Below are 45602 nucleotides of genomic sequence, written 5' to 3'. Positions count from 1 at the left end.
GGATGGACCCGCGTCCCCGGACTACTCGACATCCCCGCCCACACCACCCGCATCACCATCCTCGAAGCCCACACCGCCCTCGTCCAACACACCTGCCACGAAACCCCCCACGCCCCCGGCTGCTAACCACCAACGGGAGCCGCCACGAAGGTTCCCCGGCCGCCCTCTCATAGAGTCGAGGGAATGGATGACGTGACGGGGCCGACGGGCAGCGCCTTCTCGCGCGGAACGCGGCGGCAGCTTGCCGATGACGCGTCGTGCCCGTGCGGTGGCGGCCGGTTCGGCGACTGCTGCGGACCGTGGCTGCGGGGTGCGGACGCGCCGTCGGCCGAGACGCTGATGAGGTCGCGGTACTCTGCGTTCGCGCTTCGCGACCGAGACCACCTCCTCCGAACCTGGCACCCAGCGACCCGGCCCGTACGGCTCGAACTCGACGACCACCTGGTCTGGGAAGGGCTCATCGTCGACACGCTGGAAGGTGGCTCGCCGGGGGACCGACGAGGAGTCGTCGCCTTTCGCGCACGTTGGCGCGACGCCGCGGATGGATCGCGGGGAGAGCTCGTCGAACGCAGCAGGTTCCGCTCCGACGGTGTCCGCTGGTGGTATCTCGACGGTCAGTCGCAGCCGCCGTCGACCGCGTGAGGGACGAGCCTCCGCCGCCGGCGTTCGGTCTTGCCTGGCGGGGGAGCGGTTCTGATACCCTGGAGTGTCACGCTTGTGGTGATTTCGCCATGCGTCCGTGACACGCAAATCCCATTCACACCGCTGCTGCCGTGCTTCGCTCGTCCACGAGGGAGGAAGAAGCGTCCGCTTCGGGGCCGCAGCCCGACACCCAACCCAACAAGGACAACCCACTACATGACTACCGCAACGACCGCCCCGGCCACCAAGCAGGTCGCTATCAACGACATCGGATCTGCTGAGGACTTCCTGGCCGCGGTCGAGAAGACCCTGAAGTTCTTCAACGACGGCGACCTCATCGAAGGCACCGTGGTGAAGATCGACCGCGACGAGGTGCTCCTCGACGTCGGCTACAAGACCGAGGGCGTCATCCCCTCGCGTGAGCTCTCCATCAAGCACGACGTAGACCCGAACGAGGTCGTCAAGGTCGGCGACGAGGTCGAGGCCCTGGTTCTCCAGAAGGAGGACAAGGAAGGCCGTCTCATCCTGTCCAAGAAGCGTGCTCAGTACGAGCGCGCGTGGGGCGATGTCGAGAAGATCAAGGAGAACGACGGCGTCGTCACCGGATCGGTCATCGAGGTCGTCAAGGGTGGCCTCATCGTCGACATCGGCCTCCGCGGCTTCCTTCCCGCCTCGCTCATCGAGCTGCGTCGTGTGCGCGACCTCACCCCGTACCTCGGCCAGGAGATCGAGGCGAAGATCCTCGAGCTCGACAAGAACCGCAACAACGTGGTCCTCTCGCGTCGCGCGCTCCTCGAGCAGACGCAGTCCGAGTCGCGCACCACGTTCCTCAACAACCTGCACAAGGGTCAGGTTCGCAAGGGTGTCGTGTCGTCGATCGTCAACTTCGGTGCGTTCGTCGACCTCGGCGGTGTCGACGGTCTCGTCCACGTCTCCGAGCTCTCGTGGAAGCACATCGAGCACGCCTCTGAGGTCGTCGAGGTGGGCCAGGAGGTCACCGTCGAGATCCTCGAGGTCGACCTCGACCGCGAGCGCGTTTCGCTGTCGCTGAAGGCGACGCAGGAGGACCCGTGGCAGGTCTTCGCCCGTACCCACGCGATCGGTCAGGTCGCTCCGGGCAAGGTCACCAAGCTGGTCCCGTTCGGTGCATTCGTCCGCGTCGCCGACGGCATCGAGGGCCTCGTGCACATCTCGGAGCTCTCGGGCAAGCACGTCGAGCTCGCCGAGCAGGTCGTCTCCGTCGGTGAAGAGGTCTTCGTCAAGATCATCGACATCGACCTCGAGCGCCGCCGCATCTCGCTCTCGCTGAAGCAGGCGAACGAGTCGGTCGACCCGAACGGCACCGAGTTCGACCCGGCCCTCTACGGCATGGCGACCGAGTACGACGAGAACGGCGAGTACAAGTACCCCGAGGGCTTCGACCCCGAGTCGGGCGCCTGGCTCGAGGGCTTCGACGCTCAGCGCGAGAAGTGGGAGCAGGAGTACGCCGCTGCCCAGGCTCGCTGGGAGCAGCACAAGGCCGCCGTCGCGAAGGCGCTCGAGGCCGAGGCAGCTGCTCCGGCCGAGACCGGCGGATCCTCGTTCTCGTCCGACTCCTCGAACGCCGGCGGAACGCTCGCCGACGACGAGGCGCTGGCCGCACTGCGTGAGAAGCTCTCCGGTCGCTGATCGGACACGCTCAATGGGGGCCGCGACCAATTGGTCGCGGCCCCTTCCTCGTCTGGCCCGGCGGTTGGCTGTAACGTCAGAAGGTGATCATCAGCGCGGCAGCGAGCCCGACCGGCATCATCGGCCGCGGACGCGATCGATCGCTGTTGCTCAACCAGGTGCTCCTCGGTTCGGTGGTCTTGCTGGCGGCCATCCTCGTCGTGATCTTCGACGCCGTTGCCGACGGAATCCTGCTCATCCTGGGCGTGACCGTGGTGTTCGTCGCCACAGGGGCCGCGTTCGTCCTTCCGTGGAACCGTTTTCCCGCGCTCGCGATGCTCGTGCTTCCCCTCGCCGACATCGGGGCGATCGTCCTCATGCGTGGAGCCGCGCCCGATGCGGCGCTCGGGCTCATGTGGGCCTTTCCTGCCATCTGGATCGCCTCCGCCTTCGGCGGCTGGGGAGCGCTCCTCGGCAGCGGTCTGATCACGATCGCCTACTGGGCTCAGAACCTCGCGGCCCCGGCCCAGACGATCAATCCGGGCACGTTCCTGTTCCCGGTCATGATCGCCGGACTTGCCACCATCGCCGCGATCGGGTCGCGCCGTGCGATGGCTCAACGCACCCTCCTCGATAAGCAGTCCCTGTTCCTGCAGCGTTCCGTCGACCGCGCGCGGCGGCAGGAGGACCTCGTGACCGAGGTGCTGCAGGCGGTCGACTTCGGCGTGATCCGCTTGACCCCCGACGGGTCGATGGTCGTCACCAACGAGGCGCACGGTCGACTGCAGCGTGCCAGAGCGGATACGTCGCGCGCGTATGCGGCGGATGGCATATCGCCTCTCGACGACGAGGATCTGCCGCTGGCTCGTGCCCGGCGGGGAGAGGTGTTCGAGAACGCCTTGGTCTGGCACGGCGACCCCGGTGACGAGAGCCGACGCGCGCTGCGCTCTACGGCTCGGAGGCTCGTCGACAAGGATCTCTCGGACGCGGGCATGGTGATCGTCACGCTCGATGTCACCGCCGAAGAGCTCGCTCTGCGGGCACGGGCGGACCTGATCGCATCGGTGTCCCACGAGCTTCGTACCCCTCTCACCTCCATCACGGGCTACGTCGAGCTCGCCCTCGACGATCCCACGCTCTCGCCCGTGAGTCGTCGGAGCCTCGAGGTGGTGGAGCGAAACGCCGGTCGTCTCCTGGACATCGTCGCCGACCTCCTCACTGCATCGGCTGCCTCTCATCAGGGCGTCGAACTCACCCTCCGCACCGTTCCCACCGATCTGTCCGCCGTCGTCGAGGCGGCGGTGGAAGCGGCCCTCCCGCGTGCGCAGGAACGACGGGTGCAGATCGACACGTCCGCCGTGGAATCGGTCCACGCGATCGCCGATCCTCACCGGATGCGCCAGGTCGTGGACAACCTCCTCTCCAACGCCATCAAGTACAACCACGTTGGCGGCCGCGTGGAGGTCGGACTCACGGGTGATGCGAGCCACGTCTGGCTCGCCGTCGGCGACAACGGGCCCGGGATCGCCGAGTCGGAGCTTCCGAGGCTGTTCGAGCGCTTCTTCCGCTCCGGCCTCGTGCGCAACTCCACGACGCACGGGAGCGGTCTCGGTCTCGCGATCAGCCGCGAGATCGTCCGCGCGCACGGCGGTGACATCACCGTTCGCACCGTTCTGCATGAAGGAGCCATGTTCATCGTTCGTCTGCCGGCCCTGACGACGAGGGAGGGGAAGCGATCGTGATCGACCTCTTCACCGTGAACGTCATCGTGGCGGTCGTGACGATCACAGCGGGAGTGCTGTACCTGGTCGAGACGATCCTGCGTCGAGAAGTGGGCGCGGGACGGGTGTGGGCGCTCGCGTTCCTGGGTGGAATGCTCACCGTCGTCGCGTACCTGGTGTGGCAACAGGCGTCGGAGCCATGGATCGCGATCGCCATCGGCAATGCGTCGCTCGTGGCCACTTCCGGCTGCTTCTGGCTCGGGTGTCGCACCTTCAATGGCCGTGCGACGAGGCTCCCGGGAGCCGCTGTGGTCTCCGTGGCCGTGGTGACGATGCTGTCCGCGCTCTTCGCGGGCCCGCGTGGCGGAGAGTGGGCGGGGTCCGAACTGATGTTCCTCGGCATCGCGGTGTTCGCCGCGCTCGGTTCCTTCGAGTCCCGGCGGGGCGCCATGGGAGCGATGTGGAGCTCGCTCGGTTTTACGATCGTGCTCGCTTTCGTGGCTGTGTTCTACTTCGCTCGGGCCGTGGTGCTGGCCGTCCTTGGACCCGACAGCGACCTCTTCCGAACGTGGCTCAACTCGAGCATCACCGGCATCGTGTCCATCGTCCTCACGTTGGTCGCGCTCACGACCGCCACGATGCTGCGCAGCGGCCGGGTCACCGTGCGGCAGGATCACGACGGTAACCTCCTCCGCGTCTCCCCGGAAGGGATCCTGGAGGAGACGTCGTTCCGAGCGGCGGTGCTGACGGTCGCCGCCCGGTCCGAAGCGGGGGGTCGCATCTTCGCCGTCGTGGCGATGCGCATGGACGACCTCGCCCAGATCAGCCTGGCGTTCGGAAGCACTGAAGAGGAGGCACTCCGCACGCAGTTCCGTGCCGGTGTCCGCCGGTTCGCTCCCACCTTCGCGCTCGTCGGGCACGGCGCCGACAACTCGATGGTGCTGGCATTCGAGCCCGATTCCGCCGCCGAAGCCGGCCGTGTCGCAAGCCGCATCCAACGTCGACTCCTCGACGGTTTCGCCGAGCGGGGGAGCGCGGTGATCCCGGTGCTGGGAGTCGGAGTGGCCGTCAGCCTCGATATGGGCTATGACGCCTTGATGCTTCAAGATGCGGCCAGCCTCGCTGCTCGTCGGTCGTCGACCAGCGTCGACGCATCGGTGATCTTCGCGGAGCCCCCCGGCGACCTCGCGGGTGGCGACACCGCCGTCGCAGGGGAGTAGCGCCGTCGTCCCACACCGGCGGCGGGGCCACGGATCCTGTCACAGGGTCAGCCGGTAACCGATCCCTCGCACGGTCTCGATCCATCGGGGATGCGTGGCGGACTCACCGAGCTTTCGACGCAGGTTGGCCACATGCACCTCGATGGCGCGCGTGTCGTGATCGCTGATGTACGAGACCCCGAGGTGGCTCTCGCCTCGCAGCATCAGCGCGAGCTCGCCCTTTCCCACCACGCGCCGGCCGGCCGCGAGAAGATCGTGGAGGATGTCGAACTCACTCCGGGTCAGATCCAGATCTGCTCCGTCGGCGCTGGCAACCCTCATGTCGGGGTGCAGGCGCAGCCCCTTGTGGTCGAGCCATCCGGCGCCGTCCGGCGCCGTCACGGCCGCCATCGGCCCGGTCGCAGTCGCATCGGTCGTCGTCGCCTCGCTTCCGAGCGTCCGCGGACGCCGCAGCATCGCCTCCACCCGCGCCCGGAGCTCTCGCGGGCGGAACGGCTTGGTGATGTAGTCGTCCGCTCCGGACTGGAGCCCTTGGAGAGTGTCGATCTCGTCGGCCCGCGCGGTCAGCATGACGATGTACGTGTCGCTGACGGCGCGAATACGGCGAGCGGTCTCGAACCCGTCCATTCCGGGGAGGCTGACATCGAGCGTGGTGACGATCGGCTGGTGGTCGCGGATCAACTCGAGCCCGTCAACTCCCGTCCCGGCGGGATGCACCGTGAATCCGGCCTGGTCGAGCACCTCGGAGATGAGCGATCGGATGTCGGGGTCGTCCTCGATGACGACGGCGACCTTCGAATCCGGCACCGGGGATACCTCCGTCTGCCGGTCGACGGTTCTGCGGAGGGGACCGGCACCGGCGATGATATCCCAGAAGGAGTGCCGGAACGGGACCGCGGCCGGTTGTGTCGGCGGGTTCATCCGCAGACCGCGCCCGTGGAAGAGCGGTCTTCGGTGACCTGGAAGTAGATCGAGCTGCTCTGTCCCCAGCCCCAGTTCGTGGGGGTCTTGGCGGTGAGCATGGGCAACTGGGCACAGGACCAGCCGTTGTTCGGGATGGCTTGTTGTGCCGGGGCGACGAGACCTGCGGTCGACCACGAGAACGGCCCACCCGCGGCGGAGAGATCGATCGTGAACTGGATGTAGCCGCCGCCGGCGTTCGAGTTGAACACGACCGAGTAGCCACGTGTGCGGGCGCCGGGGTTGCCCCATTCACCTTGGAGCTGGACCGAGGTCACCGAACAGCGCCCGCCCGGCTTGGGAGTGCCGTTCGGGTTCATCGCGGTGCAGCCGACCGCGGACACCGGAACCCATGAGCCGCCCGTCGCGACGACGGACGCCGATGTGCTGTCGGTCCACGCCGCCGAGGTGTTGCCGATCGACCCGGCGACACCGCCACCCGCGATGAGGCAGCCGAAAGCGATGAGGAGAGCCGTCACGCGCAGGCGTGTCATCTTCATGAGAGGTCCTCCCTCGCGTCAGCGGGCCGAGCGTGACGGCGTGTCGAGGCGAGGACGATGCCTCCGGCCATCAGCAGACCGCTCCCGATGAGGATCAGCAGGAGCGGAAGCTGAGCGCCGGTCGCGGGGAGTGCGGGTGCGACGGGATCCACGCCGCCGGTCGCGCCCGGCTCGGAGACGCTGCTGTCGACGTCTGCCTCGACCAGACGAATCACGCCGTCCGCGGAGATGTCTGTCGTGCTGGCGCTCTCGGAGAGCGTCAACCCGAGGACGAGGCGGTAGTCGCCGGAGTCGAGGGTCCGGCCCTTCAGGCCAGACAGATCCCGGCAGAGGCCCTTCGCGCTGCACACGGTGGCGCTCCAGGCGCCGTCGCCGTCCAGCAGGAACGTCGCGTCGAAGACCGTGGCGCGGTTGTCCACATGGAACGTGAGCTCGTGGGAGACCGTCTCGCCGGGCAGGAGGATACCGAAGTCGTGCGTCAGCGGGACGGACTGAGCGAGAGCAGGAGCGGGCTGCACGAGGGCGGCGACGCCTCCGGCGACGAGGATCAGGAGCCCGAGCGTCAGGATGCGGGTTCCGGTCATCGCTGGGCCAGCTCTCGCCATTGCGCGCGTGTCATCGTCAGCGCTGTCTCGGGCTCGGACCGGGGCGCCCCCGACGCCGCCGGTCCTTCCGCGCCCGAGGCGGCCACGGGGGCGGCAGTCCCCCCGACTGCTGTCCCCTGTTGTGCGTCGGCCGGGACCCCCCGTCCCTGTGAGGGCCGACGTGTCGGTGCCGGGAGCAACAGCGTGATGCCGAGCAGCGCGACCAGTCCGATCACCAAGGGGATCGCAACCCCCGGGGTCGTCAGGCGCTGGACAGCGGATCCCCATCCGCTGAGCTGCACGGCGGGCTGCCACACGCGGTCGCCGACGGTGTAGTCCAGCGCGTCGGACGCGGCGTTGTTGTCGCCCTTCATCGAGATCTGATACGTCCCGTCGCCGGTCGCGGCGACCTTCTCGATGCGGTGCGTCACGAGGTTGCCCGTGAGCTCGGACGGAAGGCTCACGACGTCACCCACACCGAGGCCCTCCGTCTCGACCGGGACATCGATCAGCAGGTCTCCCGTCATGATCTGGGGCTCCATCGACCCCGAGATCACGATCAGGGGCTTCACGAGGCCCATGGCGGTCGCTCCCCAGAGGACCGCGCAGAGCAGACCCACCGCGGCGAGCGTCCACAGCACGACTTCAGCGAGGCGGCGCAGCAGCTGCATCGTCATCCCTTTCTCGTGGTGTCGTTCGTCGCGGCGGGTCTGTGGAGTGTGCTTACGGGGCGACCGCGGTGCCGGTGACCGTGACGATGATGGTGCCCGACTTGCCCTGGTTGCTCGCGGCCCAGTTGCTGTCGGTGGTGACCTTCAGCTGGAACTGGTCGGAGGCTCCGGCGCCGGTCGCAGCCGTGAGCGAAGCCGACAGGCCCTCCACGGTGGCGCTCGGGTTGGCGGTGAAGGTGGAGGCGGGCGAGGCGGCCCATTCGACCGTCGGGGTCAGGGCGGCACCGACGCTGCCGAGGTTCTTCACCCACAGGTCGATGGTCCGGGATTCTCCCGGAACGAGGTTCTGAAGTGCCGTGGCGGGAACGATCAGCTGGATCGACCCCTTGGAGTCCGACTCCTGCCAGGTGGTCCCGTTGAGCGAACCCTGGAGGTTGAAGGTCGCCGCCTCCGCCTTGGCGGAGAAGAAGACGTTGTCGCTCCAGGCCGCGCTGGTCGCCGCGGCACCGATGCCGCCGACGGCGAGGGCTGCGAGCGTGAACGCGAGAACAGTGCGCCGCTTGCTCTTGCGCTGCGGCTGTTCGACGGACGTGGTGTTTTCGGGCGTGCTCATGACGTGCCTTTCGGGCTGAGAGCCGGGCGCCACGGCACGCCGACCGGCCCCCCGTTCCAACGAGCGGTTGCGCATGCTGGAACGGGGGATCAGGTCGGTCTGTTCGGGCAGACCGGACTGTTCGGGTAACCGAGTCGGGTTCGGGTCCAGCTCGGTGGGGGCTTCGTTTCGGGTTCGAAGCCAGCAAGGAACACGTTATGACCCGACTCTCAGGAAACCCTCAAGGCGGGCTCAAGCGTCGCTTGGCCTTGTCAGAGAACATCGTCAGCGCCGACGCATGGCATCCTCAGTGTCATGGCTCTCATCGCGCTCACCGGCGGAATCGCCTCGGGGAAGTCGACGATCGCGCACAGACTCAGGTCGCGCGGTGCTGTCGTCGTCGATGCGGATGCTGTCGTACGCGACGTCCAGAGGGCGGGTTCCCCTGTCCTTCGGGAGATCCGAGAGGAGTTCGGCGACGCTGTCGTCGGAGAAGACGGTGAGCTAGACCGCGCGGCGCTGGCCGCGATCGTCTTCGCGGACGAAGCGGCGCGCCAACGGCTCAACGCGATCGTCCATCCCGCGGTGCGGGCCGAATCGGCGCGGCGGTTCAAGGAAGCGTTCGCCAGCGATCCCGACGCGATCGTCGTCTACGACGTTCCGCTGCTCGTCGAGGCGCGTGCCGACGAACCGTGGGATCTCGTCGTGCTCGCCCACGCGCCGGCCGGGGTCCGTCGGGAGCGGCTCGTGAACCTGCGCGGCATGACCGACGAAGAGGCGCGAGCGCGCGTCGCCGCCCAGGCCAGCGACGCGCAACGCCTGGCGATCGCCGACGTCGTGATCGACACGGCGGGTTCGCTGGAGGAGACGCTCGATCAGACCGAAGCGCTGTGGCGTCGGTTGCGGAGTCAGTCCGATCCGTCCTGACCGGCGGCGGACTTCCGCCGCGCGGCGAGGGAGCGGCGTCGCCGCCGCACGACGAACACCGCCGCGACGATGAGTCCCGCGAGGAGAAGTCCGGCAAGGATCGGCACGAAGATCGCCGCGAGCGTCAATGCGAACGACGATGCGTCCTCCGCGGTGGACACGAGCGGTGCCGCGAGTCCCGCCGTCGCGAGGTTGGCGAGAGGGCGCGCCGCGGCCTTGACCGCGTGTACCGCGAGCGCAAGCAGAACCCCGATGAGCACCGGGACCCATGCGTTGTCAGCGAAGAAGGAGGCCGGGTCGTCGATGCGCACGGTCTCCGAGGCGGAGCCCGCGCCGAACACGATGCCGCCCGACGCGGGACGCACCACGGTCTGGATGATGTCGTTCACGGAATCCACGGCGGGGATCTTGTCCGCCACGATCTCGATGACGAGAAGGATCCCGGTGACCCACAGCGCGATGTCGCTGGAGATCCACGCCCAGGCCTCGGGAACGTGGACCGCCGGCACCACCCGGTCGGCGAGCCCGAGCACGAACAGGGGCATCCACGCGTTCAGTCCTGCCGCTGCGGCAAGGCCTGACCCCACGAGGAACTCGAGCATGTCGTCCACCCTACGGCGTCGCGACACTCTGAAACGGCGAGGCAATCCCTCGTTCATCTCTGCCGCGTATCGTGCGTGCACAGCGCTGAAGGAAGGAGATCGCCGATGCGACGGACAGACGACGACCACGAGTGGGACGACTTCGCCGTGGGCGACTTCGAGTCGGGCGAGGACGACGAGGTCTGAGCCTCGCCGAGCGCGAACACCGGTCCCGGTGTCGGAGCCCCGGCCTACGCTGGAGTAATGCAGACCACCCGATCCGTGCGCCCGTTCGAGGTCGTCAGCGAGTACTCGCCCAGCGGAGATCAGCCACAGGCCATCGCGGAGCTGGCGGCGCGCATCAACGCGGGCGAGACCGACGTCGTCCTGCTCGGCGCGACGGGCACGGGGAAGTCGGCCACCACGGCGTGGTTGATCGAACAGGTGCAGCGACCCACGCTCGTACTCGCGCACAACAAGACCCTCGCGGCCCAGCTGGCCAACGAGTTCCGTGACCTCATGCCCCACAACGCGGTCGAGTACTTCGTGAGCTACTACGACTACTACCAACCCGAGGCGTACGTCCCGCAGACAGACACCTTCATCGAGAAGGACTCCTCGATCAACGCCGAGGTCGAGCGGCTCCGGCACTCGACGACCAACTCGCTCCTGAGCCGCCGAGACGTCGTCGTGGTCTCCACGGTCTCGTGCATCTACGGCCTCGGCGCACCGGAGGAGTACCTCCGCGCGATGGTCGCTCTGCAGGTGGGGGAGCGGTACGACCGAGACGCGCTCATCCGCAAGTTCATCGCGATGCAGTACAACCGCAACGACGTCGACTTCTCACGAGGGAACTTCCGCGTGCGGGGAGACACCATCGAGATCATCCCGGTCTACGAGGAGTACGCCGTGCGCATCGAGCTCTTCGGCGACGAGATCGAGGCGCTCTACATGTTGCATCCGCTGACGGGCGAGGTCGTCCAGAAACTCGACAGCGTGCCGATCTTCCCGGCCTCGCATTACGTCGCGGGAACCGACACGGTGCAGCGAGCCATCGGAACGATCGAGACGGAGCTCGCCTCTCGACTGGCCGAGCTGGAGGGTCAGGGCAAGCTCCTCGAGGCCCAGCGGCTGCGGATGCGCACGACCTTCGATCTCGAGATGCTTCAGCAGCTCGGCTTCTGCTCCGGGATCGAGAACTACTCGCGTCACCTCGACGGACGTTCCGCGGGCGAGCCGCCGCACACCTTGCTCGACTTCTTCCCGGACGACTTCCTCCTCGTGATCGACGAGTCGCATGTCACCGTTCCGCAGATCGGTGCGATGTATGAGGGAGACGCGTCACGCAAGCGCACGCTCGTCGACCACGGCTTCCGGCTCCCCAGCGCGCTCGACAACCGCCCACTGCGCTTCGACGAGTTCAAACAGCGCATCGGTCAGACGGTCTATCTGTCGGCGACGCCCGGACGGTATGAGATGGGCATTGCCGACGGGGTCGTCGAGCAGATCATCCGCCCGACGGGCCTGGTCGATCCGCAGATCATCGTCAAGCCCTCCAAGGGGCAGATCGATGATCTGCTGGAAGAGATCCGCCTGCGGGTGGAGCGCGATGAGCGCGTCCTCGTCACGACGCTGACCAAGAAGATGGCGGAGGAGCTGACCGACTTCCTGGGTGAGCACGGGGTGCGTGTGCGGTACCTCCACTCCGACGTCGACACCCTCCGTCGTGTCGAGCTCCTCACCGAGCTCCGATCCGGCGTCTATGACGTGCTGGTGGGGATCAACCTGCTCCGCGAAGGTCTCGACCTGCCCGAGGTATCGCTCGTCGCCATCCTCGACGCGGATAAAGAGGGATTCCTGCGCTCGGGCACATCGTTGATCCAGACGATCGGTCGCGCGGCGCGCAACGTCTCCGGCGAGGTACACATGTACGCCGACAACATGACCGACTCGATGCGTTCGGCGATCGACGAGACGGAGCGTCGTCGCGAGCGGCAGCTCCAGTACAACGCGGAGAACGGCATTGATCCGCAGCCCCTGCGCAAGCGCATCGCCGACATCACCGATGTGCTGGCACGAGAGGCCTCGGACACGCAGGAGCTGCTGTCTCGCAAGAACGCCAGCGGCAAGGGCAAGAGCCCCACGCCGCGACTGCGGCGGGAAGGAATTGCCGCGGAGGGGGCCAACCAGCTCGAGGCGACGATCGCCGACCTGTCTGCACAGATGCTCGCTGCGGCCGGGGAGCTGAAGTTCGAGCTGGCGGCGCGGCTGCGCGACGAGGTTCAGGATCTCAAGAAGGAGCTGCGCGCGATGGAGCGGGCCGGGCACGCGTGACCGTTGCCGTTCGCGCTCGCCTCGTGTCGGTCGTCGTCCGCGCCGTCAGGGGCAGTGCATGAGTGGCTTCGGCCCGCTGCGGTCGAACGTGTGCTCCGACATCGGGTGACCGCACAGCGGACAAGCGCGACCGGCGCGCTCGGGCTCAGGCTCGGTGTCGTACGGACCGACGGAGGCCGGTCCGGCGAACCGGATGAGGCGACTGTTGAGGTACGCGTACCAGCCGCCCGCTTCGCGAACGCGTTGGCGAAGGGTCGAGTCCGGTTCGCTTCGTGTCATGATGATTAGTGTACTAAGGATTGGACGGGGTGGATGGACACGCGTGACGAGATGCTCGCTCTGGAGAGCCAACTGTGCTTCGCGCTGGTGACGGCCGCACGGAACGTGGTCTCCCTTTACCGGCCGATTCTCGAGCCGCTCGGGCTGACCCATCCGCAGTACCTCGTGATGCTCGCGCTCTGGGAGCAGTCGCCGCGGTCACTCGCCGACCTCGCAGACGCTCTGGCGATGGAGCCGGCCACCCTGTCTCCGCTCGTGAAGCGCTTGGAGGCTCAAGGCAGGGTCGAGCGTCGCCGCCGCTCCGATGACGAGCGCGTTCTCGACATCGCCCTCTCGGCCGACGGACGTGCATTGCGCGAACGGGCCCTCGAGGTGCCCGGGGCGGTCATGGAACGGGTGGGGATGGACATCGCCGACATCGTCGCGCTCCGCGAAGCGCTGGTCGGTTTCGCGGGCCCCCGGTCGCGTCCCGGCCGCTCCGGAGCCGATGTCGGAACCCCGACCTAGACTTGTGCGGTGCCCATCGTCCCCGTCGCTTCCCCGTCGAAACTGAGTGTCCGTGGCGCCCGCGTCCACAACCTGAAGGATGTCGATCTCGACATCCCGCGGGACGCGTTGGTCGTGTTCACCGGGCTCTCCGGGTCCGGAAAGTCGAGCCTCGCTTTCGACACGATCTTCGCCGAGGGGCAGCGCCGCTACGTCGAGTCCCTGAGCTCCTACGCGCGTCAGTTCCTCGGGCAGGTCGACCGTCCCGACGTCGACTTCATCGAGGGGCTGAGTCCTGCGGTCTCCATCGACCAGAAGTCCACCAACCGCAACCCGCGATCGACGGTCGGAACCATCACCGAGATCCACGACTACATGCGACTTCTGTGGGCGCGGATCGGGGTGCCACACTGCCCGACCTGCGGTGAGCGCATCCAGCGGCAGACCGTGCAGCAGATCGCCGATCAGCTCTCCGAGCTCCCTGAGCGCACCCGCTACCAGATCGTCGCGCCGGTCGTCTCGCAGAAGAAGGGCGAGTTCGTCGACCTCTTCAAAGAGCTGTCCGCCAAGGGCTATGCGCGCGCGGTGGTCGATGGCGAGCTCGTCCAGCTCGCAGAACCGCCGACACTCAAGAAGAGCTACAAGCACGACATCGCCGTCGTGGTCGATCGACTCGTCGCAGCCCCCGACCTCCTCGGGCGCATCACCGACTCGGTCGAGACCGCATTGGGACTCGCCGGCGGCGTCATGCAGGTCAACTTCGTCGATGCCGAGGGCGACGAGGCGTGGCAGAGCTACTCCGAGAAGCTGGCGTGCCCCAATGGGCATCCGCTCCAGCTGACGGAGATCGAGCCGCGCACGTTTTCGTTCAACGCACCGTTCGGCGCCTGCCCGGCCTGCTCCGGGCTCGGAACGCGCATGTCCGTCGACGTCGACCTCTTGCTGGGAGACGAGGAGCTCTCTATCAATCAGGGAGCGATCCTGCCCTGGACCACGCAGGGCAAGGGACTGTTCCAGTACTACGAACGGCTGCTCGTGGGCCTTGCCGACGACCTCGACTTCTCGCTGGACACACCGTGGCGTGACCTGCCCGACCGTGTGAAGGAAGCGGTGCTCCGCGGTGAGAACTTCAAGGTCACGGTCCGGTGGAAGAACCGCTACGGGCGTGAGATGCGCTACACCTCGGGCTTCGAGGGCGTGATCCCGTACATCGAGCGTCAGTACACGCAGGCGGAGTCCGACACACAGCGCCAGCGCTGGGCGGAGTACCTCCGAGAGGTCCCGTGCCCGGTATGCCAGGGCGACCGACTCAAGCCGGAGGTTCTCGCCGTCCGCGTCCACGGGCACTCGATCGCCGATGCATCGCGCATGAGCCTCGGAGAAGCGCAGGTCTACTTCGCGGAACTGCAATTGACCGATCGAGAGGCGCAGATCGCGGCGGCGGTGCTCCGTGAGATCCGCGCGCGGCTCGACTTCCTCATCCAGGTGGGACTGAACTACCTGAGCCTCGGCCGCTCCGCGGGGTCGCTCTCGGGAGGCGAGGCGCAGCGTATCCGGCTCGCGACGCAGATCGGCTCCGGACTCACGGGCGTGCTCTACGTCCTCGACGAGCCGTCGATCGGTCTGCATCAGCGCGACAACCGGCGCCTGATCGAGACGCTGGTGCGCCTGAAGAGCCTCGGTAACACGCTGATCGTCGTCGAGCACGACGAAGAGACGATCGACGCCGCCGACTGGGTCGTCGACATCGGACCCCGTGCCGGTGTGCACGGCGGCGAGGTCGTCCACTCCGGACCGCTCGCGTCGCTCCTAGAAGACGATCGGTCGGTGACGGGCGCCTACCTGAGCGGCCGGCGCCAGATCGAGACGCCCCGCAAGCGGAGGAAGATCGACAAGAAGCGTGTCGTCACCGTGGTGGGCGCGCGTGAGAACAACCTCAAGAACGTCACCGTCGACTTCCCGCTCGGCGTGCTGACGGCGGTCACCGGCGTCAGCGGCTCGGGGAAGTCGACCCTCGTGAACGGCATCCTCTATGAGGTGCTGGCTACGCGTCTGAACGGCGCGCGACGGGTGGCGGGCAAACACACTCGTGTCACGGGTCTGGAGAACCTCGACAAGGTCGTCCACGTCGACCAGGCGCCGATCGGACGGACGCCCCGATCCAACCCGGCGACCTACACCGGCGTGTTCGACCGTATCCGTACGTTGTTCAGCGAGACGCCCGAAGCCAAGGCGCGGGGGTATCAGCCGGGTCGATTCAGCTTCAACGTCAAGGGCGGACGGTGTGAAGCCTGTTCGGGCGACGGCACGATCAAGATCGAGATGAACTTCCTGCCCGACGTATACGTCGACTGCGAGGTGTGCCACGGTCAGCGGTACAACCGCGACACGCTCGCAGTCCACTACAAGGGCAAGAACATCGCTGAGGTGCTCGACATGCCGATCTCTGAGGCTGCAGAGTTCTTCGAGCCGATCCAGGCGATCCACCGTTACTTGCGGACTCTCGTCGACGTCGGCCTCGGCTACGTGCGCTTGGGGCAATCGGCAACGACCCTCTCCGGGGGCGAGGCACAACGTGTGAAGCTCGCGACCGAACTGCAGCGCCGCTCCAACGGACGCAGCGTGTATGTCCTGGACGAGCCGACGACCGGCCTCCATTTCGAGGATGTGCGCCGCCTTCTCGAGGTGCTGGGCGGTCTCGTCGACAAGGGGAACACCGTCATCGTCATCGAGCACAACCTCGACGTCATCAAATCCAGCGACTGGATCATCGATCTCGGTCCCGAGGGCGGCGCCGGGGGCGGACAGATCGTGGCGACCGGCACTCCCGAGCAGGTTGCCGCCGTCCCCGAGAGCCACACCGGCACCTTCTTGGCGGAGATCCTCCCGACCGGAACGGCAGCCACCGCGCGCAAGGCCGGCTGAGATGGCCTCTCCGCTGTCCTACCGCCCGAAGCCGGGCGAGATCCCCACTGATCCGGGTGTCTACCGATTCCGTGATGCGGATGGACGCGTCCTCTATGTCGGTAAGGCGAAGAACCTGCGTGCTCGGCTCTCCAACTACTTCGCTCCACTGCATACGCTCCATGAACGCACGCGGCGGATGGTCACGACCGCCGCCTCGGTGGAGTGGACCGTCGTCGCCACAGACGTCGACTCCCTGCAGCTGGAGTACATGTGGATCCAGGAGTTCTCGCCTCCGTTCAACGTCCGATACAAGGACGACAAGTCCTACCCCTACCTCGCGGTGACGTTGGCGGACGAAGCCCCACGCGTGATCGTCACCCGCAATCGCAAGATTCCGGGTGCGAAGTACTTCGGCCCCTATCCCAAGGTGTGGGCCGTCCACGACACGATCGACCTGATGATCAAGGTCTTCCCGATACGCACCTGTAGCGACGCCTCGTACAAGAAAGCGATGGCCACCGGGAGGCCGTGCTTTCCGGGCCAGATCGGGCGGTGCGGCGGACCGTGCTCGATGAAGGTGACGATCGAGGAGCATCGCGCCATCGTCGAGGACTTCATCGCGTTCCTGTCCGGGGGTGACCAGCGGTTCACGCGCGAGCTCACGGCGCGGATGAGGGAAGCCGCAGCCGCCCTGGACTATGAGTCCGCTGCCGTCTATCGCGACAAGCTGACCGCGATCGATGCCGTGCTCAACAAGAGCGCCCTGGTTCTCGCCTCCGACACCGACGCCGACCTCTTCGGAGTAGCGGAGGACGAGCTGTCAGCTGCCGTCCAGCACTTCGTCGTGCGCGGTGGGCGCGTGCGGGGAGTGCGGGCGATGACCATCGACAAGGAGCTCGACATCACGAGTGCCGAACTGATCGACCAGGTCCTCCAGCGCACCTACGGGGATGCCGTCGCCGCTGACATCCCGAGGCAGGTGCTCGTACCGCGTCTTCCCGACGACGCCACCGAGCTGGAGGCGTGGCTGCAGGCCCGCCGCGGGAAGCGCGTGTCGATCCAGGTCGCGCAGCGGGGGCGCAAGGCCGAGCTCATGAAGACGGCCATGCTCAATGCCCAGCAGGCCCTGATGCTGCACAAGACGCGTCGGACCAGCGACTACACCGCCCGTACCCGCGCGCTGACCGACCTGCAGGAGGCGCTGGGGATGACCGAGGCGCCGCTGCGAATCGAGTGCTTCGACGTGTCGCATCTGTCCGGCACGAACGTCGTCGCTTCGATGGTGGTCTTCGAAGACGGACTCGCCCGCAAGGATCAGTACCGCTCGTTCTCCGTTGCGGAGACGACCGACGACACCGACTCCCTCTACCAAGTCCTCCGCAGGCGCCTCGCTCATGTCGATTCCGACGAGGCCGCAGAGACCGACGTCGGCGACGCAGGGGTGACGGGTGATGAGGTGGTCACGGACTCGACGGTGGACAGCGACGATGAGGCGCTGGTCGTCACTGCCCGGAAGCGCCCTCGCTTCGCGTATCGTCCTCAGCTTCTCGTCGTCGACGGTGGGAAGCCGCAGGTCGAAGCGGCGGCCCGCGCGCTGCGCGACGCCGGGCACGAGGAGATCGCCCTCTGTGGGATCGCGAAGCGACTCGAAGAGGTATGGCTTCCCGGCGAGGATTTCCCCGTGATCCTGCCGCGCACGTCCGAGGCGCTCTACCTTCTCCAACGCCTCCGTGACGAGGCCCACCGATTCGCGATCACTCATCAGCGCAAGCGCCGTAAGCGCGACATCTCGTCGGTGCTGAGCGAAGTGCCGGGCCTCGGTGATGCGCGCATCAAAGCGCTGCTGCGTCATTTCGGGTCAGTGTCGGCCTTGCGCGCGGCGCCGCCGGAGGAGATCACTCAGGTCCCGGGGGTCGGCCCTGCCTTGGCCGCCGCCGTTCACGCACACCTCTCGGCATCCTGACCGGGCGCTCGTCTCTCGCCGACCGGGTATCGATAGGCTGAGACACAGCAAGGGACGGGGGAACACGTGGCAGGCGCGGCAGGCGAGGTCCTGATCGTCACCGGCATGTCCGGCGCGGGGAGGACGACGGCTGCCAACGCTCTCGAAGACATGGGCTGGTACGTCGTCGACAACCTCCCTCCGCAGATGTTGCGCCCGCTCCTGGAGATCTCGGAGGCCGCGGCGGGCGCCCTTCCCAAGGTCGCTGCCGTGGTCGATGTGCGAGGTCGGGACCTCTTCGGAGCGCTCCCCGCGGTGACGCAGGCCTTGCGGGGCGGCCGACCATTGCGTGTGCTCTTCCTCGACGCCTCCGATGACGTGCTCGTGCGGCGGTTCGAGTCGGTGAGGCGCCCGCACCCGCTGCAGGACGACGGCACCCTGTTGGACGGCATTCACCGCGAGCGCGAGCGGCTCTCGGCCATTCGCGAGGGCGCCGACGTGATCCTGGACACCAGCTCGCTGAACATCCACCAGCTGGCCACGCGCGTGACCGACCTCTTCCGCGAGGAGGGCGACGCCCGGCACACCCTGACCGTCATGAGCTTCGGCTTCAAGTACGGGCTGCCGACCGATGTCGACCTCGTCGCTGACATGCGCTTCCTCCCGAACCCCTTCTGGATCCCCGAGCTGAAGGCGCACACGGGGGAGGAGCCCCAGGTGCGGGACTACGTCCTGTCGCAACAGGGCGCGCTCGAGTTCATCGACACCTACGCGCGCGCCCTCCGGCCCGTGTTGGAGGGGTACCAGCGCGAGAACAAGCAGCATTCCGTCGTGGCCGTCGGGTGTACCGGGGGCAAGCACCGCTCCGTCGTGACGGCCCTGGAACTGGCGCGCCGGCTGAGCTCCGTGCCCGGTGTCGCCGTGCGCGTGAAACACCGCGACCTCGGTCGCGAGTAGGCTGGATGTTTGCCGCGGAGACCCCGCACCCCGGACAGGAACGAAGGACCGCCGTGTCGTTGACCGCAGACGTGAAGGCCGAACTTGCAACCGTCCGCGACCCTCGCCCCACGGCGCGTGTCGCGGAGCTGACCGCGATTCTGCGCTTCTCGGGCGGCCTCCATTCGATCGCCGGGCGAGTCGCCGTCGAAGCGGAGTTGGAATCCGACGTCCTTGCCCGTCGGGCGGCTCGGGAGATCATGGAGATCTACGGCGTCCGGCCAGAGCTCGTGCACGTGCAGGCCTCCGGCGGCCGTGCCGGCGGCCATTTCGCCGTCCGGGTCATCGAGGGCGGTGAGACGCTCGCCCGTCAGACGGGTCTGTTGGATCAGCGGCGACGCCCCGTGCGCGGGCTTCCCAACCGTCTCACCACGGGATCGCGCGGCGATCTCGCTGCGATCTGGCGAGGCGCCTTCCTTGCGTCCGGAGCCCTGTCAGACCCCGGCCGGTCGGCGGCGCTGGAGATCTCCTGCCCCTCTCCGGAGGCCGCGATGGCCCTCGTGGGTGCGGGCCACCGGCTCGGCATCGCCGCGAAGGCCCGCGAGGTCCGTGGTGCTCCCCGGGTGGTCGTCCGCGACGGTGAGGCGATTCGCGCCGCCTTGGCCGAGATGGGCGCTGTCCGCACAGCGCGCGCGTGGGAGGAGCTGCGACAGCGTCGCGAGGTGAGGGCGGGCGTCAACCGGCTGGTGAACTTCGACGACGCGAACCTGCGCCGATCTGCCCAGGCCGCCGTGGCCGCCTGCGCGCGTGTGGAACGCGCCCTCGAGATCCTCGGCGACGACGTGCCCGAGCACCTCCGTCAAGCGGGCGACCTGCGGCTCGCCCACCGCGACGCCAGTCTCGACGAACTCGGCCATCACGCGGATCCGCCGATGACGAAGGACGCCGTGGCCGGTCGGATCCGCCGCCTCCTGGCCATGGCCGACAAGAAGGCGGCCGCCGAGGGGATCCCCGACACCGAGTCCGCCGTTCCTGCCGGCCTCGATGATTGACCGCACGATATCGGCAGAACATCTCCGCATCGGGAAGCAACCCCCTGGTGCGGTTGTTGACCACCAATAGACTGGAAAACAGTCCGTTCCGACAGGCCCGCAGCCCGTGCGGCGGGACCTGTCAGATTCCCTGACACGTCACTCGTCGCCGTCGCGCGACACGACAGGAAGAAGAGAACATGGCCACGTACACGCTCCCCGAGCTCCCTTACGACTACTCGGCTCTCGAGCCGAGCATCAGCGGCAAGATCATGGAGCTTCACCACTCCAAGCACCACCAGGCGTACGTGACGGGAGCCAACACGGCGCTCGAGCAGCTGGCCGAGGCGCGCGAGAGCGGCAACCTCGCGAACGTGAACAAGCTCGAGAAGGACCTGGCGTTCAACCTCGGCGGTCACGTCAACCACTCGATCTTCTGGACCAACCTCGCCCCGGCGGGCAACGGCGGCGGCGGCGAGCCCGAAGGCGAGCTGCGCGCAGCGATCGATGAGTTCTTCGGTGGGTTCGACAAGTTCCAGGCGCACTTCACGGCTGCGGCCACGGGGATCCAGGGATCCGGCTGGGCCGTGCTGAGCTGGGACCCGATCGGGCAGCGTCTGATCATCCAGCAGATGTTCGACCAGCAGGCCAACACCGCGATGGGCACCGTGCCGCTGTTCCAGCTCGACATGTGGGAGCACGCCTTCTACCTCGACTACCTCAACGTCAAGGCCGACTACGTGAAGGCGGCGTGGAACATCGCCAACTGGGGCAACGTGCAGGCCCGCTTTGACACGGCTCGCGAGAAGACCAAGGGGCTGCTGGTACTGTCATGATCGTCATGGTCATCCCTCAGAGATGACCTGGCTGGACGCCGTTGTCCACTGTTCGAAACCGCAACAATCGCGCATTCGCGCACGACACACTCAGGAGAATTTCCGTGGCTGTCAAGATCGGAATCAACGGCTTCGGCCGCATCGGACGCAACTTCCTCCGCGCCGCGCTGGAGCAGGGTGCGGACCTCGACATCGTGGCGGTGAACGACCTCACCGACAACAAGACGCTGGCCCACCTGCTCAAGTACGACTCCGTCGGCGGTCGCTTGGACGCTGACGTCTCGTACGACGCGGACTCGATCACCGTCAACGGCAAGGCCATCAAGGTCTTCGAAGAGCGTGACCCTGCGAACCTTCCCTGGGGTGAGCTCGGTGTCGACATCGTCATCGAGTCGACCGGTCGCTTCACCAAGGCTGTCGACGCCAAGAAGCACATCGCGGGCGGAGCGAAGAAGGTCATCATCTCGGCGCCGGGCACCGACGTCGACGGCACTTTCGTCATGGGCGTCAACGACGGCGAGTACGACTCGGCGACGATGCACGTGATCTCGAACGCGTCGTGCACCACCAACTGCCTCGCGCCGCTGGCGAAGGTGTTCAACGACAACTTCGGGATCGAGCGCGGCTTCATGATGACCGCGCACGCCTACACGGCCGACCAGAACCTGCAGGACGGCCCGCACAGCGACCTGCACCGCGCGCGCGCCGCCGCGATCAACATCGTTCCGGCCTCCACGGGTGCCGCCAAGGCGATCGGCCTGGTCCTGCCCGAGCTCAACGGCAAGCTGAGCGGATCGTCGTACCGCGTGCCGGTTCCCACCGGCTCGATCGTCGACCTCACGATCATCACCCCCACCGAGGGCCTGACCGCCGAGACGATCAACGCGGCGTACAAGAAGGCGGCGGAGGAGGGTGAGCTGGTCGGGTACCTCAAGTACAACGACGACGCCATCGTCTCCAGCGACATCCAGCTCGACCCGCACTCGTCGGTGTTCGACGCCGGGCAGACCAACGTCAGCGGCAACCTCGTCAAGGTGTCGTCGTGGTACGACAACGAGTGGGGCTACTCCAACCGCCTCGTCGACCTCACCGAGCTCGTCGCCGAGAAGCTCTGAGGTAGCTCCATGGCGCTGCGCACCCTCGATTCCCTGGGTTCGCTGGCCGGAAAGCGCGTCATCGTCCGTGTTGACTTCAACGTTCCTCTCAAGGACGGCGTCATCACGGACGATGGGCGTGTCCGGGCGGCTCTTCCGACCCTGAACCACCTCATCAACCAGGGCGCGCGCGTCATCGCGTGCTCGCATCTGGGCCGGCCGGACGGAGCCCCCGACGCCCGCTACAGCCTCGAGCCGGTCGCTCAACGGCTCTCCGAGCTTCTCGGCAAGCCGGTCGCGTTCGCCCGGGACACCGTCGGCCCGTCGGCGCGCGACGCGGTCGGCGCCCTCGAGGACGGCGACATCGCTGTGATCGAGAACCTCCGATTCAACGCCGGCGAGACGGCCAAGGACGAGGCCACGCGCCGCGCGTTCGCGCAGGAGCTCGCCGAGCTCGGAGACGTCCTCGTCTCCGACGGCTTCGGCGTCGTGCACCGCAAGCAGGCGTCGGTCTATGACCTCGCGGAACTGCTGCCGTCCGCGGCGGGCTACCTGATCGAGAAGGAAGTCGACGTGCTCGACCGCCTGACCGAGAAGCCGGAGCGCCCGTACGCCGTTGTGCTCGGCGGCTCGAAGGTCAGTGACAAACTCGGCGTCATCGAGCACTTGCTGCCGCGCGCCGACAAGATCCTCGTGGGCGGTGGGATGTTGTTCACCTTCCTCGCCGCGCAGGGCTACAAGGTCGGCAAGAGCCTCCTCGAGACCGATCAGCTCGAGACGGTCAAGGGCTACATCGCCACGGCGAAGGAGAAGGGCGTGGAGCTCGTGCTCCCCGTCGACGCCGTCATGGCCTCCGCTTTCTCAGCCGATGCTGACCACGTCGTCGCCGATGCGGACGCGCTGGAGGACACCGCGTTCGGTGCCGAGGGGATGGGCTTGGACATCGGGCCGCGGACGGCGGAGATCTTCGCCGAAGCCATTCGCACCTCGCGCACGGTGTTCTGGAACGGCCCCATGGGAGTGTTCGAGATGCCGGCGTTCGCGGCCGGCACGAAGACCGTGGCGGCAGCGCTGACCGAGGTCGACGGGCTGTCCGTCGTCGGCGGCGGTGACTCGGCCGCGGCGGTCCGCCAGCTGGGGTTCGACGACGACCGTTTCGGACACATCTCGACGGGCGGGGGCGCGAGCCTCGAGTTCCTCGAAGGCAAGAAGCTCCCCGGATTGGAGATCCTCGGATGGCAGTGACCCGCAAGCCCCTCATCGCCGGCAACTGGAAGATGAACCTCGACCACCTGCAGGCGGTCGCCTTCGTCCAAAAGCTGCACTGGACATTGAAGGATGCCAAGCACGAGGACGACTCGGTGGAGGTGGCGATCTTCCCGCCGTTCACCGACATCCGTACCGTGCAGACACTTCTCGACGCCGACAAGATCCCGTTCGCGCTCGGTGCGCAGGATCTGTCGACCCAGGATTCGGGTGCCTACACCGGCGAGATCTCGGGCGCGTTCTTGAAGAAGCTCGACTGCGCCTACGTCATCATCGGCCACTCCGAGCGTCGTGAGTACCATCACGAGACCGACGCCACGGTCGCCGCAAAGGTCCAGGCTGCGCTGCGGCACGGTCTCGTCCCGGTGATCTGCGTGGGAGAGACGCTGGAGCAGCGCGAGGAGTCCGGACCCACGGCGGTGTCGGTCGCGCAGCTGCAGGCGGCTCTCGACGGAGTTCCCGCCGATGCCGATGTCGTCGTGGCGTATGAGCCCGTGTGGGCGATCGGCACCGGTCAGGTGGCCTCGCCCGAGCAGGCGCAGGAAGTCTGTGTCGCTTTGCGGGCCGTCGTTGCCGACACGCTCGGTGCGGAGGCTGCCGAGAGCACGCGTGTGCTCTATGGCGGGTCGGTGAAGTCGGGCAACATCGCGAGCTTCATGCGCGAGCCCGACGTCGACGGTGCCCTCGTGGGCGGCGCGAGCCTGCTCGCCGACGAGTTCGCGGCGATCATCCGCTATCAGAAGCACGTCGGCGTCTGACGCACCGCCCCGCAAGACCCCGGCTGGCGCGACGCCGTCTCGTGTCGCGCCAGCCGGTATACTCAACCCTTGTGCGCCCGGTTTGGTCGGCGCCGCGAAAGGCTTCATCGACTGTGGATATCATCGCGCTCGTGCTGCAGGTGCTGCTGGGCATCACCAGCCTCCTTCTCACGCTCCTGATCCTGCTGCACAAGGGACGGGGTGGCGGCCTCTCCGACATGTTCGGAGGAGGCATGAGCTCGGCGCTCGGATCGTCGGGTCTGGCCGAACGCAATCTCAACCGATTCACGATCGTGCTCGCGCTGGTGTGGTTCGTCACGATCGTCGCGCTCGGGCTCATCACGAAGTTCCAGGGGATCTGATGGCAACCGGAGGAAATGCGATTCGCGGGACCCGCGTCGGCGCGGGACCCATGGGGGAGCAGGATCACGGACACCACGCCGACCGCGTCGCCGTGTCGTACTGGGACGCCCTGGGCAACGAGACGGTTCGCTACTTCGCCGCGGGGATCACCGAAGAGGAGATCCCCGACGTCATCGACTCGCCTCACTCCGGGCTCCCGGCCGGCCGCGACAAGGAGAATCCTCCTGCCCTGGCGAAGACCGAGCCCTACAAGACGCACCTCGCCTACGTGAAGGAACGTCGGACCGAGGAAGAAGCCGAAGCTCTGCTCGGCGATGCGCTTCAGCAGCTGCGCGAGCGTCGCGGCCAGGACTGAGGCGACTCTCTGCCAACGAACTCCCGTCCGGATCGGATGAGGAGCTTGGTGGTCCGGCGAGTGACGCTCGCCTCGCGGATCAGAAGTCGCGGTCGATGAGGTCGGCGGGCACCTGCTTGGCGGCGTCCTCGTCGACGAACAAGACGGTACGCTTCACGCCTTTGGCCCCCGCCGCCGGAACGCTGTCGTAGCTCGCGCCGGCCAACGCCAGTCCGAGGGCCGCCGCTTTATCCTCTCCCGACAGCACCATCCAGACGCATCGGGCCGAGTTGAGGACCGGACGGGTGAGGGTCAACCGGTCCGCGGGCGGCTTGGGCGCCTCGTGAACCGGAAGGACCGCTCGGTCGGTCACCTGGATCTCCCCGCGGTCCGGGAAGAGCGATGCGATGTGCCCGTCCGCCCCGACGCCGAGGAAACAGATGTAGAAGCGCGGCCACTCCTGCCCGTCGTCGGCGAAACGAGCCAGTTCGTCGGCATAGGACAAGGCGGCATCGTCGAGGGAGATCCCGTCGTCGGGGGAGGCCATGGCGTGGACGTTCTCCGACGGCACGTCGATGCGCTCGAGGAGGGCGTGACGAGCGCCCCGCTCATTGCGGTCCGGGTCGGATCGCGGCACGAACCTCTCATCGCCCCACCAGAAGTGCACCCGCGTCCAGTCGACCTGCGTGCGCCGCGGGTCTGCGCCGGCGGCCTTCAGCACCTCGGTGCCGATCGCTCCGCCGGTCAGGGCGATGTGGGTGACCTTTCCGGCCTCGGAGCGCTTGATCAGACGATCCAGGAATCGGCGGGCCACCGCGGCGGCCAGTGAGGGCGCGTCGGGACTGATCACGACGCGCTTCTCGGTGCCGAACTCTGCCATCGCCGCTCCTACTTCGTCGCCTGCGGCGGGCCGAGCAGTTCCCACCCCGTCGTGATCACTCGACCATACAGGAGGTCGGGATCGAGCCTGCGCAGCTCCTCTGCAAGGCACTCTCGGAGGGTGCGCCGCGGGAGGACGATGTCGTGCTCGGGCTGTCCCGGCTGGGTCAGAGTGGCATCGACGGGATTGCTCCGCTCCAGGACGATGTCGCCCGAGGCGCGCGTCAGACGCACCCGCTGAATGCCGTGCGGCCACTCCTCCTGCTGCGCATAGCGCCAGTCCACCGGTACGTCGAGCTTCAAGCGCAGCCAGGCGGCGAGAAGCCCCGTGGACGGTGAGGTGCCGCTCCCGACGATCTCCACCGCCGTGACCGGCTCGAACGGCGGCTGGTCGAGGACGGCGGCCAGTTGCTCACGCCAGTGGGTGAGACGCGTCCACGCGAGGTCGGTGTCGCCCGGCTCATGACACGTGCCGAGTGAGGCGAGGCGGTCTTTCGAGTACGGCTCGGTCGCCGCGTCGGTGATCCGGCGTTGCGCCATCCGCCCGATGGGCGATTGGCTAGGAACGGCCGGGGGGTTGTCGGGCCACCAGGCCACGACGGGGGCGTCGGGGAGGAGGAGTCCCGTGACCAGGCTCTCCTCATTGCTGGCCGCGCCGCCAGAGGCCCGCAGGACCACGACCTCGCTCGCGCCGGCGTCGCCGCCGACGCGGATCTGAGCGTCCAGCTTCGAGGGGCCCTCGGGAGTGGTCATGAGCACGATCACGCGCATCGGGTGTTCACGCGAGGCGTCGTTGGCGGCCTCGATCGCGTCCTCCTCCAGCCCGTGCGTCGTCACGATGACGAGGGTGAGGACGCGGCCGAGGGCCACGGCGCCGCCTTCCTCGCGGACGCTCACGAGCGACTTCGCGATCGTGGAAACGGTGGTGTCGGGCAGATCGACGATCATGGGCGCCTCCAGACGCGGCCGTCGCGGGCAAGGAGTTCGTCGGCGGACGAGGGGCCCCAGGACCCGGGGGAGTACTGCTCGAGGGGCTCGGACAGCCCGGCCCAGTACTCCTCGACAGGGTCGAGGATGCGCCAGGAGAGCTCCACCTCTTCATGTCGGGGGAACAGCGGCGGGTCGCCGAGGAGCACATCGAGGATGAGGCGCTCGTACGCCTCGGGGCTCGACTCCGTGAATGCATGGCCGTAGCCGAAGTCCATCGTGACGTCGCGCACCTCGGTGGCGGCACCGGGCACCTTCGACCCGAACCTGATGGTGACGCCCTCGTCGGGCTGGACGCGGATGACGAAGGCGTTCTGACCGAGCTCGGTGGTCTGGTTGCGGAGGAACAGGTGCTGCGGTGCGCGCTTGAAGACGACCGCGATCTCCGTCACACGTCGCCCCAGACGCTTCCCGGTGCGGAGGTAGAACGGCACACCGGACCATCGTCGCGTCGCGATCTCGAGCTTGATCGCCGCGTAGGTCTCCGTCGTCGACTGCGGGTTCATGCCGTCTTCGTCCAGGAAGCCGGTCACCTGCTCGCCGCCCTGCCAACCACCCGCGTACTGACCGCGGGCCGTCGCGAGCGAAAGGTCGTCGGGGAGACGCACGGCCGCCAGCACCTTCTCCTTCTCGGCGCGGAGGTCTTTTGCATCGAGCGAGATCGGCTCCTCCATCGCCGTGAGGGCGAGGAGCTGCAGGAGATGGTTCTGGATCACGTCGCGGGCAGCGCCGATGCCGTCGTAGTACCCCGCGCGCCCTCCGACGCCGATGTCCTCGGCCATCGTGATCTGCACGTGGTCGACGTAGTTCGCGTTCCAGATCGGCTCGTAGAGCTCGTTCGCAAAGCGCAGCGCGAGGATGTTCTGCACGGTCTCTTTGCCGAGGTAGTGGTCGATCCGGAAGATCGAGTCGGCGGGAAAAGCCACTTCCAGCGCGGCGTTGAGATCGCGCGCCGTCTGCAGATCGCTTCCGAACGGCTTTTCGATCACGACCCGGCGCCACGCGTCGGCACCGTTCTTGTCGTCGACCAGACCCGAGTCCTTCAGCTGCTTGGCGACGACGGGGAAGTCGCGCGGAGGGATGGACAGGTAGAACGCGTGGTTTCCCATCGTCCCGCGGTCGCGGTCGAGCGCCTCCACCGTCTCTCGCAGACGACGGAAGGCCTCTGCGTCACCGAACTCCCCAGAGACGAATCGGATGCCCTGGAGAAGCTGCTTCCAGGTCTCTTCGCGGAACGGGGTCCGGGCATGCTGGCGCACCGCGTCGTAGACGACCTGGGCGAAATCCTGGTCTTCCCAGTCGCGACGCGCGAAGCCGACGAGGGCGAAACCCGGAGGCAGGAGCCCACGGTTCGCCAGGTCGTAGACGGCCGGCATGAGCTTCTTGCGCGACAGGTCTCCTGTCACGCCGAAGATGACGAGCGCGCTCGGGCCGGCGATGCGGTTGAGCCGGCGGTCATCGGGGTCGCGCAGCGGATTGTGGCCGCGCGAGATCTCGGCATTCATCGGGGGTTGTGCTCCTACTGGGCCGCTTCGAACAGCGAGAGGACCTGGGTCTGAGGGTCGGTGAGGGTGAGGGTGACCACGGGGCGGCCGAGTGCGGTGAGCACCTGGGCGTCACCGGCAGCCTGTGCGCGGATCAGTTCGCCGAACGTGAAAGGACGCCCGGGGATCTCGAGGTCGACGTCCGTCGACTCGAGGATCTGCACGAAAACGCCTTCGGCCGGGCCGCCCTTGTGGAACTGTCCCGTCGAATGGAGGAATCGCGGGCCCCAGCCGAAAGTGGTCGGCCGGCCGCTCTCGGCGGCGACGAGCTCCCGCCAGCCGGCGAGTTGCGGCAGCGAGGTGCGATCGACGTAAGCCTGGATCGAGACGTATCCCGTGGAGGACAACCGCTGCCACAGGTCGCGCAGGACCCCGGCGAGAGTTCCCGACGACGCCAGCGACGGCTCGGACACGCGCACCTCGACTCCACCGTCGACGAAGGTCGGCGCGGTGGGTGCGGGACGTTCGGCCAGCAGGCCGCGCGTCGCGGTCTTGGCGGCCTCGACGTCGGGCTGGTCGAACGGATTGATCTCCAGCAGGAAGCCCGCGATCGCGGTGGCGTACTCCCACACCACGAACTGAGCCCCGAGCGATCCGCTGATCACGATCTCGTCGGGGTGCTGCTCCAGGATCTGGAAGTGGACGGCGTCGTCGACGATCCGGACGATCTGCATGTCCGCGGGAGTTTGGTCGACCTCAGGCGACAACGGCAAGAGGACCACGGGGAGGATCCCCGTGCCCTGCTTGCCGGTGGACTCGGCCACCAGCTGCTCCACCCAGTCGGGCAGACCCACGATGTGCGTTCTATCGCTGACGAGGCCGAGCTTGTCGCGGCGATGCGTGCCGTCGGTGCCCGCGATGGCCGCCGCCAGCACGAGCGCCGGATTGCGCTGGTCGTCGATCGCCACCTCGAGGAGCGTGGCCTCCGCCTCGTCGAGCAGTTCACCGATGTCGGCGCCCGCGAGGCCTGCGGGAACCAACCCGAAGGCGGTGAGGGCGGAGTAGCGTCCGCCCACGGTGGGGTCCGCAGTGAAGAGGTGGTATCCGGCGTCCCGCGCGACCCCCTCCAGGGGAGATCCCGGGTCGGTGACCACCACGGTTCGTTCTGCGGGGTCGATCCCGAGGTCGCGCCATGCGGCCTCGAAGGCCCGCAGCGCCGAGTCGGTCTCCACCGTGGAGCCGGACTTGGAGGCGACGACGAGAGCGGTGGCCGCGAGGCCCCCGTGCGCATCGCCGTCGATCGCCGCGAGGACCTGGCTCGGGGAGGTGGAGTCGAGGACGACCAAGGGGACTCCGGCCGTCTGGGTGATCACCTCCGGGGCCAGGGACGAGCCGCCCATGCCCGCCAGAACGACCCGCGTGATCCCGAGGGCACGGAGCCGCACGCGCAGGGTCTCGATCTCGCTCACCAGTGGCCGCGACACCGACACCGCCTGGACCCAGCCGAGGCGTCGCGCGGCTTCGGCTGCGGCCGCCGGACCCCACAGGTCCGCGTCCGCCGCCGTGATCCTGCTCGCGACGAGGTCATCGATCAGTCGGGGGACGGTCGCGTCGACCACGTGCGCCACGCGGCCGGAGACGTGGATCTCGAAGCTCAAGAGGCGCTCTCGGTCGACGCGGCCAGAGCGGCGCGCACGGTGTTCTGGAGGTCGTGCCACGAGACGATGAACTTCTCGACGCCCTCGTCCTCGAGCACCTGCGTGACGTCGGCGAAGTCCACGCCGACCGCGGCGAGGTTGTCGAAGACCTCGTGCGCTCCGGCGTAGGCGCCGGTGATCGTGTCCCCGGCGATCACGCCGTGATCGAAGGTCGCCTCGAGCGTCTTCTCGGGCATCGTGTTCACGGTGCCCGGCGCGACGAGCTCGGTCACGTAGAGCGTGTCGGGAAGCGAGGGGTCCTTCACTCCCGTCGACGCCCAAAGCGGACGCTGCACGTTCGCCCCGGCGGCCACGAGCTCCTGAGCGCGGTCCTGCGCGAACTTCTCCTCGTAGAGCTCGTACGCCAGGCGGGCGTTGGCGATGCCCGCGAGACCCTTGAGAGCGAGAGCGTCGTCGGTGCCGATGGCGGCGAGGCGCTTGTCGACCTCGGTGTCCACGCGGGAGACGAAGAACGACGCCACGGAGTGGATACCCGACAGATCGACGCCCGCGGCACGGGCTCCCTCGAGTCCGGCCAAGTAGGCCTCGATGACCTCCGCGTACCGCTCGAGCGAGAAGATCAAGGTGACATTGACCGAGATCCCTGCCGCGATCACCTCGGTGATGGCGGGAAGGCCGGCCTTGGTCGCGGGGATCTTGATGAGGGCGTTCTCGCGGTCGACGGTCGCCCACAGCTTCTTGGCCTCGGCGACGGTGGCCTCGGTGTCGTGCGCCAGATCGGGGGAGACCTCGATCGAGACGCGACCGTCGACGCCGCCGGTCTGGTCGTAGACGGGGCGGAAGATGTCGGCGGCGGCGCGGACGTCGTCGGTGGTCAGCGCGAAGATCGCGGCGTCGGCGTCGGCGCCGTCGGCGGCGAGCGCTTCGAGGGCGGACTGGTAGGAGTCGTCCGACGAGTTGCCGATGGCGGCCTGGAAGATCGACGGGTTCGTCGTCACCCCCGAGACCGTCCGGCTGGAGATCAGCTCGGCGAGGTTCCCGGAGGTGATCCGAGAACGCGAGAGGTCGTCGAGCCAGATGCTGACTCCCGCTTCGGACAGCTGCTGTGTGGGGGTGGTCATGCGTTCTCCTTGACAGTTGCGCGGGCCGCTTCCACGACCGCCTCGGCAGTGACGCCGAACTTCTCGAACAGGGTCTTGTAGTCGGCGGAGGCGCCGAAGTGGTCGATGCCGACCGAGCGTCCGGTGTCGCCGACGATGCTGCGCCACAGGGGTGTCGAGCCCGCCTCGACCGATACGCGGGCACGGACGTCGGCCGGAAGGACGCTCTCGCGGTAGGCGGCGTCCTGCTCCGCGAACCACTCGAGCGACGGAGCGGACACGACGCGGGCCTGCACGCCTTCGGCTGCGAGCGTCTCGCGAGCCGCGACGGCAAGCTGCACCTCCGAGCCCGTGGCGATGAGGATCACATCGGGCCGGCCGCCGTCGGCGTCGACGAGAACATACGCACCGCGCGCGACGCCGTCCGTCGTGGCGAAGCCGTCCTCACCGCGGGGGAACACCGGGATGTTCTGACGGGTGAGCGCGAGGCCGACGGGCCCGTCCTGACGCCGCACGATCTCCGCCCACGCGGCCGAGGTCTCGTTGGCGTCGGCGGGGCGGACGACGGTGAAGTTGGGGATCAGGCGCAGGGTGGCCAACTGCTCGATCGGCTGGTGAGTGGGGCCGTCTTCGCCCAGGGCGACGGAGTCGTGCGTCCACACGAAGATCGAGGGGATGTTCATCAGGGCCGCAAGGCGCACGGCGGGACGCATGTAGTCGCTGAAGATCAGGAACGTGCCGCCGAAGGGACGGGTCGGACCGTGCAGCTTGATGCCGTTGACGATGGCACCCATCGCGTGCTCCCGGATACCGAAGTGGAGAACGCGTCCGTACGGATCGCCGGACCATTCGTGCGTCGACCACTCGGCGGGGATGAAGCTCTTCGCATCCTTGATCGTGGTGAGGTTGGACTCCGCGAGGTCGGCCGACCCGCCCCACAGCTCGGGGAGCTGTGCGGCGAGTGCGTTGATGACCTGGCCGGAAGCCGCTCGGGTGGAGACGTCCTTGCCCGCCTCGAACGAGGGGGTGGAGAGGTCGGCGGGGAGCTCGCCTGCCTCGAGACGGTCCAGGAGCTCCTTGCGGTCGGGGTGAGCGGCGGCCCACGCGTCGAAGGACTCCTGCCACGCTGCGCGCTGCTCGGCTGCGCGGTCGGCGAGGGCGCGCGTGTGAGAGATCACGTCGTCGGCGACCACGAAGCTCTCGGAGGGGTCGAAGCCGAGCACCTCCTTGGTCGCGGCCAGCTCGTCGGCGCCGAGCGCCGAGCCGTGGATCTTGCCGGTGTTCTGCTTGCCCGGCGACGGCCAGCCGATGATCGTCTTGAGGATGATCAGCGAGGGCCTGTCGGTCTCGCCCTTGGCCGCCTCGATCGCGGCGAAGAGGGCGGGGACGTCCTCGACGTACTCGCCGGTCTGCTTCCAGTCGACCGTCTGCACGTGCCAGCCGTAGGCCTCGTAGCGCTTCTGGACGTCCTCGGTGAAGGCGACGTTCGTGTCGTCTTCGATGGAGATCTGGTTGGAGTCGTAGATCGCGATGAGGTTGCCCAGCTCCTGGTGACCGGCGAGCGAGCCGGCCTCGGCCGTGACACCCTCTTGCAGGTCGCCGTCGCCCGCGATGACGTAGACGAAGTGGTCGAAGGGGCTCGTCCCTGCCGGCGCGTCGGGGTCGAACAGGCCGCGCTCGTATCGGGCCGCGTAGGCGAAGCCGACGGCCGAGGCGAGACCCTGGCCCAGAGGGCCGGTCGTGATCTCGACGCCCTTGGTGTGCCCGTACTCGGGGTGACCCGGGGTGAGCGATCCCCAAGTGCGCAGCGCCTTGAGGTCGTCGAGCTCGAGACCGAAGCCACCGAGGTAGAGCTGGACGTACTGGGTCAGGGAGGAGTGGCCCGCCGACAGGATGAACCGGTCGCGCCCGAGCCAGTCGGTGTCGTGGGGATCGTGGCGCAGTACCCGCTGGTAGAGGAGATACGCCGCGGGCGCCAGGCTCATCGCCGTGCCGGGGTGGCCGTTGCCCACCTTCTCGACGGCGTCCGCCGCGAGGATGCGCGCCGTGTCCACCGCGCGCCGATCGATCTCATCCCATACCAGCTCTGACACCTGGTCGCCTTTCGTGAGGATGCGCCGGCAGCGGCCACGACCGCGATCGATTCCGAGCATCTCGGCCTCGACGGGGGAGTGGGCGGCACACGGGCGCGCGTAGGCTTTCAGCATATCGAAGCGGCATGCCCCGAGGTTCATCCGTTACGGCAGAGAAAGCCCCCGATCCGCAGGTGACCGGTCCCTTCTCCCGGAGGGAGGGAGCGGCCGCTTCGGGGATTCGATGCCATAGACTGTGCGGGACTTTTCCAACACCGGCGGGGGCGATGGACATCACGACGACGCACGGCGTCCGGCAATCCGAGGGGCGCCGCTCGACGGGTCGGACCGTACGCGCCTACGTGCAGCTCACCAAGCCCCGGGTGCTCGAGCTCCTTCTCGTGACGACCGTCCCGGTCATGATCCTGGCCCAGAACGGACTTCCCGACCTCTGGCTCGTCCTCGCCACCGTCGTCGGCGGGTCGCTGAGCGCAGGGTCGGCGGCCGCGTTCAACATGTATCTGGACCGCGACATCGACGCGCACATGCAGCGCACCGAGAACCGTCCTCTCGTCACCGGCGAGGTCTCGCCGCGCGGTGCCCTGGTCTTCGCGTGGACTTTGGCGATCGCGTCCACTGTGTGGCTGCTCGTCACGACGAACTGGCTCGCGGCCGCACTGAGCGCCTTCGCGATCTTCTTCTATGTCGTCGTCTACACGATCATCCTCAAGCGGCGCACGGAGCAGAACATCGTGTGGGGCGGGATCGCCGGGTGCTTCCCGGTGCTGATCGGTTGGTCCGCCGTCACCGGTTCGCTCACCTGGACGCCTTTCATCCTCTTCCTCCTCGTGTTCCTGTGGACGCCTCCGCACTACTGGCCGCTGTCGATGAAGTACAAGGGCGATTACGCGGATGTCGACGTCCCCATGCTCGGCGCGACGCGCGGTGGCACCCAGGTGGGGCTGCAGGTGATCCTGTACGCGTGGGCCACGGTCGCCTCGTCGCTGCTGCTGATCCCCGTCGCGCCGATGGGGATCGTCTACACGGTCTCGGCGCTCGTGTTCGGTGGCTGGTTCATCGTCGAGTCGCACGTCCTCTACAACCGTGCGGTGCGAGGTGAGCAGACGCGCCCCATGCGGGTCTTCCACGCCTCGATCACCTACCTGACGCTGTTGTTCGTCGCGATCGCCATCGATCCGCTGCTTCCCTTCTGATCGCCGCCCGTCGCCGGCGGAGAGGGCGAGATCCGGTTCCGATCGGACGGAGGGATGGTCCGCGTCAGCGCGAAGCAGCGCGATGGATCCGGTCGGCCAGGCGCGTGAGCGGACGGTACTTCGCCGAGAGTGCGACGACCGCTCGCCCCGTGTCGGGGGAGAGCGAGAGGTGTGCTTGCGAGCCCCACGTCCCGCCGTCGTGGTGAATGACCGGGCTTTCACGCCGGTGGTCGATGAACCAGCAGTAACCGACACCGAAACCCTTCGAGAGCTCGACGCGGGTCTGCAACGAGGCCCGCATCCCGGCGCCGATATCGGAGGGGCCATCGCCGAAGGCCGCGTCGACGAGACGGCGGAGGTCTGCCACATCTGTCGCGAGCATGCCGGCGGCGGGCATGTGGTCCTTCAGGTAGGGAGTCGGTCGTTCGCGCCGGTTGCGCCCGACGGTGACCCGATCGGCGGACTGCGCAGGTCGATCCGCCCCGGTGCGATCCATGCCGAGCGGCATCAGCACGCGCTCGCGCAGGAGACGCGCGTACGACCCGGCGCCCATCGCCGCGCTGAGTGCGTCGCCGAGGAGCCCCACCCCGAGGCTCGAGTACGCGAACGAGCGGCGTGGTCGCGCCCGGCTGATGCACTCCCGTCGGCCCGCGAGGAACTCGGCCGTGTCGATGTCGCGCCAGGGGTCGCGCGTACTGATCCCCAGCGCCACGGCGGCCTCGCGCCACCGCACGCGCGGCAACGTGTTCGGCAGTCCCGTGTGATGCGTGGCCGCATCGATGAGTCTCGGCCTCCCGAGAGGCGTGTCGCGCCACGGCAGTGGGGCTCCCAGTACGTCGTCGATCGGTTGCAGCGGATCGATGTCGCCGGCCTCGGCGAGTACGCCGAGGAGAACACCGGTCACCGCCTTGGTCACCGAGCCGATCTCATAACGCTGCGCCTGGGCGCCCACAGGGTGTCCCGCCGTCTCCCACGTTCCGTCCGGATGGCGCACGGCGACCGCGAGGGGTGCAGAGGAGTCGCCTGCCAGACTGATGGTCGCTGCAGAGAGATCGTGGACGGGGGTGGGACGGGTCACGGCAGCCTCGCGGATCGGAACGGTTAGGAGTCGATGTCGATCCTTCGCGTCATGTCGACGCGCCGCCTCCGCCCCGCGGGGGAGCCGGGTCCTCCTCCGGGTCCGATCTCGTCTCAGCGGGCCGCGTCGACCGCCGCCGGGTCCTTCGTCGCGTCGTAGCCGAGGTCGGCGTCGTACCCGAGTTCTTCGGCACCGGCGCGCGGTGCCGCCTCATCGGCATCGGACCACGTATCGGTGTCATCGGCGAGATCGTCGTCCGCAGCGGCCAGCTCTTCCGCGGTGGGCGCGGGAGCGAAGGAGCGCAGCGCGCCGAGAGTGAGGGCCAGGGCCAGGCCCACCAGGCCCGCGCCGATGAGCACCGTTCCCAAGACCGCCCAGATCTGACCGACGTAGACATCGTTCGTCGTCGCGGTGCCGTCGGTCAGGCGGGCGTCCATCCCCCCGAGCCGGTCGAGCAGGAGATAGGCGCCGGCCCCTGCCGAAGCCAGGGAACCGACGATCAGGACCCAGAACGGGACGCTACGCGTGAGACGGGGGGTGCGGGACATGAAAGCTCCTCGGGCGGGCTCAGGGGATTAGTCGCCGGCTGACGACCTCCGCCACTGTGCTCGGCCGACCCGAGGGGAGTCGATGGGGCGACTATGAAGCTGCTGTGTCCTGCGCGGGCCGACGAAGGCGGAGCACCACGACGGTCATCGTCGCGGCCGTCAGAGCGGCCAGGACCATGTGGACTCCCACGGCGAGTTCGGGGAGCCCGTTGCGGGCCTGGTAGAGCCCGACGGCGATCTGGACGATCTCGACCGCCAGGAGGGTCGTGACCCATCGGCGCGGGGGGAACCGGCCCACCCACGCGGTGACGGTCAGCACCAGAGTGAGGGCGAACAGCGCGTATCCGGGCCACGCGTGCACATGCTCGAGCAGTGTGGCGTCGAAGCCGTTGCGACCGGCCGTCGCATCTCCCGAGTGCGGCCCGGCGCCGGTCGTGAGCACACCGAACACGATCGTGAGCGCGAGGACGAGCGTCGTCACATGGGTGAGGATCCCGAACCATCGCGGGACCGCCGCCACGCGAGGTCCCGGGGGCGTCTGCAGTCGCACGAGGAGGGCGGCGGTCACGCAGACCAGGATGAGGGAGGCGACGTAATGGAACCCGACGATGAAGGGGTTCAGGCCCGTCCACACCGTGATCCCGCCGACGACCGCCTGCGCGACGATGCCCGCGAGCACGATCCAGGAGATCGCGAAGAGGTCGCGGCGATCCCGCCGCAACGGCCACACCAGCACGAGGAGAGCCAGCGCGAGCAGGCCCAGCAGCGGGCTCATGAGGCGGTTGCCGAACTCGATCAGAGAGTGGACCCCGTCATCGACGAGAGCAGGGGTCGGAACGAGGGAGTCGGCGGTGCACAGCGGCCACGTGGGACAGCCGAGACCGGATCCGGTCAGGCGGACGGCTCCGCCGGTGCCGATGATGATGACGTTGCCGAGGAAGTTCAGCCAGGCGATGACCCGCAGTGGCGTCCCGATCCGCGAGACGTTGACAGCCGGGGAACGACGGGAACGATCCGTCCGTCGATCGGCCTGGACCTCGGACATGGATCGCCTCCTGATATGCCGCCGGAAAGGGCGCTCGGCCACGCCACAGGGAAGGGGTTGCCTGTAGACTTGAGGGGTTGAGAGGTTCGCGCGCCGCGCGTTCTGCTCACCTCAAGTCTAGGCGCGATGAGAGCGCCGGCTGTGCCCGAGCAGTCGGGCCAGCGACAACACGACCGGCCCTGAAAGCGGCATCCCCTCCTCGCCCACTCCCGAGGGTGGGGGAATGCCGGAGCGGATGACACCGTTGCGGCCGAGAAGGAGGAAAAGCCATGTCGGATGTGCTCATCGACCGCCCAGAGCTCGAAGGGCTGGGGGTGTACGAGTTCGGATGGCACGACGCGGACGCCGCCGGAGCGAGTGCGCGACGCGGTCTCAGTGACGCCGTCGTGCGCGACATCTCCGCGCTGAAGTCGGAGCCCGAATGGATGCTCAAGACCCGGCTGAAGGGGCTGCAGCTGTTCGAACGCAAGCCCATGCCGACGTGGGGCGCCGATCTGTCCGACATCGACTTCGACAACATCAAGTACTTCGTCCGCTCCACCGAGAAGCAGGCGCAGTCGTGGGAGGACCTCCCCGAGGACATCCGCAACACGTACGAGAAGCTGGGCATCCCGGAGGCGGAGCGCCAGCGACTGGTCGCCGGTGTGGCCGCGCAGTACGAGTCGGAGGTCGTCTACCACCAGATCCGTGAAGACCTCGAGGCGCAGGGCGTCATCTTCATGGACACCGACACGGCGCTGCGGGAGCACCCCGAGTTCTTCGAGGAGTACTTCGGCACGGTGATCCCCGCCGGCGACAACAAGTTCGCCGCGCTGAACACCGCGGTGTGGTCGGGCGGTTCCTTCGTATACGTGCCGCCGGGTGTGCACGTCGAGATCCCGTTGCAGGCGTACTTCCGCATCAACACCGAGAACATGGGTCAGTTCGAGCGGACGCTGATCATCGCCGACGAGGACTCGTACGTCCACTACATCGAAGGCTGCACGGCGCCCATCTACAAGAGCGACTCCCTGCACTCCGCCGTCGTCGAGATCATCGTCAAGAAGAACGCCCGGGTGCGCTACACGACGATCCAGAACTGGTCGAACAACGTGTACAACCTCGTCACCAAGCGCGCCGTCGCCCACGAGGGCGCGACGATGGAGTGGGTGGACGGGAACATCGGCTCCAAGGTGACGATGAAGTACCCCTCGATCTACCTCATGGGCGAGCACGCCAAGGGTGAGACGCTCTCTGTGGCCTTCGCCGGCCCGGGCCAGCACCAGGACGCCGGCGCGAAGATGATCCACATGGCGCCGTACACCCAGTCCTCGATCGTCTCCAAGTCGATCGCCCGTGGTGGGGGCCGCGCCGGCTACCGTGGCGAGGTCCGCGTGGACGCCAACGCCCACCACTCGGCCAACACCGTCCGCTGCGACGCGCTCCTGGTCGACACGATCTCCCGCTCCGACACCTACCCGGCCATCGACATCCGCGTCGATGACGTCCAGCTGGGTCACGAGGCGACCGTCTCCAAGGTGAGCGAGGAGCAGCTCTTCTACCTCATGAGCCGGGGCATGCCCGAAGACGAGGCGATGGCGATGATCGTGCGCGGCTTCATCGAGCCGATCGCGCGCGAGCTGCCCATGGAGTACGCCCTCGAGCTCAACAAGCTCATCGAGATGGGCATGGAAGGATCCGTCGGCTGATGACCACAGCGACTCAGACCCCCGCCGCCGCGGAGGGTCACATCGACCCTGCCGCCTCGCTGACCTCCGGGTCGACCGTCCCGGTGCAGACACGGTCGGAGCGTCCCACGTCGTTCGACCCGTCCGATTTCCCGACGCCGACCGGCCGAGAGGTGAACTGGAAGCACACCCCGCTCTCGCTCGTGCGGGATCTGCTGCGCAACGAGCCCGGTCCGACCGGCGTCATCGCCGTCGACGTGTCTGCGCCCGCCGGCGTCGAGCAGCGCCGCCTCGCGATCGGTGAGGCACCCCGCGGTGAGGTCTTCCGTCCCGAGGACCTCCCGAGCGCCATCGCGTGGACGCAGGAGGCCGAGGCGCCACTCATCCGCATCCCCGCCGACACCGAGCTGGAGGAGCCGGTCATCGTCCGACTCACCGGGCAGGGCGGACTCGCGCACGCTCACGTCGTGATCGAGGCCGAGCGCGGCGCGCGCGGCACGGTCGTCCTTCAGCACGAAGGGCGGGCGCAGCAGGCGCAGAACGTGGAGATCATCGCCCGCGACGGGTCCGCGCTGACCGTGATCAGCCTGCAGCGGTGGGAGTCCGACGCCGTGCACCTCGCGGCGCACCAGGCCCGCGTGGAGCGCGATGCGCACCTCACCCATGTGGTGGTGACGCTCGGCGGCGGCGTCGTCCGGGTCAACCCGTCGGTCGAGCTGGCCGGTGCGGGAGCCGAGGGTCGCCTCTACGGGCTGTCCTTCGCCGATGCCGGCCAGCACTTCGAGAGCCAGGTGTACCTCCACCACAAGGGTGCTCACACGACCGGTGACGTCCTCTACAAGGGCGCCCTCCAGGGCAGTGACGCGCGGAGCGTGTGGATCGGGGATGTCCTGATCGGCCCCGACGCCACCGGCACCGACTCGTACGAGGCCAATCGCAATCTGGTGCTCACCGACGGTGCGCGTGCAGACTCGATCCCGAACCTGGAGATCGAGACCGGGGACATCGTGGGCGCCGGCCACGCGAGCGCGACCGGTCGATTCGACGATGAGCAGCTGTTCTATCTCCAGGCGCGCGGCATCTCCGAGGACGAGGCGCGACGTCTCGTCGTGCTCGGGTTCCTGGCCGAGATCGTGCAGAAGATCGACGTCCCCGGACTCCAGGACGAGCTGATCGCCGCGATCGAGGCCGAGCTCGCGCTCACCGACGGCGCGGGAGAGCAGGAATGACCGCCCAGAAGGTGCTCAAGCTCAGCGAGATGGAGCAGGACGCCGCCGTCCGCGTCGAGGTCGACGGCGTGCCGATCGCCGTGGTGCTCGACGCGCAGGGCGAGGTCCACGCGATCGGCGACCTGTGTACGCACGGAGACATCTCCCTCTCCGACGGGTTCGTCGAGGGAGAGACCCTCGAATGCTGGGCCCACGGATCGGCGTTCTCGCTGCGTACCGGTCGCCCCCTCAACCTTCCGGCCTACGAGCCGGTGCCCGTCTACGAAGTCACGATCGACGGCGACGATGTGCTCATCGATCCGTCCGTGACCAAAGAAGTGAACTGAAGAAGGTAATTGACATGGCTGTTCTCGAGATCCGCGACCTCCACGTGACGGTCGAGACGGATGCCGGCACGACCCCCATCCTCAACGGCGTCACCCTCACGGTGCGCACCGGTGAGACGCACGCGATCATGGGCCCCAACGGCTCGGGCAAGTCGACGCTCGCCTACACGATCGCCGGTCACCCGAAGTACACCGTCACGTCCGGCTCCATCACCCTCGACGGTGAAGACGTCCTGGCGATGTCGGTCGACGAGCGCGCCCGCGCGGGCCTGTTCCTCGCGATGCAGTACCCGGTGGAGATACCCGGGGTGACGGTGACGAACTTCCTGCGGACGGCGAAGACCGCGATCGACGGGGAGGCCCCCGCGATCCGTGCGTGGACCAAGGACGTCAAGGACGCGATGAAGAACCTTCGGATGGACCCGAAGTTCGCCGCGCGCAATGTCAACGAGGGGTTCTCCGGCGGCGAGAAGAAGCGCCACGAGATCCTCCAGCTCGAGCTTCTCCGGCCGGCGATCGCGGTGCTCGACGAGACCGACTCCGGTCTCGACGTCGACGCCCTGAAGATCGTCTCGGAGGGCGTCAACCGTGCGAAGGAGGCGACCGACCTCGGTGTTCTCCTCATCACCCACTACACGCGGATCCTTCGCTACATCAAGCCCGACTTCGTGCACGTGCTCGTCAAGGGCCGCGTCGCCGAAGAGGGCGGCCCCGAGCTCGCCGAGCGGCTCGAGAACGAGGGGTACGACCGTTACCTCGAGCCCACCGACGTGGTCGAGGCCTAGGATCGTCGCATGACCGCCACGCTCAGCCCCGAGAAGTACGACGAGGTGACCGAGTCCCTCAAGGACGTCATGGACCCCGAGCTCGGCATCAACGTCGTGGACCTCGGCCTGATCTACGACCTGAGCTGGGACGAGGAGAACGACGCTCTCGTCATCCACATGACGTTGACCTCGGCCGGTTGCCCGCTCACCGACGTCCTCGAGGAGCAGACGGCACAGGCATTGGACGACGTCGTGGAGAGATTCCGCATCAACTGGGTGTGGATGCCGCCGTGGGGTCCGGAGCGGATCACCGATGACGGACGCGACATGATGCGGGCGCTCGGCTTCGCCATCTGACGCCGCGTGACGCCGCTGCGCCTCGGCGGAACGAGTCTCGATAGGCTCGGACGGTGACTGCGGTTCCCCTCGAAGCCCTCCCTCTGGAGACCCTCCGACGCCGTTCGAGCTCCAAGTGGAGAACGTATCCCGACGATGTGCTCCCGCTCTTCGTGGCGGAGACCGACTTCCCCTTGGCGGAGGCGATCCGGACCCGACTGGCCGACGCGGTGGAGATCGGTGACACCGGGTACACGCCGGGCGATCCGGGCATCCGCGACGCGTACGTGGGCTTCGCCGCCCGCAGGTTCGGATGGACCGTTGACCCACGGCGGATCGTGACGACGGCCGATGTCATGATGGGAGTCGTCGAACTCCTCCGTGCCACGACCTCTCCCGGCGACAGGGTCGTCATCACGCCCCCGGTCTATCCGCCCTTCTGGATCTGCATCGACGAGGCCGGTGGCGTCGCAGAGGAGGTTCCGCTGCTGGACGACGGCCAGACGTGGCGACTCGACCTGGCGGGGATCGAAGCTTCCCTCGCCGACGGTGCGCGTGCCGTGCTGTTGTGCAATCCCCATAACCCCACCGGGTCGCTCCACGACGGTCAGACGCTCACCGCGCTCGCGGAGCTCGCCGATCGCTACGGAGCGATCGTCATCAGCGATGAGATCCACGCGCCGCTGGCGGCACCCGGCGCGGGCTTCACGCCTTTCCTCGCCGCTGGGCCGGCCGCCGAGCGCGTCGGCTTCGCGGTGACGAGCGCCTCGAAGGCGTTCAACCTCGCGGGCCTGAAGTGCGCTTTGATGATCGCCGCCGGCGACGAACGCGCCGCCGACCTGACGGGGTTGCCGCGGGAGGTCGCCTGGCGCACGGGACTGTTCGGCGCACTCGCGGGCATCGCCGCGTTCGAGCCCGAGTCCGACGGATGGTTGGACGCACTCTTGGCCCGGCTCGCCGAGAACCGGCGGCTTCTCGGGGAGCTCCTTGCCGAACACCTGCCGCAGGCCGTCTATCGAGCGCCCGACGTCGGGTTCCTCGCGTGGGTGGATCTGTCCGCCTATGGGTGGGGCGCCGACCCCGCCGCGACGATCCTCCGGGAATGCAGGGTCGCGTTCCACCACGGTCCGGAGTTCGGCACCGGGGGCGCCGGCCACGTGCGGATCAACGTCGGATGCGCCCCGGAGGTTCTGACCGACGCCGTACAGCGCGTCGCGGCCTTCGCCGCGTCGTGAGCGCGCCCGTCGTCTCGGTCTGGCACGCACGCTACGCGTGGGTGACCGCCGGCGCGGTGGCGATGATCTTCCTGGCCGCGACACAGGCGCTGGCGGTCACAACGGTGATGCCGGTCGTGAGCGCCGACCTCGATGGTGCCGGATTGTTCGCGGTGGCATTCTCCGGCACGCTCGCCACGAGCGTCATCGGAATGGTCGCCATCGGGGCGTGGTGTGATCGCGCCGCGCCGGCCTGGCCGCTGACGACGTCGGTGGCCCTCTTCGTCGCCGGCCTCGTGATCGCGGGAGGCGCACCCGACATGGTCGCTCTCGTGGTCGGGCGTCTCATCCAAGGGCTCGGGACCGGTGGACAGACCGTCGCGCTCTACGTCGTCGTCGCCCGCGTGTATCCGCCGGCCCTGCACGGCCGGGTGTTCGCGGCGTTCTCGGCGGCGTGGGTCGTCCCGTCGCTCGTGGGGCCGGTTCTCGCCGGTGCCGTCGCGGACTATCTGCACTGGCGCTGGGTCTTCCTGGGTGTGGCCGTGCTGACGACGCTCGCCTACGTCGTCGTGTACGCGCGGCTGCGCGGCTTCTCGATGACAGTGGACGGCGGGGGAGAGCGGGCGCCGATCGCGGGACGACTGGCCTGGTCGACCGTCGCCGCAGTCGCGGCCTTGACCCTCGGGCTGGCAGGCGAGTTCGGCGCCGTGGCGCCGCTCGTGGTCGGGGTCAGCGTCGTCGCGCTGGTCGTCGCGGCGCGGCCGCTCCTGCCTCGCGGGACGCTGCGCGCGCGGCGCGGCCTTCCGAGTGTCGTCCTCATGCGCGGCCTGATCGCCGGAGCGCTCTTCGGAGCGGAGATCTACGTGCCGTATCTGCTCATCTCCGACTACGGCTTCTCCTCGATGTGGGCGGGGCTCGGGCTGACGGGCGCCGCGCTCCTGTGGGCGCTCGGGGCCGAGGTGCAGGGCCGCTTCGGAGATCGTCTCGGGAACGTGCGCATCGCCGCGTGTGGCACGGCGCTCCTGGCCGCCGCCACGATCACCGCGGCCGCCTCCGCGATGGCGGGTCTCGCTGCGGGTGTCGTCATCGCCGGCTGGACGCTGGCGGGAGCCGGCATGGGCCTCATGTACCCGAGGCTCACGGTGTTGACCCTCGCGTACTCCACGCCGCACAACCAGGGATTCAACTCCGCCGCCCTGTCCATCTCTGACGCGATCGGCGCCGCCACGACCATCGCGGCGATGGGTCTCACCTTCTCCGCGCTGTCGGCCACCACGGCGGGATACCCGGTGGTGTTTCTCATCGGAACCGCGCTCGCCATCCTCGCGCTCGTGCCCGGTCTGCGTCTCGGTGATGCCCGCAGCGCCCCTGCGCCTGCGGTTTGAGCACAGCAGCAGGTAAGGCTAACCTAAGACCATGCCTTCCTCGTCGACCGCTGTTCGGCCTGCCTACCGACCGTACGCGGTCACCGTCTCATCTGTGACGCGGCTCTCCCCGCACTTCACACGGGTTGTGCTCACAGGCGTGGACCTGGAGTGGTTCGGAACCGGACGACTCGATCAGCGGATCAAGGTCGTCCTCCCGCTCGACGGCGGATACGCCGATTTCGGTCAAGAGGACGGCTCGGGCGACTGGTACGACCGGTGGCGTGCGCTCCCTTCGGCCGAGCGGAACCCCTTCCGGACGTATACGGTGCGGCGGATCGACCCCGCCGCGCGCGAGCTCACGGTGGACTTCGTCGTGCACCACGACGCGGGGCCGGCAGGTTCCTGGGCGGAGGCCGCCTCCGTCGGCGACGAGCTGATCGTCGTCGGTCCGGACGAACGGAGCCCGAACTCTCGGAGCGGCATCGACTGGCACCCGGGCACCGCACGCCGGTTCCTGCTCGCGGGAGACGAGACAGCGGCCCCGGCCATCTGCGCCATCGTCGAGTCGATGGATCCTCGCTGCGAGGCCGATGTCTTCATCGAGGTGCCTACCGCCGCAGATGCGCTGCCGGTCGACGCCGGATCCGCGGCCCGCGTGACATGGCTGCCGCGGGAGGACGCGCCGCACGGCGAGACGCTGATCCAGGCCGTCTCGGCGTGGTCGCAGGAACAGGACGAGCTGCTCACGCGCGCAGCCGCGCCCCGTCCGCAGGCCCTCGAGGAGATCGACGTGGACCGCGAGCTCCTCTGGGACAGCCCCGGCGATGGCGACGGCGAGTTCTATGCGTGGATGGCGGGGGAGGCGGCGACCATCAAGACACTGCGCCGACACCTGGTCTCGGGCTGCGGTGTCGACCGTAAGCGTGTGGCCTTCATGGGGTATTGGCGCAACGGGCAGGCGGAACGCACCGAATGAACGCGACGGCTCGCGCGCGCCGGGCGCGCGCCGTGCTGTGGACGTCGTTGCTGCTTCTGGCGGTCGCGATCGTGCTGAGTCTGACGGTCGGAGCACGAGCGATAGCCCCGGCGGAGGTGTGGGCGGCGCTCTCGGCACCGAACGCGTCCGACCCCGACCATGTCGTCGTGCTCGCCCAGCGCGTGCCACGGACCGTGATCGGCCTTCTGGCCGGAGCAGCCCTCGCCGTGGCGGGAGCGGTCATGCAGGGCCTCACGCGCAATCCGCTCGCCGATCCCGGGCTCCTCGGCGTGAACGCCGGCGCCTCGGTCGCGGTGCTGGCCGCGATCACTCTCCTGGGCATCGTCACGCCGTCCGGGTTCGTCTGGTTCGCTTTCGGGGGCGCGGCCCTCGCCGCGGTCCTCGTCGCGGTCGTGGGCTCGCGCGGCCCGGATGGAGCGCACCCCGCCAAGCTCGCCTTGACCGGCGCCGCGGTCACTGCCGGGCTCACCGCGGTGTCGTTCCTGATCCTCACGACGCAGCGCGTGGCTCTCGAGGTCTATCGGTACTGGTCCGTCGGAGCGTTGACATCCCGCGGCCTGGACACCGTCGTCCTCATCCTCGGCCCGCTTCTTCTCGGCCTCCTCCTCGCCGTCCTCTCCATGCGGGGGCTCAACCTGATCGCCTTGGGCGAGGACACGGCGCGAGGACTCGGACACGACGTCGCGCGCACTCGCGCCATCGGGATCACCGCGACGGTGCTCCTGTGCGGGGCCGCGACGGCGATCGCCGGACCCCTCGTCTTCCTCGGTCTCATGGTGCCCCACGCGCTGCGGGCGGTCGTCGGCGACGACTACCGCTGGTTGATCGTGATCGGTGCCCCGCTGGGCGCGAGCGTCCTCATCCTCGCCGACGTGCTCGGGCGCGTGATCGCGCTGCCCGGTGAGGTGCAGGCGGGTATCGTCGTCGCCTTCCTCGGTGCGCCGGTCCTCATCGCGCTGGTGCTCGGCAGACGGCCGGTGACGCTGTGAGCGGGGTCGGAGTCGTGCGCGCGGCCGCGCGCCG

At 68.1% G+C, this 45602-nt stretch carries 43 protein-coding genes; 27 read left to right on the top strand and 16 right to left on the bottom strand.

The features are described 5' to 3' along the window. The first annotated feature begins 183 nt into the window (after positions 1–183). The 4 genes from QM591_RS10835 (at position 184) to QM591_RS10820 (ending at position 5230) form a co-directional block, all read left to right on the top strand. Positions 184–642, top strand: a complete 459-nt coding sequence (locus QM591_RS10835; RefSeq protein ID WP_415132415.1) for a YchJ family protein — start codon at positions 184–186, stop codon at positions 640–642. Positions 643–858: 216 nt separating this feature from the next. Beyond that, positions 859–2310 (top strand): 30S ribosomal protein S1, encoded by a 1452-nt coding sequence (gene rpsA, locus QM591_RS10830; RefSeq protein ID WP_415132414.1) that lies wholly within the window; start codon positions 859–861, stop codon positions 2308–2310. A gap of 83 nt (positions 2311–2393) precedes the next feature. After that, complete coding sequence (locus QM591_RS10825) at positions 2394–4031, top strand: sensor histidine kinase (RefSeq protein ID WP_415132413.1); 1638 nt, start codon at positions 2394–2396, stop codon at positions 4029–4031. Further along, a complete protein-coding gene (locus tag QM591_RS10820; RefSeq protein WP_415132412.1) occupies positions 4028–5230 on the top strand; it encodes a hypothetical protein in 1203 nt (400 codons plus the stop codon). Before QM591_RS10825 ends, QM591_RS10820 begins: the two co-directional genes overlap by 4 nt. A 39-nt stretch (positions 5231–5269) precedes the next feature. On the opposite strand, the gene QM591_RS10815 is transcribed toward QM591_RS10820, so the two are convergent. The 5 genes from QM591_RS10815 to QM591_RS10795 all read right to left on the bottom strand — a co-directional run bounded on the left by QM591_RS10815 (position 5270) and on the right by QM591_RS10795 (position 8558). Continuing rightward, a complete protein-coding gene (locus QM591_RS10815) occupies positions 5270–6037 on the bottom strand; it encodes a response regulator transcription factor (protein ID WP_415132411.1) in 768 nt (255 codons plus the stop codon). A 110-nt stretch (positions 6038–6147) separates the two neighbouring features. After that, a complete protein-coding gene (locus tag QM591_RS10810; protein ID WP_415132410.1) occupies positions 6148–6690 on the bottom strand; it encodes a hypothetical protein in 543 nt (180 codons plus the stop codon). After that, a complete protein-coding gene (locus tag QM591_RS10805) occupies positions 6687–7274 on the bottom strand; it encodes an LPXTG cell wall anchor domain-containing protein (protein WP_415132409.1) in 588 nt (195 codons plus the stop codon). The genes QM591_RS10810 and QM591_RS10805 overlap by 4 nt, the downstream gene beginning before the upstream one ends. Then, complete coding sequence (locus QM591_RS10800) at positions 7271–7951, bottom strand: signal peptidase I (protein WP_415132408.1); 681 nt, start codon at positions 7949–7951, stop codon at positions 7271–7273. Before QM591_RS10800 ends, QM591_RS10805 begins: the two co-directional genes overlap by 4 nt. A 46-nt stretch (positions 7952–7997) precedes the next feature. Then, positions 7998–8558, bottom strand: coding sequence for a hypothetical protein (locus tag QM591_RS10795; protein WP_415132407.1), 561 nt, complete (start codon positions 8556–8558; stop codon positions 7998–8000). A 294-nt stretch (positions 8559–8852) separates the two neighbouring features. Between QM591_RS10795 and coaE the strand changes: the two genes are divergently transcribed. After that, on the top strand, positions 8853–9464 hold the full coding sequence (coaE, locus tag QM591_RS10790) for a dephospho-CoA kinase (protein ID WP_415132406.1): 612 nt from the start codon (positions 8853–8855) through the stop codon (positions 9462–9464). Here coaE and QM591_RS10785 read toward each other — a convergent pair. After that, positions 9446–10066, bottom strand: coding sequence for a DUF4126 domain-containing protein (locus QM591_RS10785; RefSeq protein ID WP_415132405.1), 621 nt, complete (start codon positions 10064–10066; stop codon positions 9446–9448). The two genes, coaE and QM591_RS10785, sit on opposite strands and share 19 nt — an antisense overlap. Positions 10067–10309: 243 nt before the next feature. Here QM591_RS10785 and uvrB point away from each other — a divergent pair, with 243 nt between their 5' ends. Next, a complete protein-coding gene (gene uvrB, locus QM591_RS10780; RefSeq protein WP_415132404.1) occupies positions 10310–12379 on the top strand; it encodes an excinuclease ABC subunit UvrB in 2070 nt (689 codons plus the stop codon). Positions 12380–12424: 45 nt separating this feature from the next. Here the strand turns inward: uvrB and QM591_RS10775 are convergent, their stop codons facing one another. Next, positions 12425–12658 (bottom strand): hypothetical protein, encoded by a 234-nt coding sequence (locus tag QM591_RS10775; RefSeq protein ID WP_415132403.1) that lies wholly within the window; start codon positions 12656–12658, stop codon positions 12425–12427. Between the two features lie 33 nt (positions 12659–12691). Between QM591_RS10775 and QM591_RS10770 the strand changes: the two genes are divergently transcribed. The 11 genes from QM591_RS10770 to QM591_RS10720 all read left to right on the top strand — a co-directional run bounded on the left by QM591_RS10770 (position 12692) and on the right by QM591_RS10720 (position 24632). After that, on the top strand, positions 12692–13165 hold the full coding sequence (locus QM591_RS10770; protein ID WP_415132402.1) for a MarR family winged helix-turn-helix transcriptional regulator: 474 nt from the start codon (positions 12692–12694) through the stop codon (positions 13163–13165). A gap of 9 nt (positions 13166–13174) precedes the next feature. Next, entirely contained in the window at positions 13175–16069 is a 2895-nt protein-coding gene (uvrA, locus tag QM591_RS10765; RefSeq protein WP_415132401.1) for an excinuclease ABC subunit UvrA, read from the top strand. 1 nt (position 16070) lies between these two features. Then, a complete protein-coding gene (uvrC, locus tag QM591_RS10760; RefSeq protein WP_415132400.1) occupies positions 16071–18014 on the top strand; it encodes an excinuclease ABC subunit UvrC in 1944 nt (647 codons plus the stop codon). 66 nt (positions 18015–18080) lie between these two features. After that, positions 18081–18950, top strand: a complete 870-nt coding sequence (gene rapZ / locus QM591_RS10755) for an RNase adapter RapZ (protein ID WP_415132399.1) — start codon at positions 18081–18083, stop codon at positions 18948–18950. A 53-nt stretch (positions 18951–19003) separates the two neighbouring features. Further along, complete coding sequence (gene whiA, locus QM591_RS10750; protein WP_415132398.1) at positions 19004–19981, top strand: DNA-binding protein WhiA; 978 nt, start codon at positions 19004–19006, stop codon at positions 19979–19981. A 179-nt stretch (positions 19982–20160) separates the two neighbouring features. Beyond that, positions 20161–20796 (top strand): superoxide dismutase, encoded by a 636-nt coding sequence (locus tag QM591_RS10745; RefSeq protein WP_067159612.1) that lies wholly within the window; start codon positions 20161–20163, stop codon positions 20794–20796. Positions 20797–20900: 104 nt separating this feature from the next. Continuing rightward, positions 20901–21911: a type I glyceraldehyde-3-phosphate dehydrogenase gene (gene gap / locus QM591_RS10740; protein WP_067159615.1), complete on the top strand. Its 1011-nt coding sequence runs from the start codon at positions 20901–20903 to the stop codon at positions 21909–21911. A gap of 9 nt (positions 21912–21920) precedes the next feature. After that, positions 21921–23135: a phosphoglycerate kinase gene (locus QM591_RS10735; RefSeq protein WP_415132397.1), complete on the top strand. Its 1215-nt coding sequence runs from the start codon at positions 21921–21923 to the stop codon at positions 23133–23135. After that, on the top strand, positions 23126–23914 hold the full coding sequence (tpiA, locus tag QM591_RS10730) for a triose-phosphate isomerase (protein ID WP_415132395.1): 789 nt from the start codon (positions 23126–23128) through the stop codon (positions 23912–23914). The genes QM591_RS10735 and tpiA overlap by 10 nt, the downstream gene beginning before the upstream one ends. A gap of 113 nt (positions 23915–24027) precedes the next feature. Continuing rightward, the gene (gene secG, locus QM591_RS10725; protein WP_067159625.1) at positions 24028–24276 is read left to right on the top strand and encodes a preprotein translocase subunit SecG; all 249 of its coding nucleotides are present in this window, start codon (positions 24028–24030) and stop codon (positions 24274–24276) included. Then, entirely contained in the window at positions 24276–24632 is a 357-nt protein-coding gene (locus tag QM591_RS10720; protein WP_067159628.1) for an RNA polymerase-binding protein RbpA, read from the top strand. The genes secG and QM591_RS10720 overlap by 1 nt, the downstream gene beginning before the upstream one ends. Before the next feature lie 79 nt (positions 24633–24711). On the opposite strand, the gene pgl is transcribed toward QM591_RS10720, so the two are convergent. Genes pgl through tkt form a run of 6 tightly spaced genes read right to left on the bottom strand, consistent with a single transcriptional unit; the run spans position 24712 to position 32812 of the window. Further along, positions 24712–25491, bottom strand: a complete 780-nt coding sequence (pgl, locus tag QM591_RS10715) for a 6-phosphogluconolactonase (RefSeq protein ID WP_415132392.1) — start codon at positions 25489–25491, stop codon at positions 24712–24714. A gap of 8 nt (positions 25492–25499) precedes the next feature. Then, a complete protein-coding gene (locus tag QM591_RS10710) occupies positions 25500–26438 on the bottom strand; it encodes a glucose-6-phosphate dehydrogenase assembly protein OpcA (RefSeq protein WP_415132390.1) in 939 nt (312 codons plus the stop codon). After that, a complete protein-coding gene (zwf, locus tag QM591_RS10705; protein ID WP_415132388.1) occupies positions 26435–27982 on the bottom strand; it encodes a glucose-6-phosphate dehydrogenase in 1548 nt (515 codons plus the stop codon). The genes QM591_RS10710 and zwf overlap by 4 nt, the downstream gene beginning before the upstream one ends. 14 nt (positions 27983–27996) lie before the next feature. Further along, complete coding sequence (locus QM591_RS10700) at positions 27997–29619, bottom strand: glucose-6-phosphate isomerase (RefSeq protein ID WP_415132386.1); 1623 nt, start codon at positions 29617–29619, stop codon at positions 27997–27999. Then, positions 29616–30740 carry a transaldolase gene (tal, locus tag QM591_RS10695; RefSeq protein ID WP_415132384.1) on the bottom strand — a complete coding sequence of 375 codons (1125 nt, stop codon included), beginning with the start codon at positions 30738–30740 and terminating at the stop codon, positions 29616–29618. Before tal ends, QM591_RS10700 begins: the two co-directional genes overlap by 4 nt. Continuing rightward, on the bottom strand, positions 30737–32812 hold the full coding sequence (gene tkt, locus QM591_RS10690; RefSeq protein WP_415132382.1) for a transketolase: 2076 nt from the start codon (positions 32810–32812) through the stop codon (positions 30737–30739). The genes tal and tkt overlap by 4 nt, the downstream gene beginning before the upstream one ends. A gap of 266 nt (positions 32813–33078) precedes the next feature. On the opposite strand from tkt, the gene QM591_RS10685 reads away from it, so the two are divergent. Further along, positions 33079–34005: a heme o synthase gene (locus tag QM591_RS10685; protein ID WP_415132380.1), complete on the top strand. Its 927-nt coding sequence runs from the start codon at positions 33079–33081 to the stop codon at positions 34003–34005. Between the two features lie 64 nt (positions 34006–34069). On the opposite strand, the gene QM591_RS10680 is transcribed toward QM591_RS10685, so the two are convergent. The 3 genes from QM591_RS10680 to QM591_RS10670 form a co-directional block, all read right to left on the bottom strand. Beyond that, entirely contained in the window at positions 34070–35083 is a 1014-nt protein-coding gene (locus QM591_RS10680; protein ID WP_415132378.1) for a serine hydrolase domain-containing protein, read from the bottom strand. Positions 35084–35196: 113 nt separating this feature from the next. After that, a complete protein-coding gene (locus QM591_RS10675; protein ID WP_415132376.1) occupies positions 35197–35631 on the bottom strand; it encodes a dinucleotide-utilizing enzyme in 435 nt (144 codons plus the stop codon). A 91-nt stretch (positions 35632–35722) separates the two neighbouring features. Next, on the bottom strand, positions 35723–36676 hold the full coding sequence (locus QM591_RS10670) for a COX15/CtaA family protein (protein ID WP_415132374.1): 954 nt from the start codon (positions 36674–36676) through the stop codon (positions 35723–35725). Positions 36677–36945: 269 nt separating this feature from the next. On the opposite strand from QM591_RS10670, the gene sufB reads away from it, so the two are divergent. From sufB to QM591_RS10625, 9 genes are read left to right on the top strand one after another with little or no spacing between them, the layout of a single operon-like run. Further along, on the top strand, positions 36946–38364 hold the full coding sequence (gene sufB, locus QM591_RS10665; RefSeq protein WP_067159657.1) for a Fe-S cluster assembly protein SufB: 1419 nt from the start codon (positions 36946–36948) through the stop codon (positions 38362–38364). Then, positions 38364–39572, top strand: coding sequence for a Fe-S cluster assembly protein SufD (sufD, locus tag QM591_RS10660; RefSeq protein ID WP_415132371.1), 1209 nt, complete (start codon positions 38364–38366; stop codon positions 39570–39572). Before sufB ends, sufD begins: the two co-directional genes overlap by 1 nt. Continuing rightward, on the top strand, positions 39569–39898 hold the full coding sequence (locus QM591_RS10655; RefSeq protein WP_415132369.1) for a non-heme iron oxygenase ferredoxin subunit: 330 nt from the start codon (positions 39569–39571) through the stop codon (positions 39896–39898). The genes sufD and QM591_RS10655 overlap by 4 nt, the downstream gene beginning before the upstream one ends. Positions 39899–39912: 14 nt before the next feature. After that, on the top strand, positions 39913–40683 hold the full coding sequence (gene sufC / locus QM591_RS10650; RefSeq protein WP_415132367.1) for a Fe-S cluster assembly ATPase SufC: 771 nt from the start codon (positions 39913–39915) through the stop codon (positions 40681–40683). A gap of 9 nt (positions 40684–40692) precedes the next feature. After that, entirely contained in the window at positions 40693–41022 is a 330-nt protein-coding gene (locus QM591_RS10645; RefSeq protein ID WP_415132365.1) for a metal-sulfur cluster assembly factor, read from the top strand. A gap of 53 nt (positions 41023–41075) precedes the next feature. Then, complete coding sequence (locus QM591_RS10640) at positions 41076–42236, top strand: MalY/PatB family protein (RefSeq protein ID WP_415132363.1); 1161 nt, start codon at positions 41076–41078, stop codon at positions 42234–42236. Further along, entirely contained in the window at positions 42233–43600 is a 1368-nt protein-coding gene (locus QM591_RS10635) for an MFS transporter (RefSeq protein ID WP_415132361.1), read from the top strand. The genes QM591_RS10640 and QM591_RS10635 overlap by 4 nt, the downstream gene beginning before the upstream one ends. Positions 43601–43631: 31 nt before the next feature. After that, the gene (locus tag QM591_RS10630; protein WP_415132359.1) at positions 43632–44558 is read left to right on the top strand and encodes a siderophore-interacting protein; all 927 of its coding nucleotides are present in this window, start codon (positions 43632–43634) and stop codon (positions 44556–44558) included. Further along, a complete protein-coding gene (locus tag QM591_RS10625) occupies positions 44555–45568 on the top strand; it encodes a FecCD family ABC transporter permease (protein WP_415132357.1) in 1014 nt (337 codons plus the stop codon). Before QM591_RS10630 ends, QM591_RS10625 begins: the two co-directional genes overlap by 4 nt. Positions 45569–45602 lie beyond the last annotated feature (34 nt).

This window comes from Microbacterium sp. (assembly GCF_047607225.1).
Classification (GTDB): domain Bacteria; phylum Actinomycetota; class Actinomycetes; order Actinomycetales; family Microbacteriaceae; genus Microbacterium.
The sequence above is the reverse complement of the archived record's forward strand: the minus strand, read 5'-3'. Positions and strand labels throughout refer to the sequence as shown.

Bases quoted from the DNA above. Each gene is read 5' to 3' on its own strand.
- QM591_RS10835 (WP_415132415.1), top strand. From the start codon at position 184: ATGGATGACGTGACGGGGCCGACGGGCAGCGCCTTCTCGCGCGGAACG.
- rpsA (WP_415132414.1), top strand. From the start codon at position 859: ATGACTACCGCAACGACCGCCCCGGCCACCAAGCAGGTCGCTATCAAC.
- QM591_RS10810 (WP_415132410.1), bottom strand. From the start codon at position 6,690: ATGAAGATGACACGCCTGCGCGTGACGGCTCTCCTCATCGCTTTCGGC.
- QM591_RS10805 (WP_415132409.1), bottom strand. From the start codon at position 7,274: ATGACCGGAACCCGCATCCTGACGCTCGGGCTCCTGATCCTCGTCGCC.
- QM591_RS10800 (WP_415132408.1), bottom strand. From the start codon at position 7,951: ATGACGATGCAGCTGCTGCGCCGCCTCGCTGAAGTCGTGCTGTGGACG.
- QM591_RS10795 (WP_415132407.1), bottom strand. From the start codon at position 8,558: ATGAGCACGCCCGAAAACACCACGTCCGTCGAACAGCCGCAGCGCAAG.
- coaE (WP_415132406.1), top strand. From the start codon at position 8,853: ATGGCTCTCATCGCGCTCACCGGCGGAATCGCCTCGGGGAAGTCGACG.
- QM591_RS10785 (WP_415132405.1), bottom strand. From the start codon at position 10,066: ATGCTCGAGTTCCTCGTGGGGTCAGGCCTTGCCGCAGCGGCAGGACTG.
- uvrB (WP_415132404.1), top strand. From the start codon at position 10,310: ATGCAGACCACCCGATCCGTGCGCCCGTTCGAGGTCGTCAGCGAGTAC.
- QM591_RS10775 (WP_415132403.1), bottom strand. From the start codon at position 12,658: ATGACACGAAGCGAACCGGACTCGACCCTTCGCCAACGCGTTCGCGAA.
- QM591_RS10770 (WP_415132402.1), top strand. From the start codon at position 12,692: ATGGACACGCGTGACGAGATGCTCGCTCTGGAGAGCCAACTGTGCTTC.
- uvrC (WP_415132400.1), top strand. From the start codon at position 16,071: ATGGCCTCTCCGCTGTCCTACCGCCCGAAGCCGGGCGAGATCCCCACT.
- QM591_RS10745 (WP_067159612.1), top strand. From the start codon at position 20,161: ATGGCCACGTACACGCTCCCCGAGCTCCCTTACGACTACTCGGCTCTC.
- QM591_RS10735 (WP_415132397.1), top strand. From the start codon at position 21,921: ATGGCGCTGCGCACCCTCGATTCCCTGGGTTCGCTGGCCGGAAAGCGC.
- tpiA (WP_415132395.1), top strand. From the start codon at position 23,126: ATGGCAGTGACCCGCAAGCCCCTCATCGCCGGCAACTGGAAGATGAAC.
- QM591_RS10720 (WP_067159628.1), top strand. From the start codon at position 24,276: ATGGCAACCGGAGGAAATGCGATTCGCGGGACCCGCGTCGGCGCGGGA.
- pgl (WP_415132392.1), bottom strand. From the start codon at position 25,491: ATGGCAGAGTTCGGCACCGAGAAGCGCGTCGTGATCAGTCCCGACGCG.
- QM591_RS10710 (WP_415132390.1), bottom strand. From the start codon at position 26,438: ATGATCGTCGATCTGCCCGACACCACCGTTTCCACGATCGCGAAGTCG.
- zwf (WP_415132388.1), bottom strand. From the start codon at position 27,982: ATGAATGCCGAGATCTCGCGCGGCCACAATCCGCTGCGCGACCCCGAT.
- tal (WP_415132384.1), bottom strand. From the start codon at position 30,740: ATGACCACCCCCACACAGCAGCTGTCCGAAGCGGGAGTCAGCATCTGG.
- QM591_RS10685 (WP_415132380.1), top strand. From the start codon at position 33,079: ATGGACATCACGACGACGCACGGCGTCCGGCAATCCGAGGGGCGCCGC.
- QM591_RS10675 (WP_415132376.1), bottom strand. From the start codon at position 35,631: ATGTCCCGCACCCCCCGTCTCACGCGTAGCGTCCCGTTCTGGGTCCTG.
- QM591_RS10670 (WP_415132374.1), bottom strand. From the start codon at position 36,676: ATGTCCGAGGTCCAGGCCGATCGACGGACGGATCGTTCCCGTCGTTCC.
- sufB (WP_067159657.1), top strand. From the start codon at position 36,946: ATGTCGGATGTGCTCATCGACCGCCCAGAGCTCGAAGGGCTGGGGGTG.
- sufD (WP_415132371.1), top strand. From the start codon at position 38,364: ATGACCACAGCGACTCAGACCCCCGCCGCCGCGGAGGGTCACATCGAC.
- QM591_RS10655 (WP_415132369.1), top strand. From the start codon at position 39,569: ATGACCGCCCAGAAGGTGCTCAAGCTCAGCGAGATGGAGCAGGACGCC.
- sufC (WP_415132367.1), top strand. From the start codon at position 39,913: ATGGCTGTTCTCGAGATCCGCGACCTCCACGTGACGGTCGAGACGGAT.
- QM591_RS10645 (WP_415132365.1), top strand. From the start codon at position 40,693: ATGACCGCCACGCTCAGCCCCGAGAAGTACGACGAGGTGACCGAGTCC.
- QM591_RS10630 (WP_415132359.1), top strand. From the start codon at position 43,632: ATGCCTTCCTCGTCGACCGCTGTTCGGCCTGCCTACCGACCGTACGCG.
- QM591_RS10625 (WP_415132357.1), top strand. From the start codon at position 44,555: ATGAACGCGACGGCTCGCGCGCGCCGGGCGCGCGCCGTGCTGTGGACG.